The following is a 50861-nucleotide window of genomic DNA, read 5'->3' on the forward strand; positions in this document are numbered from 1 at the left end:
CATTTGCTGGCAAATCAATTAGCAAACTATCGCAGCCAAGCTCGCCGCCCGGAAGGCGGCCCTCACCGGAGGCTTACCTACTACCTGTCGTTCACAGCATAGCACCAACGGGGGCCATCGCTGTTGCTGGTCGTAGTCGGGCCAGCTTACGGAGAGCCGAATTGGCGCTCGCTGCACCAAGTCGTTTCGGTCGTGCGCGCGACACGCATTGAGCCGTTGCAAAAACAGTCTTCTGTAAGGTCCATGTAAGGATCCGATGCCACTCAGTAGAAGTCGATTTTGCGGTTTGCTGATGCTTGAGCCCTCGAAAGATTTGCCGGATTCCGTCAATTTGGGCGAAGTGCGGCTGCCCACGCGGATCAGAAATGTACTGGCGCTGCACGGATTCAGAACAATTGGTGAAGTTCGATCGGCTTCGGACAAGAGTCTGCTGAGCCTCCCCGATTTAGGTCCGAAGTCTGTCGCACACATTCGTAGCAGCTTTGGCGTCGATAGCCACACGTAGCGAGAAATTAAATGCGTGTCGCGTTACTATCGCACTCGTTCTGCTCCGCCAACCTACTGCGCGGAAAAGCTGTACTCGCCGTACAATCCGAAGGACTTCAAACAGTGGGTCAACGTGTGCAGCAAGTGCGAAAGGAGCACGCGTACGACCTGTTCGACATCTTGCCGACTAAGCGGCGCGCCGGTGTGGTCTGGCTCTGCCAAGCCTGGAGAGCCTCCGCTTGAGTACCTCTTAATGGTAGACGCCAGACCTACCGCGCGTTCGTGACGATCGGCATCATGCAGCACCGAACGCCGCGAGGAAGACAATGGCACTGATCACCTCTTGCAGCAGCCGATCCGTCACAACAGCAAACCCGGCGCCGCTCAACAACTGGCCTTGGATTAGATAGCGGCAGCGCCTATGCGCCGCGAGGGGGGGCAAATGGGAAGGATCTACGTACCAACTTGTTGCCCCCAAAGCTGGCAAGCTCTTCTCGCTGACCCGGAAAAACAGTGGCGCACCGGCTACTCCGCACGAACACTCGCGCATTGCTGGGAAGCTGCAAACGGATTGCCGCCGGAAATCGCAGAGCTATTTGGAGGAGACAGCGAGTTGCTCATTGCGATCCCAGAGCACAAGGCGGCATTGGGCGATGCAGGACGAGAAAGCCAGGCGGACGTTTTCGCTTTAGTAAAGTCAAATAATCGCACCATCGCTGTTGCGGTCGAGGGGAAAGTCAATGAGTCGTTTGGGCCCACCATTAGAGATTGGTACCTGGATCCATCTCCTCGAAAGCAACAGCGGCTTACGTTTCTCTGCGATCTGATCGGAGTAGAATGCCCACCTCCGGGTGACATCCACTATCAACTATTTCACCGCGCTGCGTCAGCAGTAATAGAGGCCGAGCGCTTTAAGACAGACGACGCGGCAATGGTCATCCACTCCTTCTCGCCAGAGGACAAGTGGTTCGATGCTTATGCCTCGTTTCTCAAGCTCTGGTCGCGGTCGAATGTTATCAGTGGGAAGGAGCCTGCCTTTGCGATATCTTTCAATTCCGGCCTTTGGTGCCGGATCGTGACTACCTTCGAGCAGCAAAGGCAGCTAATGAACGGTAAGACGCAACAGGAGAGTATGCAGAATATTTTGTCCGGTTGCTTGATGCTGACTGCACTGGGCGTGGTCCTGGTGATTGTCGGCGTTGTTGGACTTGGGATCTACAAAGATGGATTGAGGCCAGTTCCAGCTGGAGAGATGCAATATCTCGAGCAAAACTGGCAGATTCGCCAAGCCAGTCAACGTGTCGAGGCCTTACAAAAAAAGGTGCTGCTCGCCGGGGACCTTATATTATTTGCGGCTTTGGTAGCTTCGATCCGGTTTCGGAATGAATTACGAAACTTCAGAATCCATTATTTTCGCTTCTCCACAACCTTGATCCTTTTCAACACAATTGCTTTTCTCCTATCTCTTGCGAACCTTTCCACTGGATTACCCTTTGTATGGTTACTTTGGCTGTGCCTCTTACCAATAGCCTCTGGATTCCTCCTGTGGAGAGGCTCGCACTTCATATATCGACAATCTCGCTCGGGAACCCAATTTTGGCAAACTCGCAAAGTTCGGAGGCGAGAAAGAATGATTGCGGCTGCTTCGCGATACCTGCAAGATCCGGATGCAGACGTAAACTTGTTGAAATATGGAGAGCTCCCTGAATGGTTGAGTCTGAGGTCGATTTGGAGATCGATCAAGCATAAAGCGATCGCAACGTGGAAACGGGGCAACATCCTAGTAGCAGGGGGCGTTGCCTCCATGGCGCACGATCGCTTCGTCCGTTATGTGTTGCTGTCTGCTGCACTCATTTGGTTGTCGTCGGCTCTGCTAGTGGCCCTCGAACCCCGGCCTTCCGCAGAAGATGAACTTCGCCGCGCCCTAAGAGACAATTATATTAGAGGTTTCGTATATGAATGGAAAATCGATTTCGGTGATCCTAGAGAACCAGTTTACGACACTCATGCCTTTATCTACAATCGTATCCGAGAAGTCCTTGCAGAACATAAGGATGCTACGTTGTTGCTCTGCGCGGTCGTCAAGGTTCCGAAGGAAATGGGGCAGGATGATGTGAGTAGGTTGACGACAGGATCGGTCAAAGCTGTTCGGGACAATCTACAACAATTACCGCCTAAGTTCGAGGAGCGCCAAATCGCCTTTGGGAACGCCAAAGTTGAACAATCTACAAGTAGTAGATGGGTGGACATTGGGGTGGGGGTAATCTTTCAATTGCAAAAGCAGGGCGGCGAAGATTGCGCAAAGTGGTAAACGTCGCACATTCACAAAACCAGAATTGCGACCCTGTTAACTTGGTGTAGACGGCTCTCATCGCATCGATTGCTTTAGATGGTTTGAGCCTTTCACGTCATCTCTCTGGGCTCCGGTCGCCAATGATTCAAACAATCGATCTCGCGGCTCGATGGTGCCTCACTTAGCTTGCGCGCATTGCGCATCAATTGAGTCCCTTGTCTTGTTAAGGTCTTCGATTGCAACCTTATTGGATTTGCCAGCTATTTTCTTCGTCGCTTGCAATGACATCGACATTAGTTGCTTGATATTTTGCTTCTCCAAATCCTTATCGAGCCAATCAGCTGTCGCCGGAATTAGGATCGAGCCTGTAGTGTAAATTCGTCCGGCTAAAACGATCGGCGGGGGAGCCGCGCCTTTGCTGGCCGCCGCCGCGATCAAATCAGCGAGGGCCTTGATTTGAGAGATCGCAATCCCTTGAAGATCAATATCACCCTTGATGAGAGCTGCGGCAAGATCGACTTTTAGACCGTTTGAATTATTCAAAAGGGCTTCGGATATATTCTTGTCTGCCGGAGAAAGCGAGAGAGTGCCAATTGCTTTCTTGGTGTATTCCTCCAAAAAGAATGATACGCCCAGTTGAACAAGGGCGACGTAGACAATTTTCTTCTTATCATTCGCGATTTGGGGCAACTGAGCACTCAGCCGATCTTGCTCTTCTTGATACTTCTTGAGGAAAGAACCATACACCTGTTCCTTCACAGAATCATAGGTGTCAAATTTCGCGCTCAAAGTGTTAAACAGCGCACCATCGCGAAAGTCCGCTGCAGCCTTACAGTCGGCGAAAACGCCGGCCGGTGTGATAATCGCAGCGCGAGCGCCGGAGTTTATAAAGCCGAGCATCAGAACTACGCAAAGCGTCTTAAAATGGCGAAAGCTCATAAGACCCTCTTTACCGTTTTGAGAGAACTCAACGTGCCATACGGGTTAGTTGAAGTAGAGGCTATAAAAGAGGTGCCGCTCTATGAAGTGGCGAGGAAAAGTAAAATGCCTCGATGATGTTTTCTATATTATTGTTAGCCTCCTGTCACTGCTCACCGCCGCAACACGCTAGCCGGTTTTTGCTGCACCCCGGCATCAACGCGGTTCACGCAGCGTCCGGACGTGGCCGCGGGACTCTCGACAGCGTGCCCCGCCGTCTTCGATGATCAAGCCTGTTATGGCCCGGGATTGTTGTAGCGCCTCGACGCGGTTGGTGGCGGTGGCGCATGCAGCAAAAGATGAGTTTCGCTGCCTCCACCAATTTGATCGTCGCGGGTCCTTCTGGCCAGCTCGAACGTCAGGTCGTGCAGTTTTTCGTCGGCCAATCGCGAGTCGGTGGCACGATGCAGCACCTCGTTTCCGATCGCGGCGCGGTGAATAGTCACGCGCGATCGATCGTCGTCGCCGACCATCGATCTCATTGTGCGACCGAGTTGGCCCGCCTTCCGCGGCGAGCGGAGCTGGCGAGCATCGTCCATCCCCGCGCTTAGTCAGGAGTTGCCGGAAAGCCCAGCATGCCGAGCGAGACAGCATCAGCCTTCAGTCCTATTGGCTAGAGCAGCAGTGAGACGACAAGATTTTCACGGCGCGAGTGGCTGTCCTTCGAAGGAACGGCACGTGACGCTTTCCTTCATAGCTTTTTGAAGAGCGTCCAAGACCTGCGTCCCGAGCTTGCGATTCGCAAGCACGGATGAAATCAAGAGGCTGGACAGACTGATCATTCCGGTTCACCTTGATTTTGCCAAAGATGGCGACCCCCGTTACGGGGAGCACGGCGCTAACTTGAACAGGATGAGCTCAGTTGTATTATTGTCCAGACGGTTATCTCGGGCAATAGCAGTTTCTCGGTCAATAGCAGCGAAGATCCTTGGCAAGAATGAATACGCAGGACCCGCTTTGGAAGGCACACGCTTCTTTGGTTGGTGTCGTTACGGCCGCAAGGGAGAGGTTCGGCCTAACATTGCCAGCAGAAACTTCGTCGGCTCGTACAGACACGCCGGCACTGTCGTTCTTTCCGTTGCCCGGTGCGGCGGACGAAGCCGATAGTTCTCTCACTCAGACGGCTGAGATTTTGATGACCCAAGTATCCAGTCAGAGACCGCGACAGGGTCTGGATTGGGTCACGCTGGAAGGTGTATTCGCTTCTGGAAGGTCGCGTGGGCTTGTGGTTGCTTATGGGGATCTAAGTACGGCATGGAGTCGTGAATTTCTGGACACCTTGCGAGCTTCAGCGCCTCGAAATTTGATCGTTCTCGACAGTTCGAACGAGGTTCCTCGAATCACCGCGAAGGTGAGGGAATATTCGTCCAGAAACGCTAGCCTGATCCAACAACTCCAAGCAGTCTGCTCCCAGTTACAAGTCGCAGACCTTTGTAAAACACAACTAGAACGTATCAAGCTTCAAACCGAAGCTCGCAAGATCCTGCTGAAAGTACCGGCGGCGCCAGTTCTGGATGGCGCGCGAGAGGCTATGAAACAAGACGCGCTTCCGAAGTTGCTCGACGATTTGAGGGACATTGTTAATAAGGCCGCCGACGACGGTGGACCAATTTACGAAGCTGCAGAAGGCTGGATTGGACGGTTGTCACATTTAGCTGTGCGAGACGATCACTCCGAAGGATCTCATGACGGGATCGAGCCCACGATTATACCGCCACTGTTCGTGGACGAGTTGCGATCCAAGATATTTATCGCCGCACACGACCTTGGCAAGCTCCTACAGACGGAAGAGCAACGGAACCGCGACCCTAAGCTAGGAGCCGTGCTTGATTATTCGCTAGTCTTTCGAAAAGTGTCAGAGGTGACAACTGGACTCAAAACGCAGTTGGGACCAGCAGGTTTCACCGGTTCAAGGCCGACACAACCAAGCCTTTTTAGCGCATTTCGAATCGCTGTCCGCTATCCGCAGCAGTTCGTTGTCCCAGCAACCATGCTAGTAGCCCCGATCTTGGGTGCGTTTGGATTTAACACTGGATCCGCGAAAATCCGTGCGGCGTTGATCAGCGCAGCAGGCTTGCTGCTTCCAGTTCTGCTGGTGATTGCTCATAATCGTGCGCGTAAAGAGGCGAGAGGGGCTGCGCGAGACGACCTTCAGGCTGCGCTGCGCTTCGCTCGGACGGAAAGCAAGAAGATGGTCGCTAAAATCGGTGAAATCTTCAGGAATGCACTAGAACAACACTTTAAGTGCCTGGAAACCAGCGCTGAAACGGCTCGGAAGCGCACGCATCAGAGTGAATCGGCTCGACGCCAACGAGAATTTTTGCGAATTTCCGCCGACGTTGAATCTGCACAAGAAATCGGAAAGCGGCTGGATGATGAAATCAATTCGGCTTCTCGAACTGTGGTCTCGATAGTTTCGCAAATTGAGCGCAATTTAAGTTCGAAGATCGTTGAGAGATCTCCGCTTCGCCCGCTAGGGTCGAGAAATGAAAATCGGGATTGATCTTGGTTGGAATGAGTGTCGCGTCGGGTTCATCGATGGACGCCGATTCCAATTTGTCACAGATGCTAATCACGCGGCTAGCCTGGTGACGATTCCCATTGTTGCTTTTTACGACCCGGAATCAAATGCAGCTCAAGGCGCGCTGGTGGGTCAACTGGCAGCTGGGCTGGCCGACGAATTACCTGAGTTGAAGGTATGTCATGCCATCGATCAGGCATCGGCGGATGACCCCTCATCGCTCAGCCTGCTACTGACGAAACTCCACCGTGATATCGTCAGAGGTGGTTTGGACGAAATCGGAGTCGTTTGCGCTATCGATGCCGATGTTAGCGATAATGCACTCGGTTGCGCGGCCCTAAGCGCTGGTTTCAAACAAGTACAGCGCATAGACCGAGCCGTTGCAATTGCCCTGTCTCATGTCATTGCGAACGGTCCGCCTGCCGAACGTGAGTTCCTCGTATTCGAAGCAGGTTTTCATCAGCGAGTTCTTAGTCTGGTACGCGTCGAGGAGGGCGGGGATGCTCCTGCTGTGCACCTTCTTGGGGCAACAACTACTGTCCGCAAGCCGCAACGATTTGTAGGTGATATTCTGTTCGGATCATGGGCAAGTATATTTGCGAACACTAGCGCTCTGGAACTCGAGAGTTTGTGGCGTAAATATAGGGACGGTCGTGCCATCCTGCCAAGCACCTCAAGTAACGGGACTGTAATCTCGGCCCTGCGCGCCAAAGCTCATATTTCTGAAATCCTTCGTGCAGACCTCGAGGCTTGTTCGCGCAAAATTGGCGTAACTTTCCCGCTAGAATTACCCGTCCTTCTGAGCGGACCATTTGGTCTCGAAGCGAACTCGCTCGTTTCTGCGCTGCCGTCAACGGACCGCACGTCTATTGCGTTTGGATGTTCGATAGCGACAGAAAGGCACCTTTCGGCTGTTTCAGCTGATCCAGACCTCGTTCAAACAATTCGAAGCAAGTTTTCTTCTCTGCCCATCAATGATGGCTCGGTGTTTGCCAGTGTAGACCGTGGGCCGTCGACGGAGAACGACGTTGTATCACCAGCCGCCGAGGACTTGAAGGACGACAGAACAGCGTCGGGTTATTTACTAGGTCACACGGACTCGCCGGAGCTTGGGATCAAATTAGCTGGCAAAATCCCATTATCGACAACAACGCTAACGAAGCTCAAGCAATCCCTAGGAGATCGGCTTGCGCTACTGGAGAATCATTCTGAATCAGACCGTCCTGCCGAAGACACCTACCTGATTATCGGCCCAGACCGACTACAGGAAGCTACAAGACACATCCTCGACTTCTGTGGTCCGAGCACCCCGCTGCGCATTGGCTCAGGCTTCCTTTATTTGATGGTTATTGTCGCCTCCGCCCTGGCGTTTCGATCATCGATACTCACTTGGTTGCCTCCACCCCCGCCCGCCGCTCCGGTCACTCGCGCCTATTTGAAGCCCTACACAAAACCCTCCTATGCGGTCCTCTATTGCGAAAAGGAATGGGACTGTCAGGCAGTAACCTATTTTCACGCTGTGCACGACTTAACCAAGAAAGAGGGGCTTTGCTATACCTATTTCCTTGTCTACTTTCTCGACCCAGTTTTCGGATTTTCCCCCGATCCCAACGTTAGCCTATTTGACTCCAGGCAACTTCCGAAGCCCGGATACAGATTTATGGATAGCAACATTTCGATTGATTACGTCGAAAAGGCGGAGCAACTAAATCCTCGTTGCATTTTGTACCGAGTCGAGAAAGACGGCGCCGGCATTAAGAAGGTGCCAGCTGTTTCGAGCAATTATCCAGATGGAAATGTAAAGGATGCATGGATCGTAAATCCCTATGACGACAACACCTTGCAACGGGAGGGAAAAACTGGAGCGCCTTTCGGGAAGATCATCTTGCAAAAAGTCGGAAAATTCGATGGAAGAACTCCCCTTACGGGCCACTTTCAATTTGATCTACCGACCAACCTTTACGCCAAAGCGCCTTCCTGCATGGATGTCGCCGTGGCTGGAGTGGTATTCGCAAGGGACGGAATACCGACAAATGAAGACATTGAGTCTGTCGTGAACGATCCGAACCTCTTAAGGCATTTGATATTCGTTCGCGTGTACAAGGTGTTTGACGCGCCGCATCCAAACGATTTTCAAGCGTACGTCTCAGTACAAAGTCTCGATTTCGAAGGAAATGCGTCGGTACGTATTCCCGATTCCAGTTTCGCCCCACTTATCACACCCAACGGGAAGGTGGTTTTGTCGGGCACTTGCCCCAATACGAAACACTGACCGTTTGGTCCGCTCTTAGTCAACACCACTAAACGAATTGATCAATACGCTTACAGAGTGTGTAGCGGCTTCCGCCCCAACTGATACGTCTCTACAGGCTGCTAACACGGCGTCCCTGAGCTCGCGCAAAGCATCTAGGATCTCATCACACAATCTCTCGGTTTCAGACATAGACGTTCCCAAGTCGGATAGTGCGGACCCGATCACACCGCTGGCGACGCGGAGCTCTTCTTGCAAATGCCGTCCATGCTCCTCGGCCGAGCCTAGCAGCTTCTGCTTCACCTCGGTCAGCCGGTTATGAAATGACGTAATCAAATCGGTCAATTTGCTTTCTAGCTGCGGCTCGAGTTCTCTGATCGGATGCGCAAATAACTCATTTAGCTTCTCGTGAAGTTCGTTCGTCATTTCGGTAACGGAAGCCAGGTGGTCATGGGCGCTCGCAATCGTGAAATCCTCCCGTTCGCTAAGGGCGCGTAACGGGCTCATGAGAACTGGTCCCAATTCGTCGACCTGGTCAGAGAGGTGCTGAATTTTACTGACGTCGGCACTGGCAACCCTGTTCGCAATTTGATGAAGTGCTTCTGCACGGGAAATAAGCGAAGTACATCGCTCGTCGATGTCTCTGGTATTCTTAATGAGCGATTGAAGACGTTCTATCGTTTCCTTGGTACTCATCTTTGTTCCTATAAACCTACTTCCTCTTTCAGCTTCTTAACCCTTTCGAACTCGCTTTTTAGCTCGTCGACAATTGGTTGAAGGCTCTTGATCACAGGAGCGAGAAGATCATTGCTTGAGCGTGTTTTAGATGCGCTGTCTGATAATTTCTTAGTGATCCCTTCAATGATGTTGTCGATGAATTGAGCGAGCTGTTGTGTTAGCGGCATCAGCACCTGCTCCCTTTCTTTTTGAATAGATGCCAGCAAATCCTGAGTCATCGCTTGCAACCTGCGGCCGATTTCCTCGGAGACCTCGTGTTGGAAAGCGTCGCAAATATTGTTGACCGTCGACTCCAAATGCTCGGCTTGATGATGGAGAAATTCATGAACCTCAGCCTGCGCGCTATGCGCCGCGCTTGTTACTTCATCATGCGCGGTATGTATCGCTGACTCTAGCGGCTCCGTCAGCATCGAAAGTTCCTCTGTTACGCCGTCTAACTTTTCTTGAATGGCTGCGATCGACGTGTGCGCATCGGCAATCTGTGGAATAGCTTGAGTAACCTTATCAGAGAAGTCATGGAGCAATTCTCCCAGCCGATTTGCATCGGCCTCGATACGATGGGCCGACTCCAGAATTAGAGCATCCGCCTGATCCACAGTGTGAACCAAGTTAAGGAATCGATTCGTAAGTCCCGCTAAGGCTTCAGCCAGTTCGTTTTCCAGCCCCTCGTGTTCCGGCATCGCAAGCCACCATCTTTCATAAGCCTCTTAGGGCTCGAAGCTCTTCTTCGATTAAGTCCAGCATTTTTGAAATGAGGATGATCTCTGGAAGGTAGGGACCGATGAACGTTGTGATTTGCGCTCCCAACTCGGTAACAGTGACTGTCTCCTCGAGCTGACTGAGAAGCCGTTCGACGACGACGTGAACAACCTCGTTGACAGCCGAAGCGCAACGCTGCCGTACTCCATTTTCAACATCGTGAAGTGTGCCTGAGATGATATCCGTCAATGCATGCTGGTATGACGAGAGTGCTTCGATGGCTGAGTGCTCGACGGTCTCTATAGATCCGATGACATGCCTCTGAGCGATATCGACTAGCTGTTGACCAAGCAAACTGACCTCATGCACGGCGCCCGTCTCTAGTGTTTCCATAATTCCGAAGAGAGACTGTTCAGCAGTTTCCACTTGGTGATCTAGATCATTAAAATGATGGTCGATCTGATCATGAACTTGGTGAGAAAACTGATCTACGTCGAGAGCAGAAATGAGCTGTTCAATACCCGCCTCTGCAGACTTTATGGCGCTCATCAACTCACCGGAATTGCGCTCGAACTCAGATGCGGCTGCCTTCACAAGAGTGCGAGTTTGGACAATTTGAGCCGCTAGGTCTTCCCCTGCATGTAAGGAATGATCATGGACCGCCCCCATTACGAGGTTAAATTCGCGGACTGCATCATGCAGTGATGTGTTCACGCCAATTTCTCCAGCGTTGCTAAGATTGGTTGAATCGGCGCTATGATTGCTTCAATCCGCTTGAGAACACCTAAGACAGGACCGACGGAACTTTCGACATTCGCCGTGAAGCGCTTCAGTTGATGTACTGTGCCCCGCAGTCCTGCATTGAAGCTTTCAATGTCTCGATTAACCGCCTGAATAGTGGAGGTGGCTTCTCGAACAAATAACTCCTTGGTCTCATCAGCGCGGTGGAGCAAATGGTCTTCGCCGTTTGCAAACGCATGTTCGACTTCTTCAATTTGTCCAAGAGCATGATGAGCGAATTGCTGGGCTCTATCGGAAATCTGATCAAGTGTTCCGTCGAATTTTTTGAGCGCCTCCTGCGATTTGGCGTGAGCGTCTTCCTCCGCGGCCTGCAATCCTGCGGAAACTGCGTCAAACGGATCATGCAAGGAAGCAACGAGGTTGCCAACGTCTCGCATGGTAGTCGACAGCGCGCTTTCGAAGTCTAAGAGTTGTTCGACGGTTTCAGAGTCCATATTGGGGTCTAGCAGAGAGACGAGACCTTCGAGCCGGGTTAATGTGGCTTCGACTTTGTCTAAGGACCTCGACGCCACTGCTAAGCAATCTTCTGCTTCCTGCAACAGCGAAGCTTCGGCCATCTTGAAGAAATCCTCTTTGATGATGCTAAATACCGGCAAGCTACAGGATCAAATGTAGTTCGTCGTACACATGATGTCACGGTTTTTCGGCGATCGTAGCGGGCAGCAATGATACCTGCCTCCGAGAAATCAGGAGCAAGGGTCTATTGTGGCTGCGCTTTTCAAGGCAACGCGGCCGATGACGGTTGCGGAGATCGAAAGCCGTGAGGCACGCCAACGTCAAGAACGGGCTTGCCGAGATATACAAGGACGGCGAAGTCGAACGGCTTACGAGTGGCGTGTACCGGCTGCCCGATCCGCAGGGCGAACTGGATGTGAAAGGCATCAATGACGCCAAGAACGTACCATGCGTACTAGGTGTGCCAGGCGCGCTAACCGGGCTTTGCCCATGTGCCGTGAGGGGCGCGCCGGGTCGCGGGGCCTCTGCACCAGGTTGTGTACCTTCCTTACGTTCTGCATGCTCCTAGCACGCGTAGCACGCGGCATACGGTCGCAACGTACCACGATGCCTTGCAGCGCCAACGGCGGTTACTTTGCCGATTTTGCGCAAATCAAAAGTATAGGGCAAATGTGGGATCTGTCGGAGTCCAGCGCCGAATACGCGTCGATCCGCGAGAACCCGCTCCTTGGAAGCCGCTGGGATCGCGGCCGAGAAGCCGCGGCCTAACCTGCGCGGGTTGGACTTGACGATCGTGAAAAATGTGCGACCATAGGTTGTTAACAGAAGGACGGGAGATAGCCGTGGCGCGCAATCCGGTCAAAAAGCCGAAAGTGAGTCTAATCGTCTCAGACGACAAAGACATCAAGTTGAAGGTCAAGCCCGGCAAGCTGCATGTCGTGCAGGTGGAAACCATCACTCCTGATCTCAAGAAGGCCGGTCGTGTCGGGGCTCGACTTTGCGGGTACGGCACGGGAATGTGCCTTGCCATCATCGACATCGACAAGTGAACGCACGACGCCGCCTGCAATCGTCTCGCTATAACTTCTGCGTTCCGATCGGCGATGACAGCGTGCTGTACAACGCCTGCACCGGAACCTCCATTCGGCTGTCAGGCGCGGACGCGCGGGAGCTTGCGCGGCTACTCTGCGGTTCTCCGCGGAGCGTGGCCGCAAAGACGATTCCGCGTGCGCTTCTTGCCACTCTGCGCAGGGGAGGTTTTCTCGTTGACAAGGCCTTGGATGAGCTCGTCGTAATCCGCGAGCGCTATTGGGCTGCGCGCGGCCGGACCCCGATGGTTCTCACGCTTACGACGACGCAAGACTGCAACCTTGGCTGCTACTATTGCTACGAGGAAAGAACCCGCGATGCTCTGGGCGAAAGCGCCGTTCCAGCGATAGTCGGTTGGACCCGACAGCGCCTAACAGCGTCTCGAAAAGACAGCCTTCACGTCGACTGGTACGGCGGCGAACCGCTCCTCAACATCGATTTCATCGATGCAGCGTCCGGGCCGCTCCAGGCGCTCTGCGCAGAAATCGGCGTCAGCTACTCCGCCTCGGTGATCTCGAACGGGACATGCTGGCCCGACGACATTGCCGGATTCGTTCGGCGGCACCGCATTCGGCAGGTGCAGATATCTTTCGACGGGCTCAAAGCGAACCACGACAAGAGGCGGCGATATCGAAAGGGAAGGGTGCCTCCGTCCGTGTCCTCGTTCGAGCAGGCGGTCGCAGCAGTCGATGGATTGCTCGATGTGGTACGTGTGGACCTGAGGTTCAACGCTGACCACGGAAATCAGGGCGATCTGGAGGGATTCATTGCCTTCTGTAGAGATCGAGGCTGGTTCGACAGACCGTTTCCATGCATCTTCCAGCTCGCCCGAATATCGGACTTTTCGGAGCGTGCCGCATTCCTGAGCCGCACGAAACTCTCGGAGCAGGAGTTCGAGAGGCTACGGGAACGGTCTCGCCAAATGGTCCCCCAAGAAGCGATGTTGGACGAGACAACGACCCGCTCGCTCTATCCGCTGCCGCGGACCTCGGTGTGCGCCGCTCTGGCCGACGACTCAATCGTGGTCGGAGCAGATGGCAACCATTACCGGTGCGGGCTTCAGGTAGGTGAGACGAGCCGCCCCGTCGCCGTCCGCGGCGCCGGGGGCGAGATGAAGCCCGGCCGCGATGCCGATTGGTGGACCGCCTTCGATCCGACGCTCCAGCCGAATTGCAGCCGTTGCTCGTTCCTGCCGGTCTGCTGGGGCGGCTGTCCCAAAAATCATCTGGAGGGCAATTCGCATTCCCTGCATGAGCAGAGCTTGTACTGGCGCAAGGCTCTGCCGCAGAAGATCGCTTGGCAATTCGGTGTCGCCCTTCAGGAGAGCGCCTTTAGCTTCACCGAAGCCGACCAGTTCCGGTCGACTTCGCTCGAAGCCAATCTTGCATGTACTGAAAGAACCTGCAGGACCAGCTTCTGACGGCCAAGCGGAGTCTTACTACAATCGCAGTGAAATCCTGCAGCTCGATCGTCCCCTGTCGCACCTCAGCACATGGGCGCGCCGACGAGACGATAGTGAAGCGTCAGGTCGTGTTTTGTCCCACGTTTGGGGAGCGAAACCCTATATCTCCCCTGCACGGGAATTTAGTGCGCCTGCTGATCGAACACCGGGAGGATCTCCCCTAGCATGACCTCGACTTCATACATCGAGTCATCTTCAGGATCCTTCAACAAGACATCCAAACGGCCGCCCGAGGCCTGCTGCCGTTCCTTTGCAATAAGTTCTAACTCCCCCAGTCCAAGACAACTTGGATTTTCAGCGATCTGCTTTTGTAGCCAGTACTCATCGAATCCTGAGCAACGGATTGAAAATGCCTCAGCAACTTCGACTTCCCTCCAAATGGAGGATTGGCCAGCACCAAGTCGAAGCGGTCTTTGTTCTGGATGTCGCTGATGTTCTCGGCGAGGGTGTTGATGTGGATGATATTCGGCGCCTCAATGCCGTGCAGGATCATGTTCATGATGCCAATCACGTAGGCGAGGCTCTTTTTCTCCTTGCCGAAGAATGTTTTCTCCTGAAGCGTCTTGAGGTCTTTGGTCGATAGCTTGCCGCGCTCGTGGGTGAGATATTCAAACGCCTCGCACAGAAACCCAGCCGAGCCACACGCGCCATCATAAATGCGATCGCCGATACCTGGCTTCACAACCTGGATCATGGCGCGGATCAGCGGACGCGGCGTGTAGTACTCGCCGCCATTTCGACCCGCATTACCCATGTTGCGAAGCTTCGCTTCATAGAGATGCGAGAGCTCGTGTTTTTCCTGCTGCGACCGGAAGCTAAGTTGGTCGACCAGCTCAAGCGCGTCGCGTAGCGAATAGCCGCTGCGGAATTTATTCTCGATCTCGGAGAAGATTTCGCCAATCTTGTATTCGATTGTGTTCGCGCCTTCGGCGCGGTTGCGAAACCCCTTCAGGTAGGGAAACAGCTTGTCATCGACATACGCGATGAGGTCATCGCCGGTCTTGGCCTTGTCGTGGTCGAACGAGCCGTCTTTTTTCTTGGGCGCCGCCCACACCGACCAGCGGTGTTTTGCGTCGATAATCGGCTGGTATGTCTTGCCCTCCAGCTCGGCCTTCTGCTCATTAGCCCGCTCAAGATCATCAAGATACTTGAGAAACAAAATCCAAGAGGTCTGCTCGGTGTAGTCCAGTTCCGTGGCGCACCCCGCCTCCTTCCACAGAACATCGTCGATATTCTTAAAAGTTTGTTCGAACACGTATTCGGTCCCCCATTTCCGATGTTTCTACTTAAATACCGACAACCAGTCATCATCCGTATGATGGAAGTGGTTCGAGAAATAGCGCTCCCACCCGCCCTGTCCGGTCCAAATACGGGCAAGGGCACATCATTCTGACTGAGGTGCGGGAGCTTGCGCTGTACTGGCGGTAGATGTCCCCTCTTCCTCAAACTGTGGCTGCAATGAACCGAATAGCTCGAACCATTCCAGGTTTTCGTTCTCTAAGTAAGCCGTAGAAGCCAGCTCAAGCATTGGCGAGGGCGGCTGATTTAGATAATGAACCGCGGCTCCGCTGCGGCTCTTGCGCCTTCCTTTCTGAAAGATGTCGCGATAGCGGAGGGGAGAAATCCCGAGGAATGGCAAAAAGGACACTTTCCCCGCCGTGATCTTCTCAATCTCAATTTCGTTTTTGTGTAATTCCTTTGCGCGGCTCTTAGGATAAGGCTCCAGGTAGACAACACACTTAATTCCCGCGGCGAGGATGTGCTTTGTGCAATTGTGACATGGAAATGTGGTTACGAACAGATTGCTACCCTTTACGCTTCGCCCTAGCCGGGCCGCATCACAGATCGCGCACATTTCAGCGTGAACAACTCGTCCGAACTCTGTCAGATCGAGCACGGCGCACCTAGCCAGTGGACCGTCCTTCCCCTCGGTGCCAGGCGGCTTCTTGCGGGTGAACTCTTCGACCATTTCAGCAGGGTTCCCCACCGACATTGCCTTCTCAGACAGTAGTCCCGCCTCACTCATCTTATCAAAAAGCTCTCGCAGGAGTTCTGTCTTGACGAGATCATTCGGATCGTACCCCAATCTAACGTCGCGAAAATCAGGTTGCTCAAGGTCCCAGTAGGTGCCGCCGAGAGCCTTCGGAACTTCGTTACAACCCTGCGTGATTAGTTCGCCATCATCGGTAAAAATTGCTGCGCCCACTTGGCGTGAAAGATCACTAGAGCGCAGCGAGGCTGATTTCGCTGCATACATTCCATATTCGGCTTTCGAAGGCGCGATGTCAGTCCGACCAAAAAATGCTTGGATGAAACGAGTGATTTTTTCTTCCATCTCTGGACGAGATAGCCCGTCAATGAAAACGTCGGCGAGGTGAAAAGTCTCGCGAACGTTCTGGCCAAACTCCTCGTCGTCTTCTCTGGCGTCCTTTTCAATGAGTTCGAGTGCTTTGCAGGAAATCTCATAAGCTGGAGTTGCTGGCGGCAAGCTGCGCTGGAGACGCTCTTCCAGCAATCTCTGCCGTTCTTCAGCGGAGCCATATGCAGAAATTAGAACGAACTGCTTGCCATAGACACGACGCAACAGCATGGCTTCGTCTGGGCGTTTTAATTGCCGCACTACATACGCTATGGCACGGTCGGCTATCTTATTCCGGTCGCCCGATATTCTCTCTCGCTCATCGCCGATGGCGCGAAGTGCAATCCGCGCCATTGTAGAGAAGTCGGAAAACTCCTTGCAGAGCGCATTCGCGTAGTTGATTTTAAAATTTACTTCAGTGTAGAAGTTTTTGTCGGAAGGGACGGTGACAGGGTATCGTTGAAGTTCGTAGCGCTCCTCCCTCAACATCTCTTTCGTCAGGTGTACAGTGTGTGGCTCGTACCCGACAGCACGGAGTGCAGTTGCCAGGGTTTCGCAAATAGCCTCAACATTGACCCCCATAGGTCCGACAACGCCGAACACAAGTTCCGGAAGGATTTTTTGTCGTGAAGCGGTCGCCATTAGGAACACAACCTTAGTATTTCAATTGTAGCGGTTAGCTGCGAGAGTGTGCTGATTCGCGCCCGGGGGAGAACATGGCAAAGGTCTCAATTCGCAAAGATGATTATGAGCGCGTCTTAGAAATAGCCGAACGCGCTGCGAAACGTACCAACTCAAGGGTTGTTGTCGCGACTGATCGCCTTGATCTCCACGAACCCGCTGAGCGGGATCGTCTCACCAAAGACGACGAAGGCGTGGCGGTGAAGTTCTCGTAAGAGGGCAGGCCCGTCTGAACTTACACAACCATCAGACGATTGCCACTAGCTCTTCGCTTTGCTCGCTCCTCGGTGCGCCGTCTGTGGTATGTCCTCCCGACATGCGCCACAGTAAATTGTCCGTCACGGCAGTTTGGGCAGACGCCCGCCAGAGCCCTTGAGAACGAACCCTGCTGCTTGCGGAGGCGTGGCCGCTAGGCCCGGTTACCGGTTGGCTATCCCTTAACGGGCCGCAAGAATGGGGGTCATTCCGGGGGTCAAGCCCGCAAAATCGAATATACATCAATTAATTCAATATGATATGGCGGAGAGAGTGGGATTCGAACCCACGGTACGGTTTCCCGCACACACGCTTTCCAAGCGTGCGCCTTAAGCCACTCGGCCATCTCTCCGGAGCGCCCTCTCTTGAAGGCGCGCCGCTGATTTTGCAAGGGACTGCGGGGCGATCGGTTCAAATTTCCTTAAGCCATTGTATTTCAATGAGAATATATTTAGCTCCAAAGCCTGGACGATACCCCCCGGGGTGAATCGGAGGCGGCTCTGGCGCGACGATTCACGAAAGCACGCTTCCGACGGACGAGAGGGACACCATGACGAGCTTTCGAGCCATCGCCGCCCTTGGCCTTGTATGCGCCGTCGTATGCGCCGTCTCGGTGATCTCAGCCCCGGCGGCCGCTCAGGTGTGCACGCGCCAGGGCGTCGAGGTCACCTGCGTTGACGGCCGGCGCGGAGTGCTGGCGGGCGATGCCATCATCTGGCCGGACGGCACGCGCTCGAGCGCATCGCCGCATCCGAGCGTGATCATCGGCAACAAATCATCGGTCCACGTCGGGCAAGGCGTGTTCGTCGGCCAAGGCAACGGCATGGTGCCGATGGACGATCCCAACGCGCCGAACAAGAGGCAGTGCGCGATTCTGGACGGCGTGTCCTATTGTTATTGATGCGCCTTCTTTGGCCTCAAAAGCCAATAGCGCAACAGACCCGCAAGGGAAGAGAGGGTCACGTGGCCCGGGCACGCCTCTCGAGACTACATCAGATCAGCCTCACGCCCGAGATCGCCGACTTCAGCCAGCGCAGAGCCTGGGGGGACTGCGCGGTCAGTGGCGCGACAGTGGGCTTCTCCGTCCGACTCTTCTCCAGCTCGGCGACGAAGTCGGCGGACCATTGCTGGATGGTGTGCCCGCGCAGCTTCTTCATCATCGCCTCCCAGCGCATCTTGCGCTCGGTGAGCGGCATCGACGCCGCGATCGCGATTGCGCGCGCCATGCCGTCGATGTCGTGCGGATTGACCAGCAACGCGGTGTCGAGCTCGTTGGCGGCGCCCGCGAACTTCGACAGCACGAGCACGCCGGGATCGGCCGGGTTTTGCGCGGCGATATATTCCTTGGCAACGAGGTTCATGCCGTCATGCAGCGGCGTCACCACGCCGACCTGCGCCGTGCGGTAGAGGCCTGCGAGCACGGCCTGGCTGAAACCCTTGTTGAGATAGCGGATCGGCGTCCAGTCGACCTCGCCGTGGCGCCCGTTGACGTCGGTGACGAGACGCGCGACCTCGTTCTGGAGATTGCAGTAGGCCTCGATGCCGCCGCGAGAGGGGTTTGCGATCTGAAGCAGCGAGATGCTGCGCAAGAACTGCGGCTGCTCGGTCCACAGGCGATCGAACGCGCTGATGCGATTGACGAGGCCCTTGGAATAGTCGAGCCGATCGACGCCGATCGCGAGCTTCTCGCCATTGAGGCTGCGGCGCAGCCGCGAGACGTCGGGATGCGAGATCGACTTCGCGGCATATTGCGCGAATTTTTCCGCGTCGATGCCGATCGGAAAGACCTGGCAGCGCGTGCGGCCATGCTTGGAGGTAACGATGCCATCCTCGATCGTCAGTCCGAGCTCCTGACCGACATACCCAAGGAAATTCCGGCAATCCTCCCCGGTCTGGAAGCCGATGAGATCATAGGCGAGCATCGCCTCGATCAGCTCGCGATGATGCGGGACGCCCTGCATCACCGCTGGCACTGGCCACGGGGTGTGCAGGAAGAACCCGACGGGATCCTCGAGGCCGAGCTCGCGCAGCTCCGCGCCGAGCGCGAGGAAATGATAGTCCTGCACCCAGAACGCGGTGCGTTCTTTCCGGAACCGCAACAGTGCGCGCGCCATGAAGGCGTTGACCTCGCGATAGCTGAGATAATCGCCTTGCGAGACGCGAATGAGATCGCTGCGCGAATGCAGCGCCGGCCACAGCGCCGAATTGGCAAAACCCTCGTAGTAGCCGCCGTAATGCGCCGCCGGCAGATCCAGCGTCGCCAGCGCACCGGTGCCGAGCGCTTCGACCTCGGCGAAGGGTTCCTTCTGATGACCATCCCGCACCCGGCCTGAGGAACCCACCCAGATCGCTCCGGAATGTTCCACCACGGGAAGCAGAGCGGCAGCGAGGCCGCCCGTCATGGGTTCGTTGGCTTTGCCGCGCGCGACGCGGTTCGATACGACGACGAGATTCACAGGGTCGTCCCCTCCTGTTATTCCGCCTCGTTTAACTGGCGTTCATCAATATGGTTCCTGTTCATGGTTTCAACCAATTGAAACCAAAATCAGGCGCGCGCGTCGGAACCGTCTTTTGTCCTCCGAAACGAAAATTCGACGCAAAGACAGTTTTCTGCGTTCCCTTTGCGCCGCAAGAATCGCGCGTGCGCACCGCGGTTCCGAGCCCTTTATGGCTCTGGCGTGGCGTTGCCTTGCTTTTACCTTGGATCACCGTCGAGCAGATGCGCGAGGAACTCACGCACATCACTGGGTGAGTCGAAATGACCATTCACGCCACGCGCGCGGCGTCCCACCGAGAATGCGAGCCCGTTCATGTCAGGCATGATCGCGAATACCGTTTCATCGGTGACATCGTCGCCGATGAACAGCGGACGGCGGCCCCTGAACGGCTCATGCGTCATCAGCTCGCGCACGCCGCTCGCCTTGGTGAAGCCGGAATGCTTGATCTCGCAAACGAACTTGCCCGGCAAAACCTCGATGGGTGCATTGGGCAGGTCGGCGCGGATCAGCGAGACCGCCGCGTAGATCGCCTTCTCCGCATGCGGGGCGAGACGATAATGCAGCGCGAGCGAGTAGCCCTTGTCCTCGAGCAGAATGCCGGGCGAGAGCTTTGCGATCGCGGCGAGGCGCCGCTTCAATTCCTTGTCCATCGGCGGGGCATGGCTCGCCACCGCCTCGCTGTCGGGCTCCAGCCTCATTTCGGCGCCATGGCCGCCGACAGCGGGGAATTGGTCCGGTGCGAAAATCAGATCGATGTCGTTGAGCGAGCGTCCGCTGACGAGCGCGAGCGCGCCGGAGGTCCGTTCGACGAGGCAATTGAGCGTCTTCGAGAGGCCGGGCGGCACCCAGACCTCGCGCGGCGTCGGCATCAGTTCGAGCAGCGTACCATCGATGTCGAGCAAGATAGCCGTCTCGCTGAGATGCGGCACCAGGGCCTGTGGCACCGGTACCGAGTCCGGCGTCTCGTCATCTTCCATGGTTCGCATGTCCATCACTTCCGAATTCATAGTCTACTCCATCAAGGCAAGCGGCCGCGCGATTTCTTCGAGCGATTTGCGCTCCGCGGCGACGGCGTAGCGCCACGCCACGATTGCGGCCGCGATCATCAGCGCCGATCCCAAAAGGTAACCCGCGAACACGCTGTTGCGGGAGCCGGTGTCGATCAGCGCGCCGAACAGCGCGGGACCCACGACCCCGCCAATGCCGGTGCCGATCGCGTAGAACACCGCGATCGCGAGCGCACGTACCTCCAGCGGAAAGGTTTCGCTGACGGTGAGATAGGCGGCGCTCGCAGCCGGCGAAGCAAAAAAGAAGATCACCATCCAGGCGATCGTCTGTCCCTGCGCGCTCAGCGCGCCGATCGAGAACAGATAACCCGAGATTGCAAGCAAGACGCCTGATACTCCATAGGTCAGCACGATCATCGTGCGGCGGCCGAGCGTATCGAAGAAGCGGCCAAGCAACAGCGGACCCAGGAAATTGCCGGCGGCGAACGGCAGGAGGTACCAGCCGACAGCATCGGCGCTGATGCCGTAGAAATCGGTCAGGACCAGCGCGAAGGTGAAGAAGATCGCGTTGTAGAAAAAGGCCTGCGCGCTCATCAGCACCAGCCCCACCAGCGCGCGCTGGCGATAGACCGAGAACAGCGTATGCACGACCTCGCCGAGCGGAGTATGGTCGCGCATCTTGAGGCGGATCTTCGTGAAGGTGGAGTCGCCCTGCCGATGGCCGATCACGGATCGCTCGATGTCGTCGACGATCGCGTGGGCCTCGTCGGGGCGGCCATGGATGATCAGCCAGCGCGGACTCTCCGGAATCCACATCCGCATGAACAACACGACCAGACCTATCGTCGCGCCGATGAGATACGCGAGGCGCCAGCCCAGATCGGGACCGACCACGGCGGGATCGAGCAGGATGATGGCGCTCACCGCGCCCATGGCGGCGCCGATCCAGAAGCTGCCATTGATGACGAGATCGGTCCACCCGCGGTAGCGCGCCGGCACCAGTTCCTGGATGGTCGAGTTGATCGCCGTGTATTCGCCGCCGATGCCGGCGCCAGTGAGGAAACGAAACAGCGCGTAGCTCGCGACATTCCACGACAGCGCGGTCGCGGCGGTCGCGGACAGATAAACCGCCAGCGTAATGAAGAACAGTTTCTTCCGCCCGATGCGATCGGTCAGCCAGCCGAAGCCGAGCGCGCCCAGCACGGCGCCGGCAAGATAGGCGGAGTTGGCGATGCCGAGATCGAGATTGGAGAAATGCAGCGTTGTGCTTTGCTTCAGGGCGCCGGAAAGCGCGCCAGCCAGAGTCACCTCCAGCCCGTCGAGAATCCAGGTTATGCCGAGCGCCAGCACAACGCGGGTATGAAAGCCGCTCCACGGCAGCGCGTCGAGGCGCGAGGGGATGCTGGTCTCGACGACGCGATCATGCGCCGCCGCCGAGACCGCAGAATCAAGATTCAGCGCTGGGGTTTGCTGCAAGTCCATCGCGCTATTGCTGGAGGTGCGGCCTGACTCAATCCGCGATCATCGACAACGTTTGCGGCGAAGTCAGGTTCCCCCAGGAACCGCCTCGCGGCGCAGCAGTTTTCAGAAGAGCTGCAAGGAGTTAACGCATGGCTCAGGCCAGAAAGTCGACACATTCGCGCAAAACCGCAAAGCGCAAGGCGGCGCATCGAACATCAAGCCGCGCGCGGCTCCATCCGGCCTCGCGCAAGACATCGAAAACGACATCGAAACGTGCAGCGCCGAAGCGTTGGTCGCAACGGGTGACGAAGGAGAGCGACGCGCTCGATCTCAAGCGCGGCGTGTTCAAGCAGACGAGCCCGAAGCAAATCGCAGCGTCCCTGAAGCGTTCGGCCGAACACTCGAGGCGCCGCAAGTCCGGCGCCTACCGATCGGCGCTGTCGATGCTGACCTTCTACATCAATCGCGCCGGCAAGACCTTGCCGAAGACACAGCGCACGCGGCTCGAGCGCGCCAAGGTAGAGCTGAAGCGAGCGTTTGGGAGGGAGTGAGGTGTGGCGCGAATAAATTTAGACAGCGCCATAAACTCAGCCTGTCGTCCCGGACAAGCGCAGCGAAGCGGAGCGCCGATCCGGGATCCATAACCACAGAGAGTGGTTTGGCGAAGACTGGCGGTTACTAGCTTCGCGCCACAACTTCTCCCCGGGGATATGGATCCCGGCCTTCGCCGGGACGACAGCAGAAGGCGTGGCGACGGAAGGGCAACCTTACGCTGCCCTGATATTCGCCATGAAGTGGTCGAGCTCGGCGCGCAGGCGCGTGCTTTCGCTGGAGAGCGTTTTGGCGGAGTTGAGCACCTCTTCCGAGGCCGATCCGGTCTCGGCGGCGCCGCGGTTGACCTGGCCGATGTCGGTGGCGGCCGTCTGCGTGCCCTGCGCCACGTTCTGAACGCTGCGGGCGATCTCCTGCGTGGCTGCGCCCTGTTCTTCCACCGCGCTCGCAATCGAGGTTGCGATGGTCGAGATCTGGCCGATGGTGGCGCCGATCTCCTTGATCGCCGCAACCGACTCGGCAGTCGCGCCCTGCATGCCCGTGATATGCGAGGAAATCTCGTCGGTCGCCTTCGCGGTCTGGCTCGCCAGCGACTTCACCTCGCTCGCAACCACCGCAAAGCCGCGGCCGGCCTCACCGGCGCGGGCCGCTTCGATGGTGGCGTTCAAGGCCAAAAGATTGGTCTGCTCGGCAATCGCGGTGATCAGCTTGACGACCTCGCCGATCTGCTGGGCGGCATGCGACAGTTTTCCGATGCGGCCGTCGGTCTCCTTGGCCTGCACGACGGCGGCTTCCGCGATGCGGCTGGAATCGCGGACCTGGCGGCCGATCTCCTCGACGGAAGCCGAGAGCTCTTCGGTCGCGGTGGCGACCGACTGCATGTTGGAGGAGGCCTGCTCGGAGACCCCGGCGACCTGGCTCGACAAGGTCTGCGTCGTCTCGGCGGTGCGGGTCAGCGTCGACGCAGCCGATTCAAGCTGCACGGCCGAGGCCGAGACGTTCGAAACGATGGCGCCGACCGCGGTCTCGAAATCATCGGCAAAGCGGATCAGCTCGGAGCGGCGTGCCGCGGCCGTCTCCTTGTTCTGGGCTTCACTGGCTGCCGCATCGCGCTCGGCTTTCGCGACCGCCTGCGTCTTGAACTCTTCGACTGCGCCGGCCATCTCGCCGATCTCGTCCTTGCGGCCGAGGCCCGGCAGCACGACCTCGAAGTTGCCCGAGGCGAGCTCGCGCATCGCATTGCACATCGCGATCATCGGCCGCGAGATGCCGGTGCCGAGCAGGAAGGCGAAGATGGCACCAAGCAGCGTGCCGCCGGCAGCCAGCATCAGGATCAGATGCTCCGTCTGGTCGATGCTTGTCTCGGATTCCGTTTCCAGCCGCTGCTGCTCGGAAACGAGATCGGCCTTCATTGCGGTTGCACCCTGCATGATGGCGCCGGCCGAGCCGCTCATCTCGGTGACGAGGTCATCGATCATCTTGGCATTGGCGACAAGCTTCTCCAGCGCTTCGCGATAGGCCACGAGGAGGCCCTTGGCGTCCTTCAGCCCGGCGACGATCTTGTCGTCCATGGAGTAGATCGCATTGAGCGAATTCTCGACGAATTTCAGCCGCGCCAGCGCGCTCGCAGCCAGCGCCTGGTCGGAATTGAGGACGAAGTTGGTCGCCGCCGCGCTCGCGGTCTGGAACTGGGCATTGACCTGCTTGGTGCCGAACTCGATCGCCTGCGCCTCGGACTCCGACGCGTTGTTGCCGATGTCGTCGAGCTTGTACTTCAGGAGGTTGGCGTTGCGCTGAAGCTGGTTCTGCACCAGGAGCGCGCTGTCGCGCTTGGCTTGCAGGATCTTGGCAAAAGTCGCGGAGAAGTTCGAAAACTCCTTGGCGAGCTTGTTGAGGCTTTCCAGCCGCGCCGGTCTTTTGGCGCCCTTGATGGCCTGGTCGATCGCGTTCTTCAGGCCGGCTTCGGCCTCCAGCGCCACCTTGGCGTCGTCCTCCTTGCCGGTGACGACGAAATAGCGGGCAGCCGAACGATAGGCCAGTAGCTCGCGATCGATGTTGCGGGCGAGGTCAGCCTCGGAAACGCTGGTGCGGTATGAGCCGACGCCGGCCGAGACCCGCTCAAAGCCGAAATACGCGAAGGCCATGCTGACGGCCGAGATGACGAGCACCGCGGCAAAGCCGAGAATGATCTTCGCGCGGAACTTCAGGGTCGGAAAAAATGTGCGCTTCGACTTCGACGCGGTACGCCCGACCATTCCAACCCCCAATTCATGTTCTTGCGACACTCATGCGGCCCGGAAGCAGCCCCTCCCGAACCGGTGCGGAAAATTAGGGCAGAAACGTCAAGGGGCGGTAAATTCGTCCGGCCTGCATCCTGGTGGAGAAAATTCGTGCGCTCCACGGCTCCGACAAGCCTTGGCAGGATCGGGGCGCCGTGTTGCGGCTAACCGGAAAACGCCTTACTCTTGGGGCACTTGTCGTGCACTTATCAGGCTCTTGGCGTCAGACCGAGCCGGTCCTCGAGGGGAGAGACGGAGTGGGGCAAACCGATTTTCGGTTTGGCGGCGCGTCTGGCGTCGCCGTTGCCAAATCGAAGGCTGCGAGCGTCGATGAAGCCGTGGCTGAGCTCGCGGTCCAGCTCCCATCCGACGAGCTCGCGCTGATCCTGGTCTTCCTCTCACCCGCTTACGATCCTCATCCTTTCATCGCCGGGATCACCCGGCACTTCGATGACACCCAGGTCTGCGGTTGCACGACCGCGGGCGAGCTCGCCCCCGACGGCTGGGACGAGAACAGCGTCGTGGCGCTGGCGTTCAGTCGCGCCGACTTCTCGGCCGTGGTCCGCCCCATTCTCAATCTCGACGGCTTCCGCGTCGAGGACGGCCGCAGGATCGGCGGCGAGCTCCGGCACGAGCTGCTGCGGGTCACCCCGCAGGTCGACCGTGGAAATCCGTTCGGCCTGGTCTTGATCGACGGCTTGTGCCGCCGCGAGGAAGCGGTGATGTCTGCGATTTATGCTTCGCTCGACGACATTCCGGTCGTCGGGGGATCGGCGGGCGACGGGCTGCGCTTCGAGAAGACCTGGGTGTTCTTCGACGGCAAAGCCCACACCAACGCCGCTCTCCTGATCCTCCTGAACACATCGCTGCCGTTCCGGGTCTTCAAGTGCGACAATTTCGAGCCACAGCCGCAGAAAATGGTGGTCACCGAGGCCGACATCGAAAATCGAACGGTCAGGGAGCTGAACGCGGAGCCCGCGGCGAAGGAATATTCGCGCATGGTCGGGATCATGGACGCCAAGCTCGACCCGTTCTCCTTTGCGTCTCACCCCGTGCTGGTGCGCGTCGGCGGCTCCTATTACGCGCGGTCGATCCAGCGCGTCGAACCGGACGGCTCCTTGCATTTCTTCTGCGCCATCGACGAGGGCATGGTGCTGACCGCCGCGACGTCGCGAAGCCTGGTCGGCTCGACGCGCGAGACGTTCGCCGAAATTCGTGATGAGATCGGAGACGTGTCGCTCTTCATCGGCTTCGAATGCCTGTTGCGCCGGCTGGACGCCGAGCAGCATCAGCTCGCCCGCGACATGTCCGAGCTGTACCGGCAGAACCGCGTCGTCGGCTTTCACACCTATGGCGAGCAGTTCGGCTCGATGCATGTGAACCAGACGTTCACGGGCGTTGCGATCGGAAGGCGCCCCTCGTGACGGAGGCGTGGCAGGACCCTCAATCGGTCGAGCAGCTTCAGCGGGAAGCCGCGAAGCTGAAGAAGATCAACGCCGCGCTGATGTCGCGCGTCGAGCGCTCGATGGACCAGCAGCTCAATGCGTTCTCGCTGTTCGAGACGGCGATTGCGCTCGATCACCAGGTTCGCGACCGGACCCACCAGTTGCGCGAGGCCCTGCATTCGATCGAGCGTGCCAATGAGGGGCTATACCGCGCCAAGCAGCAGGCAGAGGCCGCGAGCTCGCTGAAATCCTCGGTGCTGATCTCTGTCACCCACGACCTGTTGCAGCCGTTGAACGCCGCGCGCCTGACGCTGTCGGCGCTGACCGAGATGATGGAATCGCAGGAGGCTGGCCTGCTCATCGATCAGGTCGACCGCTCGCTGGTGACGCTGGAGGATTTGCTGCGGTCCCTGCTGGAGATCGCAAAGTTGGATGCCGGCGCGCTCAGGCCAGACGTGCGCCCGGTCGCGCTGGCACCCCTGTTCGAGCAGCTCCGCAACGAGTTCGAGCCGATCGCCGCGCGGCAGGGTCTTTCCTTGCGCATCCGCACCTCACAGCTTGCGGTGACGTCGGATGCGATGATGCTGCGGCGTATCCTGCAGAACCTGCTTGCCAATGCCATTCGCTATACCCGCAGCGGCGGCGTCGTCATGGGATGCCGGCCGAGGGGCGAGCGCATCTGCGTCCAGGTTTCCGACACCGGGCCAGGCATCGCGCAGGCGCAGCAGGAAGCGATCTTCCGCGAATTCCAGCGCGGGGAAGCGAGCGCCACCGACCAAGCTGGTTTCGGGCTCGGCCTCTCCATCGTCCGCCGTTTCGCGACCGTGCTCGGACACGAGGTGCGGCTGTCCTCGCAGGTCGGCCGGGGATCGACTTTCGCCCTCGAGCTGGAGCCGGCCGACCTCACTGAAGTCAGCGACGAGGTGCACGAGGTCAAGCTGGCCGAGCGCCACTATGGCGGGCTCGAAGGCGCCAAGATCCTCCTGATCGAGAACGATCCGAACGGCTCCGAGGCCATGGCCGCCCTGCTGGAGGGCTGGGGCTGCGACGTCGCGACCACGCGATCGGCCGCGGACGCGCTGCTGCGGCTCAGCGAGCTCGGCGGCTCCCCCGATGCCGTGATTGCCGACCTCCATCTCGATCACGGCGAGAGCGGCCTGTCTGCCGTCGCCGACATCCGGGAGCATTTGAAACTGGACGTGCCGGCCATGATCATCACGGCCGACTATTCCGAAAGGGCCGCGAAGGAGGCCAGCCTCCACGGGCTCGAGGTGCTGAAGAAGCCGATCAAGCCCGCCGAGATGCGCGCGCTGCTGTCATTCCTGCTGACCTGAGGCGGATATCGACGGTCGGCCGGGTCGCGCATCAAAATCCGCAAAACAACCCCATGCAAAGTAGAAGCGCCTGATGGCAGCGCCTACGCTTTATCCGAAAATCACTTGACACGTCGGGCAAATCACCTGCAAAAGGGTATCGTCGCGAAGAGCAGCATGGCCGGGCCGCAAGCTAGCGCAGACTCTTCCACTTGCGGACAGGGCTGTCGCATATGGCGTGAGCGCTTGCGGCGCTGAAGTTTCCACGTCGTCATGGCCGGGCTTGTCCCGGCCATCCACGCCTTACCCGCAGCACAAAGAACGTGGATGCCCGGGACAAGCCCGGGCATCACGACCTCGTCGATGCTCATATGCGATTGCCGTCCGCTTGCGGGAGAGCAAGACGATAGGGCCTCAATCGCGACCGTGCTGTTACTCCGACTGCGCGCGATTGTGCTTCGCGCTCGCGCCTTCGCTCGCCAGCGTCGTGAAATCGATACGGGACATTTCGACGATCGCCTTGGTGCGGCTGAGCACGTTGAGCTTGCGCAGGATGTCGGAGACGTGGACCTTCACGGTGGTCTCCGAAATCTTCAGCTCATAGGCGATCTGCTTGTTTTGCAGGCCGCGCTTGAGCATTTCGAGCACGCGCAATTGCTGCGGCGTCAACTCGTGCAGGCGCTTGATGAGATCCTGCGCGGGGCCGGCGGCGCGCTGCGGACGGGTCGCACGATAAGCGGTGGGAACACAGACCGCGCCGCGCAGCACCTCGCCGATCGACAGCGCGAGATCCTGCTTGGACGAGGATTTGAGGATGTAGCCGGCGACGCCGAGCGACAATGCGCCGGAAATGATCTGCGGATCCTGATGCCCTGATACGATGACGACGGGAATTTTGGGAAACGCCTTGCGGATGCGGATGATGCCCGAAAGACCCGTCGTGCCCGGCATCGACAGGTCAAGCAGAATGAGATCGAGTCCTGATGTCGCCGACAACAGCTCCAGCGCGCCGTCGATCGATGTGGCCTGAAGGATGTCGGCCTCGGGCGCCACCATCTGGAGCGCACATTCAAGCGCCTCACAAAACAGTGGATGGTCTTCGACGATCAGAAATCGCATCACGCGTGAGCCATCCCTAAAATATTGCCCGAAATATTGCCGGGTTCGACGTTGAGATGAGAATGCCTCAGCCGGGTCCAACCGGGTTGATTCAGGTCAAGAACGAGAGCGCGCCTCATTGAGACCTGCCGCGATCGAGGCGTGCATAGGGCCGGCACTTGGGATCGGGCAGGTCCATCTTGCCGATCTCGATGATCGCCTTGTTGCGGCTGAACAGGCCGAGCTTGCGCAGGATCTCGGTGATGTGCGCCTTCACGGTGGATTCGGCGAGTTGAAGCTCCTGGGCGATCTGCCGGTTCGGGTAGCCGCGGCGCAGGAGGTCGAGCACACGAAGCTGCTGCGGCGTGAGCTCGCGCAGCTTGACCGCGAGCGCCTTGCTGGTGTCGGCGCGGCGCCGCTGCGGCGTTGCGACAAAATCTTTCGGCACCGACACTGATCCGCTCAGCACGCCCTCGATCGATTGGGCGAGCTCGCGCTTCGACGTCGACTTCGGCAGATAGCCGGCGGCGCCCAGTGCCAGCGCCTCGCGGACGACGTGCTGGTCCTCTTCGCTCGACACGATGGCGACGGGCAGGCGCGGATAGGTCTCGCGCAAGCGGAGGAAGCCGGAGAAGCCGGTCGCGTCCGGCAACGAGAGATCGAGCAGCGCAAGATCGATACCCTCTTCGGCTGAAAGGATATTCAGGGCGTCCTCGATCGACATCGCCTCGAAGATCCGCGCCTCCGGCAATGCCAGCCGCACCGCATTGCCGAGCGCCTCGCGAAACAGCGGATGATCGTCGATGATCAGGAAGCTGGTCATGGCGCGTTCCCAAGAGTCGATCGCCCAAGAGTCGATCGCACGAGACTCCACCGCGCGGGCGTCCACCGCAGGAGCGGAAGCGGTACATCCAAGTGGCGACCATCCGGCGCCGGGATGATGCCGGATGGACTCTACCTCACCCTCATGGTCGCGTCTGGTCAAGAGAGTTCAGTCGTTCGATTCGGACTGGACCGTCAGCAGGAAGGAATAGATGTTGTCGAACTGGTCGTCCGTGAAGACCTCCCTCCAGGCCGGCATGCCCTTGGCGGGCCGCCCTTCATGCACGGTGGTCCAGAATTTCTCGCGCATCTCGTCGCCGTAGCGGTGACGCAGCAGCCGAAGGTCGATCTTCTTCTCGCTCTGGATCGCGTCGGGACCGTGACAATGCGCGCAGGTGCCGTTGAAGATCTCCTTGCCCGTGCCGACGGCCTCGGCGCCTGGCGTGGCCGCGTCACCCTTGGTCTCGGTCGCCACCACATTGGCAATTTCAGTTACCCCGGCTCCGGTTCCCGTTCCCGTCGTTGTTCCGGCCGGCACCGCCTGGGCCGCGCCGAAGCGAACGGGCTGGCCGGTCGGCAAGCCGTATTTCACCGCAAGGTCGGCGATCGTCTTCTGAAGCTGCGGCAGGATGGCATCGACGCGATCGCGCAGCTCCGCCGAGGTCTTTGCGAAGCCGATGGCCGCATCCCATGACAGGCCTTCGCCTTCGGTGAGCTCGATCTGATAGCGATCGCCATAGGTGGTCTTGTTCAACCAGCCGGCGACGGGTCCCCAGATGAAGGCGACGTCGGCCTTGCCCTGGTCGAGCGCCTGCATGCCTTCCTCGGGCGAGAGCACGGTCACCTTCTGGATGTCGTCGCGCCTCGCGAGCAGGTTTTGCGGCGTGCTGGCGAACTGCACGGCGACGCGCTTGCCCCTGAGGCCCTCGACGCCCCCGATCGCCTGCCCCTTTGCCGCCACCAGGGCATAGCCCTCCTTTGTGAAAGCGTTGGAGAAGATCACGGCCGGTCCCATGAAGTCCTCGGAGCGCGGCAGGCCGATCATGGCGTCGCATTGCTTGCCGAGCAGCGTGACGCGCACGGTGCGCTTGCCGAAATAGGATTTGTACCAGTCATAGGCGATCGGCCGTCCGAGCGCCTGCGCCAAGGCCTGCCCGATCTCGACATAGAAGCCTGGCTGCGACGCACTATCGCTGGAGAACGGAAGATTGGCCGGATCGGCACAGAGACGGAATGGCTGTGTCTCATCCGCGTGAGCCGTTGCGGCGGGAGCGATTATCGCGGATGCGGCGGCCCATGCGACCAGCGCTGTCATGGTGCGATTCATGGCGCGAGTTCGGCTCTTGCGACTTCCAAGATGATTCCGGCGCATCCTCATCTCCCGTAGTTGGGACTTGTTGGACCAGGCGCTGCGGCACACGGCATCAGTCGGTGCCGCAACGATCGCCTGGAAAAAGCGCGCGCGTATCCCGTCACCTCTGAGATACGCGCGCGAGTGGTCACTGGACGGAGAACACGAAGAGCGAACCGCCCTCGGGAGCTGCGGCCGTCATCTTCTTACCCACCTCGCCCAGGAACGCAGGGAGCGAAGCCGTGCGGCCGACGACGATGGCGACGTATTGCTTGCCGTCGACCTGGTAAGTCACCGGGCCCGCACCGATGCCGGAACCGAGGTTTTTGCTCCACAGCACCTTGCCGGACTTCGCATCGATGGCGCGGAAGTCGCCATGGATATTGCCGGCAAACACCAAGCCACCGCCGGTGGTCAGCGTGCCGCCGTTGAACGGCAGGTCTTCCTTGATCGACCAGACCTTCTTCTGCGCAACCGGATCCCAGGCCACGAGTTCACCGAGGAAGCCTCCGGGGCCTTCCTTGGTCGGAAATTCGGCGCCGAGATAGAACACGCCGCGCTTGTAGGCGACGTCGCCGACCGACCAGTCCATGCAGACATTGTTGGACGGGATGTAGACGAGGCCGGTCTGAGGGTTGAACGACATCGGCTGCCAGTTCTTGCCGCCGATCAGGTTCGGGCAGATGTCCTTGGCGGGATGGTTCGGCCCCGGACGCTTGTCCGGATCCTCTTCCGCGCGCATGGTGTTGATGTCCCATTTCTTGGCCCAGTTGGAGAAGACGTATTTCTCCGCCGACAGCACCTTGCCGGTCTCGCGATTGGCGACGAAGAAGTAGCCGTTGCGATCCGCCTTCAGCAGCGCTGGAACGTTGCTGCCGCCGATCTTGAGATCGGCAAGCACGGCCTCGTTGACGCCGTCATAGTCCCAGGCATCCGCTGGCGTGGTCTGGATGTGCCACTTGATCTTGCCGGTGTTGGGATCGAGCGCGAGCGTCGAGGCCGTGTAGAGGTTAGTCAGCTTGCCGAAGTTGCCGTCGCCGGTCGAGCGCACCGCGGTGTTCCACGGGCCGGGATTGCTGGTGCCCCAATAAACGGTATCGCTCTTCGGATCGTAGGAGCCGACCAGCCAGGCCGCCCCGCCACCATGCTGGGCGGTATCGCCCTTCCAGCTGTCGCCGCCGGGCTCATCCGGATTGGGCACGGTGTAGGTCTGCCAGACCTGCTTGCCGGTGTTGATGTCGAAGGCCAGCAGCGCGCCGCGCGCGCCGTACTCGCCGCCGCCGAAGCCGGTGATGACCTTGTCGCGCACGACGAGCGGCGGCGAAGTGATGACCGAACCCTGCTTGTAGTCGACCACCTTGGTAGTCCACAGCGACTTGCCGGTCGCGGCATCGAGCGCCGTCAGCTTGCCGTCGAGGCGGCCGACGAAGATCTTGCCGTCGGCGTAGGTGACGCCGCGATTGTTCACGTCGCAGCAGGCGTATTGCAGCACGTCATCGGGAATGTCGGGTTCGTAAGTCCATTTGCGAACGCCGGTCGCAGCATCGAGCGCGTAGACGTATTTCGGGCCCCAGGAGCTCGAGACGTAGAGCGTGTTGCCGATCACGATCGGCGAGGATTCGTTCGAGCGCAGCGACGCCAGCGAGAACGAATAGGCGAGCGTCAGCTTGCCGGCGTTCTCGGTGTTGATCTGATTGAGCGGGCTGAAGCGCGTGTTGCCATAGTCGTGGCCGGCAACCGCCCACTGGTTCGCATCGGATTGCGCCTTGAGCAGCGAGTCGTTGGCGCGAGTGCCGGACGTGCCGGCCGCCAGCATCGCAATCAGCGAAATGCCAGCCAAAAAGCCCTTCGTTCCAAAGGTCATGTATTCCCTCCGCGGTGATGTTGTGCACGCCATGTTGGGCGCTTGAGCGCGCTGCGCTCGTGATGCGCAGTTCGTCTGCGAGCCATCGTTGAAAATTACAGCATCAGCTTTGCGCGCTTAGTATAGGCGGAAGGTAGTAGTGCAAATCAACGTCGGCTTTTGCCGCTCATCTCGTTGTCGACGCTCGCGTCTCGCCCTTATTTTGCGGCTTGAAATGCACGATCGGATTTGCGGCAACATCGTGCCACGATCAGATCGTTGCACCCGACATCACGCGTCGATCGTTCGCGTCAATCACGATGACGGCGCTACCACCGTCGCGAAGTTCTCCAAAAAATTCGCAGCAAGCTTGCGCGACGTCGAACCGATCGGCGGCGAGCCGAGCTGCGCAAGCTTGCCGCCGATCTGCGCTTCGGTCTCGTCGTGCAGGATGGTGACGGGGCGCGACGAAGTCGCGAGCGATGATGCGCGATTGCGCATCTGAGAACTCTCCACGCACCCTGTGGCCCGACGGATCCCAGGCGCCCGGAGCCCCGAAATGACGGAATGGACTGTCGGAGTCGCAGTAGCGGGACGCCCGTGTACGCCACGGCTTGCGGGCGCGCCTCCGCGGCGGGGCGGCCGGGGTCACCATCAATGAAATCAATGACTTAGATAGCTCGCGCCTACTACGAAGATCGCGATTGCAAAGCCGTGAGCGCGTGCTCCTATTCGAGACAACGAACAAGGCATCGGAGGGAGAAGCGACGCACGACAGGGCTGAGGTCCCAGGGTGAGCGGCGTCGCGCGGCGGCATGGAAAGCACGCCGCCGCAGGCGTGACGCAGATTTTTCCGAAAGAGTCTCACGGGTCGCGCCACGCGCTGGCGGCGGCACGCAACGTCATGATCGAATCGAGCGCCTGCGACCAGCCACGATGACCTTTCCATGACGTGCGGTCACCAAAATCCCAGTTGCAAAGTTCCGTTCGCGCTGTCTCTAATTGGAATAACGACAAAACACATAAGGGAGGTACTCACGTGTCTACAGTCAAACTGACAGTGAACGGCAAGGCTGTCTCTGTCGATGTCGAGGACCGCACGCTGCTGGTCCATCTCCTGCGCGATCACCTCAACCTCACCGGCACCCATGTCGGCTGCGACACCAGCCAGTGCGGCGCCTGCGTCGTGCACATTGACGGCCGCGCGGTAAAATCCTGCACCATGCTGGCAGGCCAGGCCGACGGCGCAAACGTCACCACGATCGAAGGTCTTGCCAAGGGCGACGAGCTGCACCCGATGCAGGCGGCGTTCCGCGACAATCACGGTTTGCAGTGCGGCTATTGCACGCCGGGCATGATCATGTCGGCGGTCGACATCGTGCAACGCCATGGTGGCCAGCTCGATGAAGCCACCGTCCGCCACGAGCTCGAAGGCAATATCTGCCGCTGTACCGGCTACCACAACATCGTGAAGGCGGTGCTGGATGCCGCCGGCCGCATGAAGGTCGCGCAGGCCGCCGAGTAAGCGGCGACTTGGCCTAGTCGAATTGGCCTAATCGAACCACCGCCGCAGCTTTCGTTGGAAAGTGCGGTCAATCAAATTCCCGTCGGGAGGACAGGATCATGGGTGTTGAAGGCATTGGCGCAAGCGTTGTGCGCAAGGAAGACAAGCGTTTCATTACCGGCAAGGGCCGGTATGTCGACGACGTCAAGTTACCGGGCATGACCTATGCCCATTTCATCCGCAGCCCCCACGCGCATGCCAAGGTGAAAGGCATCGACGCCTCCGCGGCGTTGAAGCTGCCGGGCGTGGTCGCGGTGCTCAATGGCAAGCAGATCGTCGACGACAAGGTCGGCAATCTCATCTGCGGCTGGGCCATCACCTCCAAGGACGGCAGCCCGATGAAGATGGGCGCATGGCCGGCGATGGCGCCGGAGACCGTGCGCTTCGTCGGCCAGGCCGTCGCGGTCGTGATCGCCGAAAGCAAGAATCTGGCGCGCGACGCCGCCGAAGCCGTGGTGGTCGATTACGAGGAACTGCCCGCTGTCGCGAACGTGACCGACGCGGTCAAGGCCGGCGCACCTCAACTCCATCCCGAGGCACCCGGCAACCAGATCTATGACTGGGTGATCGGCGACGAGAATGCGGTGAACGACGCCTTTTCGAAGGCGGCCAACGTGGTGAAGCTGGACGTCACCAACAACCGCCTCGCGCCGAACCCGATGGAGCCACGCTCGGCCGTCGCCGACTATAACGAGGCAGAAGAGCATTTCACGCTCTATACGACGTCACAGAATCCGCATGTCGCGCGCCTCGTGCTGTCGGCCTTCTACAACATCGCGCCCGAGCACAAGCTGCGCGTGATCGCACCCGATGTCGGCGGCGGTTTCGGCTCCAAGATCTACATCTATCCCGAAGAGATGGTGGCGCTGTGGGCGTCGAAGAAGACCGGCCGCCCAGTGAAATGGACCGGTGACCGCACCGAGGCCTTCCTCACCGATGCGCATGGCCGCGACCATGTCACGCATGCGGAGATGGCGTTCGATGCGAATAACAAGATCACCGGCTTCAGAGTGAAGACCTACGCCAATTTCGGCGCCTACATGTCGCTGTTCTCCTCGGCGGTGCCGACCTATCTCTACGCGACGCTGCTGTCGGGCCAGTATGACATCCCGGCGATCCATGCCGAGGTGATCGCCGTCTACACCAACACCACGCCGGTCGACGCCTATCGCGGCGCGGGACGGCCCGAGGCGAGCTACCTGGTCGAGCGGATGATGGAGACGGCGGCGCGGCAACTGAAGGTCGATCCGGCCGCGCTGCGCAAGACGAACTTCATCACCCAGTTCCCGCACCAGACGCCGGTCATCATGGCCTACGACACCGGCGACTTTAACGCCTCGCTCGATGCGGCGATGAAGGCGATCGACTACGCCGGCTTCGCAGGCCGCAAGGCGAAAGCGAAGTCTGAAGGCAAGCTGCGCGGCATCGGTGTCTCCTGCTACATCGAGGCCTGCGGCATCGCGCCGTCGAAGGCGGTGGGCAGCTTGGGTGCCGGCGTCGGCTTGTGGGAATCGGCGGAGGTGCGCGTCAACCCGGTCGGCACCATCGAGGTCCTGACCGGCTCGCACAGCCACGGCCAGGGCCATGAGACGGCGTTCGCTCAACTCATTTCCGAACGCTTAGGGGTTCCCATCAGCCAAGTCTCGATCGTCCATGGCGACACCGACAAGGTGCAGTTCGGCATGGGCACCTATGGCTCGCGCTCCGCGGCCGTCGGTCTCACCGCGATCCTGAAAGCCGTAGAGAAGGTCGAGTCGAAGGCCAAGAAGATCGCGGCGCATCAGCTGGAAGCCTCGGAAGCCGACATCGTCATCGAGAACGGCGAGTTCAAGGTGACCGGCACCGACAAGAAGATCGCGCTGCCAATGGTCGCGCTCGCGGCCTACACCGCGCACAACCTGCCTGACGGGATGGAGCCGGGCCTGAAGGAAAGCGCCTTCTATGACCCCTCCAACTTCACCTTCCCGGCTGGCGCCTATATCTGCGAGCTCGAGGTCGATCCCGGCACCGGCAAGACGTCGTTCGTCAACTTCGTGGCGGCCGACGATTTCGGGCGCCTGATCAACCCGATGATCGTCGAGGGTCAGGTCCATGGCGGCCTTGCGCAGGGTATCGGCCAGGCGCTGCTCGAGCACGCGGTCTATGACGCCAACGGACAGCCGATCACGGCCTCGTTCATGGATTACACCATGCCGCGCGCCGACGATCTGCCGTCGTTCAAGCTCAGCCACACCACGACCCTTTGCCCCGGCAATCCGCTCGGCATCAAGGGCTGCGGCGAGGCCGGCGCGATCGGCGCGTCCGCTGCCGTGATCAACGCGATCACGGACGCGATCGGCAAGAACGATCTCGAAATGCCCGCAACCCCGGACCGGGTGTGGCGCACCATCAACGGTCAGGCGGCGTAAGAGGGAGGACTCAAAGATGTACCAGACAACATATCATCGCGCGTCCTCGATCGACGAAGCCGCCTCTCTGTTCGCCAAGGGCAGCGAGGCCAAATATCTCTCCGGCGGCCAGACGCTGCTGCCGGTGATGAAGCAGCGGCTTGCCAGCCCCTCCGACGTGATCGACCTTGCGAAGATCAAGGAGCTGATCGGCGTCGAAGCCTCCGGCGACACGCTGACCATCAAGGCCGCGACTCCGCACTATGACGTTGCGACCAGCGACGCCGCAAGGAAGGCGATCCCCGCGGTTGCGTACCTGGCTTCGCTGATCGGCGATCCCGCCGTTCGCTATCGCGGCACGATCGGCGGCTCTCTCGCCAACAACGACCCGGCTGCCGACTATCCGGCAGCGACGCTGGCGCTGGGTGCGACGATCAAGACCAACAAGCGCTCGATCGCGGCGGATGACTACTTCAAGGGCCTGTTCGCAACCGCCCTCGAGGACGGCGAGATCATCACCGCCGTGTCCTTCCCGATCCCGGCGAAGGCGGGCTACGCCAAGTTCCCGCATCCGGCCTCGCGCTTCGCCCTGACCGGCGTGTTCGTCGCCCAGACCGGGTCGGGCGACGTCCGTGTGGCCGTGACCGGTGCCTCGCAGAGCGGCGTGATGCGCGCTTCCGCCATCGAAGCCGCGCTGAAGGCGAACTGGGCGGCGTCGAGCATCGACGGCGTGACGATCCCGGCAAGCGGCTTGCTCTCGGATCTTCACGGCTCGTCGGAGTATCGCGCCAATCTGATCAAGGTGATGGCGCAGCGCGCGGTTGCAGCCGCGGGCTGACAAAGCATGATCCGGACCCGAAGGGCCGCGTTAGCGCAAAGTGTGCAGCGGTTTTCCGGAAGGATCATGCTCAAACAAAGAGCTAAAGCGCGATAGCGATCGCGCTTTAGCTACTCAACACAAATTTTCCGCGGCGCGCAGTAATGCGCGCCGCTTTTATTATGCGCCCATGCAGCAAAAGCGCTTGCCTCGTCAGGTCGAAGGCGAGAAAATTTAATCGACCAATTAACTCGCCCCATAGAGGAACGTCCAAACAGGTGCCGCTTCTCGCGCACCCGTCTTGCGACCCCCGAGGAAACAACAACGTGCTCGATCAATCAGCCCGAGAAGAATCAGAAGGCTCCTCCGTTCGCGCCTCCGGCCCGCTCGCAGGTTTCCGCATCGTCGAATTCGCCGGCATCGGCCCCGGCCCGTTCGCCTGCATGCTGCTCGCCGACATGGGCGCCGAAGTCGTCACGCTCGACCGCTTAGGTGCGAGGAAAAGCATGAAGTCGGTGGCTGGGCGCGGACGCAAGGTGATCGAGCTCGACCTGAAGGACAAGGCGGCGATCGCAGAGGTGCTCGACCTGCTCGCGAGCGCTGACGCGCTGATCGAAGGTTTTCGTCCGGGCGTGATGGAGCGGCTCGGCCTCGGGCCCGATGTCGTGCTCGCGCGCAATCCAAAGCTCGTCTATGGCCGCATGACCGGCTGGGGTCAGGAAGGTCCGCTGGCGAATGCCGCGGGCCATGACATCAACTATATCTCCATCACCGGCGCGCTTGCTGCGATCGGTACGAAGGATGCGCCGGTGCCGCCGCTCAACCTGGTCGGCGATTTCGGCGGCGGCGCGCTTTATCTCGTGGTCGGCGTACTCGCGGCGCTGCTGGAAGCGCAAAGATCCGGCAAGGGCCAGGTGGTGGACACCGCGATGTGCGACGGTGCGGCGTCACTGATGTCGTTCTTCTTCGACATGACCGCGATGGGCCGCTGGACCGAAGGCCGCGACCAGAACTTTTTGGACGGCGGAGCGCATTTCTACGGCGTCTATGAATGCGCCTGCGGCCATTTCATCTCGATCGGCTCGATCGAGCCGCAGTTCTACGCGCTGCTGCGCCAGCACGCCGGGCTCACCGACGCCGATTTCGAGGCGCAGATGGACCGCAAGGCCTGGCCGGCGCTGAAGGAGAAGCTGAAGGTCGTCTTCAAGAGCAAGACGCGCGACGACTGGTGCAGCATCATGGAAGGCACTGACATCTGCTTCGCCCCGGTTCTGACGATGTTGGAGGCCACGAAGCATCCGCACATGGTCGCGCGCAACGTCTTCGTCGAGCGCCACGGCGTGAAGCAGCCGGCGCCCGCGCCGCGGTTCTCGCGCACGCCATCAGCGGTTCGGGAGCCTGAGGCCGCGGAGATCAGCGCGGTGACGAGCGCGTGGAAGGCCGGGCGGTAAAATTCCGCTGAAGCCTCACACTCCACTGTCGTCCCGGACAAGCGGAGCGAAGCGCTGATCCGGGACCCATAACCCCAGGGAGTAGTTTGGCGAAGGCTCGTGGTTGCCAAGCTCGTCTAACAACCACTCCCTGTGGTTATGGGTCCCGGCCTTCGCCGGGACGACACCTGTTGGTTGGCGTGAGTTCGCGCACAACTCAGCCTTACGCCGCATTCCCCACCTTCAGCACGCCACGGCGGATCTGATCCTCCTCGATCGATTCGAACAGCGCCTTGAAATTACCCTCGCCAAAGCCGTCGTCGCCCTTGCGCTGGATGAACTCGAAGAAAATCGGGCCGATCGCGTTGGCCGAGAAGATCTGGAGCAGCACCTTGGTCTGGCCGCCGTCGACGACACCCTCGCCGTCGATCAAAATGCCATTCCGCTGCAGTCGCGTAACGTCCTCCCCGTGCTTGGGCAGCCGCGCGTCGACCTTCTCGAAATAGGTGTCGGGCGGCGACGGCATGAAGGGCAGGCCAGCCTCACGCAGGCCCTCGATGGTGCCATGGATCTCGCGGCAGCCGCAGGCGATGTGCTGGATGCCCTCGCCGCGATAGATCTTGAGATACTCCTCGATCTGTCCGGAATCGCCGGCATCCTCGTTGATGGGAATGCGGATCTTGCCGTCGGGGCTGGTCAGCGCCCGCGAGAACAGGCCGGACGCACGGCCCTCGATGTCGAAGAAGCGGATCTGGCGGAAGTTGAAGAGCTTTTCGTAGAAGCCGGCCCAGACATCCATGCGGCCGCGATGGACGTTGTGGGTGAGATGGTCGAGATAGAACAGGCCGGCGCCAGCAGGCCGCGGGTCGCGCGCGCCAAGCCATTCGAACTCGGAATCATAGGCCGAGCCCTTCGCGCCGTAGCGATCGACGAGATAGAGCAGGCTGCCGCCGATGCCCTTGATCGCGGGCACATCCAGCGTCTTCTGCGTGGACGAGACGTCGGCCGGCTCGGCGCCGAGCGCGATCGCGCGCTCATAGGCTTGCCTGGCATCGACCACGCGGAACGCCATCGACGGCGCGCACGGCCCATGCGCGGCGACGAAATCGAAGCCATGCGTGCCGGGCTGCTCGTTGACGATGTAGTTGATGTCGCCCTGGCGATAGACCGTGATTGCCTTGGTCTTGTGGCGCGCGACCGGCGCAAAGCCCATCAGCTTGAACAGCGCGTGCAGCTCTTGCGGATCGGGATGGGCATATTCGACGAACTCGAAGCCGTCGGTGCCCATCGGATTATCGGCGCTGATGGTGGCAGGCGGTGCATCGTGCGGAAACGGACCCATGGCGACTTCTCCCGGATTGTTCGCCTGAACTATCCTTCATGGGGCGCGCAATGGGCGTGCAAACGGGACGCGATTCCGGTATGATATGCACGGTTTGTGCATGAAATGGACAAATTGCGCATGATTCCGGTAGACGTCTTCGATCTCAAGATCCTGACTGCGCTCCAGGACGACGGCCGCCTCACCAACCAGGAGCTCGCCGATATCGCGGGGCTTTCGGCCTCGCAATGCTCGCGGCGGCGCATGCGGCTGGAGGAAGAAAAGGTGATTGCGGGCTACCATGCCGACCTCTCCAGCGAGGCGCTCGGCTTCGGCGTCGTCGCCTTCATCCAGGTGACGCTGGCGACGCACTCGCCCGACAACGCCAAGCGATTCCGAACGCTCGTCGGCCGGATCGATGAGATCCAGGAGGCCTATTCGCTCACCGGCGACGCCGACTATGTGCTGAAGGCGGTGCTGCGCGATCTCAAGGGGCTCTCCAACCTCGTCAACGACGTGCTGATGCCGCACCAGAGCGTCGCGCATGTGCGCTCCTCGATCGTGCTCGACCGCCTGAAGGAGAGCTCGCGGCTGCCGTTGAAGGGGCTCACCCCTGGCTGAAATCGAGGGAAATGCGGCATTCGCGCACGGCGCGCGATCTGCGATGATCGGCGCCAGCCTATTTTTGTTTGAGCATGATCTTTTCGGAAAGCCGCTTCACACTTTGCGCTAACGCGGCCTTTCGGGTCCGGATCATGCTCCGGGAGACTGAGCCATGGCACTCCAGCTTCGGCCGAACTGCGAATATTGCGACTGCGATCTGCCGCCGAATGCTATGAATGCGCGGATCTGCTCCTATGAATGCACGTTCTGTGCGGACTGCGTCGAGACGAAACTCTTCAACGTCTGCCCGAACTGCGGCGGCGGCTTTGCGCCGCGCCCGATCCGCCCTGAGAAGGAATGGCGGCCGGGCGTGTGCGTGGCGAAGCATGTTCCATCAGACAAGCGGGTGCATTTGAAATACAGCGTGGAGGATGTCACCGCGCATTGCGCGCGGATCCGCGACGTGCCGCCAGAGGCGCGGTGAACTCGTAGGGTGGGCAAAGGCGCTTTTGCGCCGTGCCCACCATCTCTCCGCGAATGCAACAGACGAGGTGGGCACGGCACGCGAAGAGCGCGCCTTTGCCCACCCTACAATTCGTGGCGCCGTCCTAAGCCGCCGGCAGAATCGTCCCCTCGACCTCGCCGAAGCCGACGCGATAGCCGTCGCCCTGGCACCAGCCACGCATGACGAGGCTGTCGCCATCTTCGAGGAACGACCGTTTGATGCCGCCTGGCAACTCCACCGGCTCGGTGCCGTTCCAGGAGATTTCGAGCAGGCTGCCGCGCTGGTTCTTCTCGGGCCCGGAGATCGTGCCGGAGCCGAGGAGATCGCCGACATTCATCGCGCAGCCGCTGGAGGCGTGGTGCATCAATTGCTGGACCGATGACCAGTACATGTACTTGAAATTGGTGCGGCTGATGCTGGCGGGCGTATTCGTGCCGGCGGCGCGCAAGGAGACGTCGAGTTCGACATTATAGTTCTGCGGCCGACCCTGTCTGAGATAATCGAGCGGCGCCGGACTCTGCTCGGGACCTTTAGTGCGGAACGGCTCCAGCGCCTCGCGCGTCACCACCCACGGGCTGATCGAGGTCGCAAAGGCCTTTGCGAGGAACGGCCCGAGCGGCACATATTCCCATTGCTGTATGTCGCGCGCGCTCCAGTCGTTGAGCAGCACGAAGCCAAAAATCATCTCCTCGGCCTGCTGCTCGCTGAGCATGCCGCCCATCGGCGACGGCTGTCCGATGACGACGCCCATCTCCAGCTCGAAATCGAGCCGCTTGCAGGGCGCGAAGCCCGGCACCTCTGCGGTCGGCGGCTTCAACTGCCCGCGCGGCCGCTTCACCTTGGTGCCGGACACCACCACCGTCGAAACGCGGCCGTTATATCCGATCGGCATGTAGAGCCAGTTCGGCTGCAGCGCATTGTCCTTACCGCGGAACATCACGCCGACATTGGTGGCGTGCTCCTTCGACGAATAGAAGTCGGTATAGCCGGAGACCGCGAATGGCAGATGCAGCCGCACATCACGCATCGGCACAAGGGCCTGCTTGCGCAGATCCTCGTTGTCGCGCAGCTCCGGATGATCGTGGCGGAGCAGCTCACTGATCCGCGCCCGCGTCTTCGCCCAGACCTTTGGTCCTAGTGCCATGAACGGATTGAGTGATGGCGCCGAGAACACGCCGAGCGGGCCGACATCGAGGCGAGAGTCCTGCTCGAGCTCCCAGAGGTCGAGCACGTAGTCACCAATCGCGACCCCGACCCGCGGTGCCGGGTAGGCCGCCGTCGAGAACACGCCATAGGGCAGGTTCTGGATCGGGAAGTCGGAGGACGGATCGACGTCGATGAAGGAGCGGAGGCTGGGATCGTTGGGATGGGGCATTGGCTTCCCGTAGGCGCAGCGGTGACGATATCACCCTCCCCTGGAGGGGGAGGGTCGGCTCATTGAGCGCAGCGAAATATGAGACGGGGTGGGGTGACCTCTCAACACGGGCACCGCCTCAATGGGAGGCTGTCCACCCCGCTACGCATTCCGCTTCGCTGCATGCGTAGCGCCCCTCCCCCTCCAGGGGAGGGTAAGCAAGACTACGGCCGGTTCGGATCGAACCGCTTCTCCAGGCCCTTCCAGCAATCCGCATAATCGTCCTGGAGCGTCGACGACTTCGCGGCATGCGCGGTGACGCGCTGCGGGAAGCGGGTCTCGAACATGAAGGCGAGTGTGCCGGTGAGCTTGACCGGTTTCAACTCGCCATTGCTGGCGTGATCGAAGGCGTCGCGGTCAGGGCCGTGCGGTAGCATGCAATTGTGGAGCGAGATACCGCCGGGCACAAAGCCTTGCGGCTTCGCATCATAGACGCCGTACACCAGGCCCATGAACTCGCTCATGATGTTCATATGATACCAGGGCGGGCGGAAGGTGTTGTCGGCAACCATCCAGCGCTCGGGGAAGATGACGAAGTCGATATTCGCCGTGCCCGCCGTCTCCGATGGCGAGGTCAGAACCGTGAAGATCGAAGGATCGGGATGGTCAAAGGCGATCGCGCCGACCGGCGAGAAGGTACGCAGATCGTATTTGTACGGCGCGTAATTGCCGTGCCAGGCGACCACGTCGATCGGCGAATGCGGCAGCGTCGTCTTGAACAGCGAGCCGCCCCATTTGACGTAGAGCTCGGTCGGCGTGTCCTTGTCTTCGTAACTCGCAACCGGCGTCAGGAAGTCGCGCGCGTTGGCAAGGCAATTGGCGCCGATCGGGCCGCGCTCCGGCAGCGTGAAGGCGCCGCCATAGTTTTCGCAGAGATAGCCGCGCGCCGGCCCGTTCGGAATCTCCACGCGGAACTTGACGCCGCGTGGAATCACCACGATCTCGCCGGGCTCGGCATCGATGCGACCGAACTCGGTGACGAGACGCAGATTGCCCTGCTGGAGCACGAACATCAGCTCGCCGTCGGCATTGTAGAAATGCTGGTCCACCATCGATTTGGTGATGAGGTAGATATGCGCGGCCATACCGGCCTGCGTATTGACGTCGCCGGCCGTCGTCATGGTCTGCACGCCCGCAATGAAGGTGATCTCCTCCTTCGGGATCGGCGTCGGGTCCCAGCGCAGCTGCGCGATCGGCAGGTCGTATTCCTGGCACGGCGCCGAGCGCCACAGGCCAGCATCGACCTTCTCGAAGCGACCCGAATGCTTCACCGACGGGCGGATGCGATAGAGCCAGGAGCGCTCATTGGTGCCGCGCGGCGCCGTGAAGGGCGAGCCTGACAATTGCTCGGCGTAGAGCCCATAGGCACAGCGCTGCGGCGAGTTGCGCCCCATCGGCAGCGCGCCCGGCAGCGCCTCCGTCTCAAAGCTGTTGCCGAAGCCGGACATGTAGCCCGGCGTCACCTGGGCCGTGCTGCGAACAATCTGGTCAGGCGAGGTGTTGACGTTCATGACTATCCTCCTCCTTGCAAGGCAGCCCACATCTCCTGGTCGCGCTTGTCGGTCCAGATCACGGGGTCGTCGATCCCGGACGCCTCGTCAAAGGCGCGCGACACGTTGAACGGCAGGCAGTGCTCGTAAATGGCAAAGCTCGAAAACTTCGGATCCATCACCTCGCGCGTCGCCGCCATCGTCTCCTTCAACGTGCGGCCCTTGGCGACGGAGACTTCCGCCGCGCCATAGAGCGTGGTGACGAAGTTACGCGTCATCGCGATCGCCTCGCGCGCGGTGGTCGTGCCTTTCAGCGCATCGCCGCGACCCGGCGCGATCGCCTTCGGATTGAAGTTGCGGATCTCGGTCAGCGTCAGCGGCCATTCGCGCAAATGCGCATCGCCACAATAGCACGCCGAGTGATATTCGATGAGATCGCCGGAGAACATCACCTCGGCATCCGGCACCCAGGCGACGATGTCGCCCGAGGTGTGGCCCGCCCCGAGCTGCATCAACCGCACCTCGCGTTTGCCCAGATAAATCGACATCTCGCCTTCGAAGGTGAGCGTCGGCCAGGTCAGCCCCGGAATGCTTTGGGCGTCCTGGAACAGGCGCGGGAAGCGACCATACTCGGAATCCCAATCCTGCTTGCCGCGCTCCTCGATCAGCCGATAGGTTTCCTGCGAGGCGACGATGCCTTGCGCCTTGTAGGCGGATGCGCCGAGCACGCGGACCGCGTGATAATGCGACAGCACGACATATTTGATCGGCTTGTCGGTGACGCTGGCTACGTGCTCGATCACCTTGTTCGCCATCGCCGGTGTTGCCTGCGCGTCGAACACCAGACAGCCGTCCTCGCCGACGATGACCGCAGAGTTCGGATCGCCCTCGGCGGTGAAGGCATAGAGATCGGGACCGATCTCGGAGAAGGTAACCTTCTTCTCCGCGAGATCGCCGGTGGATGCGAAGTTCTTCGCCATCAGTTCGTTCCTTGCACGGTTATTGTTGTTGCTGTTGTTGCTGCTGGCCGTCGACCATGCGGCACCTGGCGAGCACGATCGCTTCCTTGAGCACGTCGATGTCGCCGATATGGTTGGCGAGGATCAGGACCAAGGCGGCGTCGAAATCCGCGCTCTGCTCTTCGGTCAGGCCGCGATGCGCTTCCACGATGGCGCGGAAGGCGTCGTCGGGCCGCGCGAAATTCGAGCTGGTGGAGAGAGCCATTCGCAAAACCTTCAGTTCAAGCCTTGAGCGCGCGACAATGCCGCCGCGACCAGCGCCTTTGTCGGATGACGGAAGCGGGCCGCGACGTAGCCATCAGGCCGCAGCAGATAGGCCGTATCAGGCTCGGCGTCGTAGCGCTTCGCAGCCAGCCCGCCGGGGTCGATCAGTCCGTTCTCGCCGCCGATGCGGATGTCCTTGACGCCGCCAGGTAGCTCGATGGCCGCGCCATTATCAAACCCGAGCATGGCAAAACCCGTTCCACCCTTGCGGAACATATCGGTCAAATAGGCGCCCTCGCCCGCACGCGTCGCGACCGGTGCATCCAGCATGGAACAGCCGGGACGCGGACCACCGCTCCACGTCTCCGCGTCTGCGGAGGACAGCGGCGAATCGTAGCTGCAAGGCACCGAGAGCCGGCCGCCATTGACCATGCGTTTGCCGAACTCGGTCTCCTTCGCCAGCGACAGCACCGCCTTGCGCAGCCGCGCCTCCTGATGCGAGTTCGGCGCCATGAAATCGGTCGATCGGGTCGATTCGCGGATGTTCTCGTCCGCCGCCATGCTGCGCTCGACATGGTAGCTCTCGAGCAGGGTCGCGGGCGATTGGCCGCGCAGCACCCGGTCGAGCTTCCAGGACAGATTCTCCGCGTCCTCAAGTCCCGAATTGGCGCCGCGCGCACCGAAGGGCGAGACCTGATGCGCGGAATCGCCGGCGAAGATCACGCGGCCGTGGAGGAAGCGATCCATCCGCCGGCACTGGAATTTGTAGAGCGAGATCCATTCGAAATCGAACTTGTCATGCCCGAGCATGCGCGCGATGCGCGGCCGCACGTTTTCCGGCTTCTTCTCGACGGCCGGATCGGCATAGCGATTGAGCTGGAGGTCGATGCGCCAGACATCGTCCGGCTGCTTGTGCAGCAGCGCCGAACGTCCCGCATGGAACGGCGGATCGAACCAGAACCACCGCTCGGTCGGGAATTCTGCGGTCATCTTGACGTCGGCGATCAGGAATTGATCCTCGAACACCTGGCCGGCGAATTCCGCGCCGACCATCTGCCGCAGCGAAGAGCGCGCGCCGTCGCAGGCGATGACGTATTGCGCGGAAAGGCGATAGGCGCCTTCGGGCGTTTCGATTGTCAGAACAACGGAATCGTTGCGCTGCTCGAGCGCCGCCACCTTGTTGCGCCAGCGCAGATCGATCTCCGGCAGGTCCCTGATACGGTCGACCAGATAGGCTTCGGCGTAGTATTGCTGGAGGTTGATGAAGGCGGGCCGCTTGTGACCCTCTTCCGGCAAGAGGTTGAACTGGTAGAGCTGGGACTCGCCGTGAAAGATCTTGCCGACGCTCCAGACCACGCCCTTCTCGACCATGCGGTCGCCGACGCCGAGCCGGTCCCAATATTCCAGCGAGCGCTTTGAGAAGCAGATGGCGCGCGAGCCCTCACCGATGCGGTCGGCATCGTCAAGCAGCACCACGCGCTGGCCGCGCTGCGCCAGATCGAGCGCAAGCGACAACCCGACCGGTCCGGCGCCCACCACCACGATCGCATGCTCCGCCGGAGCCTGGCCGGGGCGATCCTGGTCGGGGTGGCGGCGATAGCCGAACTGGGTTTTTGCCTGCGCCATGCGCTAACCTTTCGCTCTGGTCAGGAGGGGACTTATCTGCTAGATAGTCTCACGTGCAACTATCTTGGACCGGCCGCCGCCGTCCGTCAACTGGCATTCGGAGCGATTTTTTGGCGAGGACATCGGGCGACACCGCATTGAGAGCAAAGGAAGCGGACGAGGCGGCTTCGAGGCCGAAGGCGCGGCTCGACCTGTTCAAGTTCGTGCCCTTTCGCCTGAACCGCCTAGCTGCAGAGGTGAGTTCCGCACTCGCGGTCGAGTATCAGGAGCAGCACGGGCTCGACATTCCGGCCTGGCGCGTGCTTGCGACGCTCGGCTTCCGCAACGATGCCTGTAGCGCGCAGTTCATCTCGCAATGCACCCGCACGCACAAATCCACGATCAGCCGCGCGGTCACCGCGCTGCTGCATGACGGCCTGATCGAGCGCGTCGAGAACGAAGCCGACCGCCGCGAGTTCCGCCTGCAACTCACCAAGAAGGGGCGCGCGCTCTATGAAGAGCTGTTTCCGCAATTGTTGCGGCGGGAGGACGAAATCCTCAGCTGCCTCTCCGCGCAAGAGCGCAAGCAATTGTCGGCGCTGCTCGGCAAGATCGAGCAGAGCCTCGATTTGATCCAAACCAGCGAAGAGGCGGATGCAAAGCAGGCGTATTAGGGCGCGGACCTCAGCTTCTGACGCTCAAGCGGAAATCTTGCGATCCGTCTGAGTATGACCGCTCGCGCCCCTCAACAGAGTTTGGTGTCAGCTGGGATGTTCTTCGCCGCTCAGCGCTGAATATTTGCCGACTTGTCGGTGATGGAGCCTGCCGGGACGCCTATCTCCACAGGGCTAGGTCGTATGCCGCGACGGGCCATTTCCTTCCGTTCCGAGTCGAATGAGCCTTTCGGCTTGCAATCCGACATGATGGACGCATATCCCTTCCTCTTCCCGATCGGGGCCGAGGGTTTCCCCTCTAAATCAATAAACCAGTAATACGACCGGCAGTTCGAGTCAGAAGATGCAGCCGCAGTGCAGACCTTCGGCGACCGAGATTCGCAGTAGGTTACATCCTGATAGAAATGCATCGGCACGCCCTCGCATTCGACGCTCCAGGTCCAAATGCTCATTTTCGTGATTGAACAGGCATCACTGTGAAGCGCATAGGCGGTTTCTAGTCCCGGTATTTCCAATGCTTTGAGGGAAAGTTGCATAGCCTCCTCGGTTGAGGGAGCATTGACCAACCTGAACGCGGTCCAGATGGCGTAGGCTCCCACTCCAACAAGCGCTGTAATCCCAAGCAATTTCATTTGTATGCTCATCGCAGTCGTCAAGGCGACGAAGTAATTTCGTGTCTCGCAAGCAGCGGCATGGTTGCTTTCAACGAACGCCGCTCACAACCTAAACGCTACTCACGCAAAAGACACGAGAGGCGGATGCTCACGATTAATAGATGGTTGCTGGCGTTGTGGCGCGAGATTCCGGGTTCGCGCTGACGCGCGCCCCGGAATGACGAGAAAACCTCACAAGCTGTCAGGATGAGAGATTAGCACCGATCTCTATTTCACAAACGATCGCGTCGGCGGCAGATGCAGCGCCCAGGCATCGACCTTGTCGCTTGCGCGCGGATAGATCTCGGTTACCAGCGGATCGTGTCCGGGGATGAAGCGGTCGGGGTGGCCGGCGAGGCGCTCGATCGTCTCCCAGCCTGCGGCCATGTCGCCGACATTGTAGACGATCGGGAACGGGCTGCGCCGCTGCAGATTGGCGTAGTAATGCGCGGCGTCGGAGGCGAGCACCACGGGCCCGCGCGCAGTCTCGACCCTGACCACCTGCAAGCCGTCGGAATGACCGCCGACACGGTGCACGGTGACGCCAGGTGCGACCTCGCCGTCGCCGGAATAGAAGGTGACGCGCTCGCCATAGACGTGCCGCACCATCTGCGTGACGTGCTCGACCGAGAATGGATGTCGCAATAGGCCGTTGCACATGCAGCGGCCAGTCGCGCGCTCCTGCAGATGGAAGCGCGCATTCGGAAAGCGATCGAGGTTGCCGGCGTGGTCGTAATGCAGATGCGTCACGATGATGTCGGCAATGGCTGATGCCTTGACACCAAAGCGCTCCAGCGCGTCGACCGGATTGAGCGTCAGCTTGCGAGCGCGCAAGGACGCTTCCTCGGCGTTGAAGCCGGTATCGACCAGGATATCGCGGCCGCCCCCGCGGATCAGCCAGACGAAATAGTCGAGATCCTGCGCGGTGCTGTCGTGCGGATCCGGCGACAGGAAGTTCATGTGGGGGGTGCGGGGCGACATCGTCGCATAGCGCAGCGCGTAGATTTCGTAGAGGTTTCCCATGGTTGCACTTTTTTCGTTGAGGGGAGCTTGTTGAGGGGAGCTTAAAGCGCGATGAGATTGGGATGAATCGTCATCGCGCTTTAGATTGTTGTTTGAGCATGATCTCCGCGCAAACGCGTTCGGCGTTTGTCGCGAGGGAAAACCGCTTCACACTTTTCCGGATCATGCTCTAAAGATCGGTCGCGAACGCAGCAAGCCACCGCCGGACCCAAAGGTCAAACGTACCTCTCGCGCGTCCCCCAGGTGAGACCGATCACATTTTTGTCGCGATGGCCGCGCTAAGAGAGGTATCCCCGCCGGGCTCCCCTCCGATCGAGCGATGCCGTGACAGCCGCTTTAGTCCCTTCCATCTTTTCCGCGGCGTCGCGGTCAATTGTCGCGATAACGCCGTGTCTCCAAGCGGTTGACGCCCCCACCCCCCGGTTTGATAATGCAAATTGCGTAAGTTAAGGTCGCCGTGGCGCAAAGCTTGCGAACGGCGCCTTTTTGGCTGGACCGCGCTCGTTATGAAGATTCGCTTTCTTTCGCTTCTGCTCTTGACGTTCTCGGTCGTCCTGACCGCCCCGTCCTTTGCCGCCGGCGACCGCTATGCGCTGGTCATAGGCAATGCCAAGTATCCTGATGCCGACAGCCCGCTGAAGGAGCCGATCAACGACGCACGCGACGTCGCCGACGAGCTCAAGCATGACGGCTTTACCATCGATGTCGGCGAGAACCTGACCGGCGACGGCATGCGCCGGGCCTTCGACAAGCTCTATGGCAAGATCAAGCCCGGCGCGGTCGTGCTGATCTTCTACAGCGGCTTCGGCATCCAGTCGGCGCGCCAGAGCTACATGATCCCGGTCGACGCCCAGATCTGGACCGAGTCCGACGTGCGCCGCGACGGCTTCAGCATCGAGACCGTGCTCGGCGAGATCAACACCCGCGGCGCCGGCGTCAAGATCGCGCTGATCGATGCCTCCCGGCGCAACCCGTTCGAGCGGCGGTTCCGCAGCTTCTCCGCGGGCCTCGCCCCGGTGATCGCGCCGAACGGCACGCTGGTGATGTATTCGGCAGCCTTGAGCTCGGTGACCTCGGATGCCGGCGGTGACCGCAGCCTGTTCGTCCAGGAACTTTTGAAGGAAATCCGCGTCCCCGACCTGATGGCGGAGGAAACGCTGAACCGCACCAAGATGGGCGTTACCCGTGCCTCGCGCAACGAGCAGGTGCCGTGGATCTCGTCCTCGCTGGCCGAGGATTTCTCCTTCATTCCGGGCGCCAGCGGATCGCGGCCGGCGGCCACGACACAGCCGACCACCCCGTCGCCGGTCCCACCCGCGCCCACGCCGCCGGTGGTTGCAAACAACCCGCCTGCACCGACACCTGCCCAAACTCCCGCTGCCCCGGCACCGCCCGCCCCGCCGAAGCCGCAGGT

The 50861-nt window shown here is 59.9% G+C and carries 44 protein-coding genes and 1 tRNA gene; 19 read left to right on the forward strand and 26 right to left on the reverse strand.

The genetic code is table 11. The features are described from left to right. Positions 1-292: 292 nt before the first annotated feature. Positions 293-505 (forward strand): DNA-directed RNA polymerase subunit alpha C-terminal domain-containing protein, encoded by a 213-nt coding sequence (locus SO156_RS33895; RefSeq protein WP_498537831.1) that lies wholly within the window; start codon positions 293-295, stop codon positions 503-505. A 423-nt stretch (positions 506-928) separates the two neighbouring features. Beyond that, the gene (locus SO156_RS33900; protein WP_498537807.1) at positions 929-2797 is read left to right on the forward strand and encodes a DUF6946 family protein; all 1869 of its coding nucleotides are present in this window, start codon (positions 929-931) and stop codon (positions 2795-2797) included. Between the two features lie 159 nt (positions 2798-2956). Here SO156_RS33900 and SO156_RS33905 read toward each other — a convergent pair whose 3' ends face one another. Further along, a complete protein-coding gene (locus SO156_RS33905) occupies positions 2957-3718 on the reverse strand; it encodes a hypothetical protein (RefSeq protein WP_498537808.1) in 762 nt (253 codons plus the stop codon). Positions 3719-3993: 275 nt separating this feature from the next. Then, on the reverse strand, positions 3994-4230 hold the full coding sequence (locus SO156_RS33910; protein ID WP_498537809.1) for a hypothetical protein: 237 nt from the start codon (positions 4228-4230) through the stop codon (positions 3994-3996). Between the two features lie 464 nt (positions 4231-4694). Between SO156_RS33910 and SO156_RS33915 the strand changes: the two genes are divergently transcribed. Together SO156_RS33915 and SO156_RS33920 are read left to right on the forward strand one after the other, a co-directional pair. After that, positions 4695-6260: a hypothetical protein gene (locus tag SO156_RS33915; RefSeq protein ID WP_498537810.1), complete on the forward strand. Its 1566-nt coding sequence runs from the start codon at positions 4695-4697 to the stop codon at positions 6258-6260. Further along, a complete protein-coding gene (locus SO156_RS33920) occupies positions 6244-8550 on the forward strand; it encodes a hypothetical protein (RefSeq protein ID WP_498537811.1) in 2307 nt (768 codons plus the stop codon). Before SO156_RS33915 ends, SO156_RS33920 begins: the two co-directional genes overlap by 17 nt. Before the next feature lie 15 nt (positions 8551-8565). On the opposite strand, the gene SO156_RS33925 is transcribed toward SO156_RS33920, so the two are convergent. Genes SO156_RS33925 through SO156_RS33940 form a run of 4 tightly spaced genes read right to left on the reverse strand, consistent with a single transcriptional unit; the run spans position 8566 to position 11324 of the window. Further along, complete coding sequence (locus SO156_RS33925; protein WP_498537812.1) at positions 8566-9225, reverse strand: hypothetical protein; 660 nt, start codon at positions 9223-9225, stop codon at positions 8566-8568. Positions 9226-9233: 8 nt separating this feature from the next. Next, positions 9234-9947 carry a hypothetical protein gene (locus SO156_RS33930; protein WP_498537813.1) on the reverse strand — a complete coding sequence of 238 codons (714 nt, stop codon included), beginning with the start codon at positions 9945-9947 and terminating at the stop codon, positions 9234-9236. Between the two features lie 16 nt (positions 9948-9963). After that, the gene (locus tag SO156_RS33935; RefSeq protein WP_498537814.1) at positions 9964-10680 is read right to left on the reverse strand and encodes a hypothetical protein; all 717 of its coding nucleotides are present in this window, start codon (positions 10678-10680) and stop codon (positions 9964-9966) included. After that, positions 10677-11324: a hypothetical protein gene (locus SO156_RS33940; RefSeq protein ID WP_498537815.1), complete on the reverse strand. Its 648-nt coding sequence runs from the start codon at positions 11322-11324 to the stop codon at positions 10677-10679. Before SO156_RS33940 ends, SO156_RS33935 begins: the two co-directional genes overlap by 4 nt. 741 nt (positions 11325-12065) lie before the next feature. Here SO156_RS33940 and SO156_RS33945 point away from each other — a divergent pair. Then, entirely contained in the window at positions 12066-12272 is a 207-nt protein-coding gene (locus SO156_RS33945) for a hypothetical protein (protein WP_498537816.1), read from the forward strand. Positions 12273-12556: 284 nt separating this feature from the next. After that, on the forward strand, positions 12557-13732 hold the full coding sequence (locus tag SO156_RS33950; protein WP_498537832.1) for a radical SAM protein: 1176 nt from the start codon (positions 12557-12559) through the stop codon (positions 13730-13732). A gap of 304 nt (positions 13733-14036) precedes the next feature. Here SO156_RS33950 and SO156_RS33955 read toward each other — a convergent pair whose 3' ends face one another. Next, on the reverse strand, positions 14037-15029 hold the full coding sequence (locus tag SO156_RS33955; protein ID WP_498537817.1) for a class I SAM-dependent DNA methyltransferase: 993 nt from the start codon (positions 15027-15029) through the stop codon (positions 14037-14039). Between the two features lie 129 nt (positions 15030-15158). After that, a complete protein-coding gene (locus SO156_RS33960; protein WP_498537818.1) occupies positions 15159-16775 on the reverse strand; it encodes an anti-phage dCTP deaminase in 1617 nt (538 codons plus the stop codon). 74 nt (positions 16776-16849) lie between these two features. On the opposite strand from SO156_RS33960, the gene SO156_RS33965 reads away from it, so the two are divergent. After that, positions 16850-17029 carry a hypothetical protein gene (locus tag SO156_RS33965; RefSeq protein WP_498537819.1) on the forward strand — a complete coding sequence of 60 codons (180 nt, stop codon included), beginning with the start codon at positions 16850-16852 and terminating at the stop codon, positions 17027-17029. Between the two features lie 302 nt (positions 17030-17331). On the opposite strand, the gene SO156_RS33970 is transcribed toward SO156_RS33965, so the two are convergent. Further along, positions 17332-17421, reverse strand: a tRNA-Ser gene (locus SO156_RS33970). Positions 17422-17619: 198 nt separating this feature from the next. Between SO156_RS33970 and SO156_RS33975 the strand changes: the two genes are divergently transcribed. Then, on the forward strand, positions 17620-17970 hold the full coding sequence (locus tag SO156_RS33975; RefSeq protein WP_458151348.1) for a hypothetical protein: 351 nt from the start codon (positions 17620-17622) through the stop codon (positions 17968-17970). A gap of 91 nt (positions 17971-18061) precedes the next feature. On the opposite strand, the gene SO156_RS33980 is transcribed toward SO156_RS33975, so the two are convergent. The 3 genes from SO156_RS33980 to SO156_RS33990 all read right to left on the reverse strand — a co-directional run bounded on the left by SO156_RS33980 (position 18062) and on the right by SO156_RS33990 (position 22056). Continuing rightward, positions 18062-19525 carry a trehalose-6-phosphate synthase gene (locus tag SO156_RS33980; RefSeq protein WP_458151347.1) on the reverse strand — a complete coding sequence of 488 codons (1464 nt, stop codon included), beginning with the start codon at positions 19523-19525 and terminating at the stop codon, positions 18062-18064. Positions 19526-19764: 239 nt separating this feature from the next. Then, positions 19765-20574 (reverse strand): trehalose-phosphatase, encoded by an 810-nt coding sequence (gene otsB / locus SO156_RS33985; RefSeq protein WP_458151346.1) that lies wholly within the window; start codon positions 20572-20574, stop codon positions 19765-19767. Between the two features lie 3 nt (positions 20575-20577). After that, positions 20578-22056 (reverse strand): MFS transporter, encoded by a 1479-nt coding sequence (locus SO156_RS33990; RefSeq protein ID WP_498537820.1) that lies wholly within the window; start codon positions 22054-22056, stop codon positions 20578-20580. Between the two features lie 128 nt (positions 22057-22184). Here SO156_RS33990 and SO156_RS33995 point away from each other — a divergent pair, with 128 nt between their 5' ends. After that, positions 22185-22586, forward strand: coding sequence for a DUF3175 domain-containing protein (locus SO156_RS33995; RefSeq protein ID WP_498537821.1), 402 nt, complete (start codon positions 22185-22187; stop codon positions 22584-22586). A 216-nt stretch (positions 22587-22802) separates the two neighbouring features. Here the strand turns inward: SO156_RS33995 and SO156_RS34000 are convergent, their stop codons facing one another. Then, positions 22803-24842, reverse strand: coding sequence for a methyl-accepting chemotaxis protein (locus SO156_RS34000; RefSeq protein WP_498537822.1), 2040 nt, complete (start codon positions 24840-24842; stop codon positions 22803-22805). Positions 24843-25123: 281 nt separating this feature from the next. Here SO156_RS34000 and SO156_RS34005 point away from each other — a divergent pair, with 281 nt between their 5' ends. Then, complete coding sequence (locus tag SO156_RS34005) at positions 25124-26290, forward strand: FIST N-terminal domain-containing protein (RefSeq protein ID WP_458151342.1); 1167 nt, start codon at positions 25124-25126, stop codon at positions 26288-26290. Then, a complete protein-coding gene (locus tag SO156_RS34010) occupies positions 26287-27645 on the forward strand; it encodes a hybrid sensor histidine kinase/response regulator (RefSeq protein ID WP_458151341.1) in 1359 nt (452 codons plus the stop codon). The genes SO156_RS34005 and SO156_RS34010 overlap by 4 nt, the downstream gene beginning before the upstream one ends. A 411-nt stretch (positions 27646-28056) precedes the next feature. On the opposite strand, the gene SO156_RS34015 is transcribed toward SO156_RS34010, so the two are convergent. The 5 genes from SO156_RS34015 to SO156_RS34035 form a co-directional block, all read right to left on the reverse strand. Beyond that, complete coding sequence (locus SO156_RS34015) at positions 28057-28743, reverse strand: response regulator transcription factor (RefSeq protein ID WP_498537833.1); 687 nt, start codon at positions 28741-28743, stop codon at positions 28057-28059. A 115-nt stretch (positions 28744-28858) separates the two neighbouring features. Further along, positions 28859-29545 carry a response regulator gene (locus tag SO156_RS34020; protein ID WP_458151340.1) on the reverse strand — a complete coding sequence of 229 codons (687 nt, stop codon included), beginning with the start codon at positions 29543-29545 and terminating at the stop codon, positions 28859-28861. Positions 29546-29713: 168 nt separating this feature from the next. Then, the gene (locus SO156_RS34025; protein ID WP_458151339.1) at positions 29714-30859 is read right to left on the reverse strand and encodes a c-type cytochrome; all 1146 of its coding nucleotides are present in this window, start codon (positions 30857-30859) and stop codon (positions 29714-29716) included. Between the two features lie 184 nt (positions 30860-31043). Beyond that, a complete protein-coding gene (locus tag SO156_RS34030; protein WP_498537823.1) occupies positions 31044-32759 on the reverse strand; it encodes a PQQ-dependent dehydrogenase, methanol/ethanol family in 1716 nt (571 codons plus the stop codon). 294 nt (positions 32760-33053) lie between these two features. Continuing rightward, a complete protein-coding gene (locus SO156_RS34035) occupies positions 33054-33239 on the reverse strand; it encodes a hypothetical protein (RefSeq protein WP_458151337.1) in 186 nt (61 codons plus the stop codon). A gap of 538 nt (positions 33240-33777) precedes the next feature. Between SO156_RS34035 and SO156_RS34040 the strand changes: the two genes are divergently transcribed. The 4 genes from SO156_RS34040 (at position 33778) to SO156_RS34055 (ending at position 38957) form a co-directional block, all read left to right on the forward strand. Further along, positions 33778-34263: a (2Fe-2S)-binding protein gene (locus SO156_RS34040; RefSeq protein WP_027526349.1), complete on the forward strand. Its 486-nt coding sequence runs from the start codon at positions 33778-33780 to the stop codon at positions 34261-34263. 98 nt (positions 34264-34361) lie between these two features. Further along, on the forward strand, positions 34362-36710 hold the full coding sequence (locus SO156_RS34045; RefSeq protein ID WP_458151336.1) for a xanthine dehydrogenase family protein molybdopterin-binding subunit: 2349 nt from the start codon (positions 34362-34364) through the stop codon (positions 36708-36710). A gap of 16 nt (positions 36711-36726) precedes the next feature. After that, the gene (locus tag SO156_RS34050; RefSeq protein WP_498537824.1) at positions 36727-37527 is read left to right on the forward strand and encodes an FAD binding domain-containing protein; all 801 of its coding nucleotides are present in this window, start codon (positions 36727-36729) and stop codon (positions 37525-37527) included. 305 nt (positions 37528-37832) lie between these two features. Next, on the forward strand, positions 37833-38957 hold the full coding sequence (locus SO156_RS34055; RefSeq protein ID WP_498537825.1) for a CaiB/BaiF CoA transferase family protein: 1125 nt from the start codon (positions 37833-37835) through the stop codon (positions 38955-38957). Positions 38958-39159: 202 nt separating this feature from the next. Here the strand turns inward: SO156_RS34055 and hppD are convergent, their stop codons facing one another. Continuing rightward, positions 39160-40278 carry a 4-hydroxyphenylpyruvate dioxygenase gene (hppD, locus tag SO156_RS34060; protein WP_498537826.1) on the reverse strand — a complete coding sequence of 373 codons (1119 nt, stop codon included), beginning with the start codon at positions 40276-40278 and terminating at the stop codon, positions 39160-39162. Between the two features lie 120 nt (positions 40279-40398). On the opposite strand from hppD, the gene SO156_RS34065 reads away from it, so the two are divergent. Next, positions 40399-40878 (forward strand): Lrp/AsnC family transcriptional regulator, encoded by a 480-nt coding sequence (locus SO156_RS34065; RefSeq protein WP_458149700.1) that lies wholly within the window; start codon positions 40399-40401, stop codon positions 40876-40878. 154 nt (positions 40879-41032) lie between these two features. After that, the gene (locus SO156_RS34070; RefSeq protein ID WP_458149699.1) at positions 41033-41344 is read left to right on the forward strand and encodes a DUF1272 domain-containing protein; all 312 of its coding nucleotides are present in this window, start codon (positions 41033-41035) and stop codon (positions 41342-41344) included. Between the two features lie 124 nt (positions 41345-41468). Here SO156_RS34070 and fahA read toward each other — a convergent pair whose 3' ends face one another. From fahA to SO156_RS34095, 5 genes are all read right to left on the reverse strand, one after another. After that, positions 41469-42740, reverse strand: coding sequence for a fumarylacetoacetase (gene fahA, locus SO156_RS34075; protein WP_458149698.1), 1272 nt, complete (start codon positions 42738-42740; stop codon positions 41469-41471). Positions 42741-42943: 203 nt separating this feature from the next. Then, positions 42944-44290, reverse strand: coding sequence for a homogentisate 1,2-dioxygenase (gene hmgA, locus SO156_RS34080; protein WP_458149697.1), 1347 nt, complete (start codon positions 44288-44290; stop codon positions 42944-42946). A 2-nt stretch (positions 44291-44292) separates the two neighbouring features. Further along, the gene (locus tag SO156_RS34085; RefSeq protein ID WP_458149696.1) at positions 44293-45249 is read right to left on the reverse strand and encodes an MBL fold metallo-hydrolase; all 957 of its coding nucleotides are present in this window, start codon (positions 45247-45249) and stop codon (positions 44293-44295) included. 19 nt (positions 45250-45268) lie between these two features. Then, complete coding sequence (locus SO156_RS34090) at positions 45269-45493, reverse strand: DUF2783 domain-containing protein (protein ID WP_458149695.1); 225 nt, start codon at positions 45491-45493, stop codon at positions 45269-45271. A gap of 11 nt (positions 45494-45504) precedes the next feature. Further along, positions 45505-47118, reverse strand: a complete 1614-nt coding sequence (locus tag SO156_RS34095) for an FAD-dependent oxidoreductase (protein ID WP_498537827.1) — start codon at positions 47116-47118, stop codon at positions 45505-45507. Between the two features lie 110 nt (positions 47119-47228). On the opposite strand from SO156_RS34095, the gene SO156_RS34100 reads away from it, so the two are divergent. Beyond that, positions 47229-47771, forward strand: coding sequence for a MarR family winged helix-turn-helix transcriptional regulator (locus SO156_RS34100; protein WP_458149693.1), 543 nt, complete (start codon positions 47229-47231; stop codon positions 47769-47771). 110 nt (positions 47772-47881) lie between these two features. Here SO156_RS34100 and SO156_RS34105 read toward each other — a convergent pair whose 3' ends face one another. Next, positions 47882-48403 carry a hypothetical protein gene (locus tag SO156_RS34105; RefSeq protein WP_498537828.1) on the reverse strand — a complete coding sequence of 174 codons (522 nt, stop codon included), beginning with the start codon at positions 48401-48403 and terminating at the stop codon, positions 47882-47884. Between the two features lie 249 nt (positions 48404-48652). Beyond that, entirely contained in the window at positions 48653-49447 is a 795-nt protein-coding gene (locus tag SO156_RS34110; protein WP_498537829.1) for an N-acyl homoserine lactonase family protein, read from the reverse strand. 506 nt (positions 49448-49953) lie between these two features. Between SO156_RS34110 and SO156_RS34115 the strand changes: the two genes are divergently transcribed. After that, positions 49954-50861 (forward strand): caspase family protein (locus tag SO156_RS34115; RefSeq protein WP_498537830.1); only part of this gene is annotated, 908 nt, incomplete at its 3' end.

The sequence above is a fragment of the Bradyrhizobium sp. UFLA05-125 genome (genome assembly GCF_059803515.1).

What these genes read in the sequence shown, in the direction of transcription:
- SO156_RS33895 (WP_498537831.1), top strand. Translation starts at nt 293, where the DNA reads ATGCTTGAGCCCTCGAAAGATTTGCCGGATTCCGTCAATTTGGGCGAA.
- SO156_RS33900 (WP_498537807.1), top strand. Translation starts at nt 929, where the DNA reads ATGGGAAGGATCTACGTACCAACTTGTTGCCCCCAAAGCTGGCAAGCT.
- SO156_RS33905 (WP_498537808.1), bottom strand. Translation starts at nt 3,718, where the DNA reads ATGAGCTTTCGCCATTTTAAGACGCTTTGCGTAGTTCTGATGCTCGGC.
- SO156_RS33910 (WP_498537809.1), bottom strand. Translation starts at nt 4,230, where the DNA reads ATGGTCGGCGACGACGATCGATCGCGCGTGACTATTCACCGCGCCGCG.
- SO156_RS33915 (WP_498537810.1), top strand. Translation starts at nt 4,695, where the DNA reads ATGAATACGCAGGACCCGCTTTGGAAGGCACACGCTTCTTTGGTTGGT.
- SO156_RS33920 (WP_498537811.1), top strand. Translation starts at nt 6,244, where the DNA reads ATGAAAATCGGGATTGATCTTGGTTGGAATGAGTGTCGCGTCGGGTTC.
- SO156_RS33925 (WP_498537812.1), bottom strand. Translation starts at nt 9,225, where the DNA reads ATGAGTACCAAGGAAACGATAGAACGTCTTCAATCGCTCATTAAGAAT.
- SO156_RS33930 (WP_498537813.1), bottom strand. Translation starts at nt 9,947, where the DNA reads ATGCCGGAACACGAGGGGCTGGAAAACGAACTGGCTGAAGCCTTAGCG.
- SO156_RS33940 (WP_498537815.1), bottom strand. Translation starts at nt 11,324, where the DNA reads ATGGCCGAAGCTTCGCTGTTGCAGGAAGCAGAAGATTGCTTAGCAGTG.
- SO156_RS33950 (WP_498537832.1), top strand. Translation starts at nt 12,557, where the DNA reads ATGGTTCTCACGCTTACGACGACGCAAGACTGCAACCTTGGCTGCTAC.
- SO156_RS33960 (WP_498537818.1), bottom strand. Translation starts at nt 16,775, where the DNA reads ATGGCGACCGCTTCACGACAAAAAATCCTTCCGGAACTTGTGTTCGGC.
- SO156_RS33965 (WP_498537819.1), top strand. Translation starts at nt 16,850, where the DNA reads ATGGCAAAGGTCTCAATTCGCAAAGATGATTATGAGCGCGTCTTAGAA.
- SO156_RS33975 (WP_458151348.1), top strand. Translation starts at nt 17,620, where the DNA reads ATGACGAGCTTTCGAGCCATCGCCGCCCTTGGCCTTGTATGCGCCGTC.
- otsB (WP_458151346.1), bottom strand. Translation starts at nt 20,574, where the DNA reads ATGAATTCGGAAGTGATGGACATGCGAACCATGGAAGATGACGAGACG.
- SO156_RS33990 (WP_498537820.1), bottom strand. Translation starts at nt 22,056, where the DNA reads ATGGACTTGCAGCAAACCCCAGCGCTGAATCTTGATTCTGCGGTCTCG.
- SO156_RS33995 (WP_498537821.1), top strand. Translation starts at nt 22,185, where the DNA reads ATGGCTCAGGCCAGAAAGTCGACACATTCGCGCAAAACCGCAAAGCGC.
- SO156_RS34000 (WP_498537822.1), bottom strand. Translation starts at nt 24,842, where the DNA reads ATGGTCGGGCGTACCGCGTCGAAGTCGAAGCGCACATTTTTTCCGACC.
- SO156_RS34015 (WP_498537833.1), bottom strand. Translation starts at nt 28,743, where the DNA reads ATGCGATTTCTGATCGTCGAAGACCATCCACTGTTTTGTGAGGCGCTT.
- SO156_RS34020 (WP_458151340.1), bottom strand. Translation starts at nt 29,545, where the DNA reads ATGACCAGCTTCCTGATCATCGACGATCATCCGCTGTTTCGCGAGGCG.
- SO156_RS34025 (WP_458151339.1), bottom strand. Translation starts at nt 30,859, where the DNA reads ATGACAGCGCTGGTCGCATGGGCCGCCGCATCCGCGATAATCGCTCCC.
- SO156_RS34030 (WP_498537823.1), bottom strand. Translation starts at nt 32,759, where the DNA reads ATGACCTTTGGAACGAAGGGCTTTTTGGCTGGCATTTCGCTGATTGCG.
- SO156_RS34035 (WP_458151337.1), bottom strand. Translation starts at nt 33,239, where the DNA reads ATGCGCAATCGCGCATCATCGCTCGCGACTTCGTCGCGCCCCGTCACC.
- SO156_RS34045 (WP_458151336.1), top strand. Translation starts at nt 34,362, where the DNA reads ATGGGTGTTGAAGGCATTGGCGCAAGCGTTGTGCGCAAGGAAGACAAG.
- SO156_RS34050 (WP_498537824.1), top strand. Translation starts at nt 36,727, where the DNA reads ATGTACCAGACAACATATCATCGCGCGTCCTCGATCGACGAAGCCGCC.
- hppD (WP_498537826.1), bottom strand. Translation starts at nt 40,278, where the DNA reads ATGGGTCCGTTTCCGCACGATGCACCGCCTGCCACCATCAGCGCCGAT.
- SO156_RS34065 (WP_458149700.1), top strand. Translation starts at nt 40,399, where the DNA reads ATGATTCCGGTAGACGTCTTCGATCTCAAGATCCTGACTGCGCTCCAG.
- SO156_RS34070 (WP_458149699.1), top strand. Translation starts at nt 41,033, where the DNA reads ATGGCACTCCAGCTTCGGCCGAACTGCGAATATTGCGACTGCGATCTG.
- fahA (WP_458149698.1), bottom strand. Translation starts at nt 42,740, where the DNA reads ATGCCCCATCCCAACGATCCCAGCCTCCGCTCCTTCATCGACGTCGAT.
- hmgA (WP_458149697.1), bottom strand. Translation starts at nt 44,290, where the DNA reads ATGAACGTCAACACCTCGCCTGACCAGATTGTTCGCAGCACGGCCCAG.
- SO156_RS34085 (WP_458149696.1), bottom strand. Translation starts at nt 45,249, where the DNA reads ATGGCGAAGAACTTCGCATCCACCGGCGATCTCGCGGAGAAGAAGGTT.
- SO156_RS34090 (WP_458149695.1), bottom strand. Translation starts at nt 45,493, where the DNA reads ATGGCTCTCTCCACCAGCTCGAATTTCGCGCGGCCCGACGACGCCTTC.
- SO156_RS34095 (WP_498537827.1), bottom strand. Translation starts at nt 47,118, where the DNA reads ATGGCGCAGGCAAAAACCCAGTTCGGCTATCGCCGCCACCCCGACCAG.
- SO156_RS34105 (WP_498537828.1), bottom strand. Translation starts at nt 48,403, where the DNA reads ATGAAATTGCTTGGGATTACAGCGCTTGTTGGAGTGGGAGCCTACGCC.
- SO156_RS34110 (WP_498537829.1), bottom strand. Translation starts at nt 49,447, where the DNA reads ATGGGAAACCTCTACGAAATCTACGCGCTGCGCTATGCGACGATGTCG.